46 protein-coding genes, 2 pseudogenes and 1 riboswitch (1 of these 49 running past the window's edge) are annotated in these 45,711 nt (G+C 39.4%); of the genes and pseudogenes, 9 read left to right on the top strand and 39 right to left on the bottom strand.

The genetic code is table 11. From position 1 onward, the window contains the following. Together HMPREF0014_RS25310 and HMPREF0014_RS09845 are read right to left on the bottom strand one after the other, a co-directional pair. Positions 1-270 (bottom strand): IS5/IS1182 family transposase (locus HMPREF0014_RS25310; RefSeq protein ID WP_020992207.1); only part of this gene is annotated, 270 nt, incomplete at its 3' end. 239 nt (positions 271-509) lie between these two features. Next, positions 510-1,139 carry a hypothetical protein gene (locus HMPREF0014_RS09845; protein ID WP_004887769.1) on the bottom strand — a complete coding sequence of 210 codons (630 nt, stop codon included), beginning with the start codon at positions 1,137-1,139 and terminating at the stop codon, positions 510-512. 253 nt (positions 1,140-1,392) lie between these two features. Here HMPREF0014_RS09845 and HMPREF0014_RS09840 point away from each other — a divergent pair, with 253 nt between their 5' ends. Both HMPREF0014_RS09840 and HMPREF0014_RS26210 read left to right on the top strand, forming a co-directional pair. Further along, positions 1,393-1,974, top strand: coding sequence for a histidine phosphatase family protein (locus HMPREF0014_RS09840; protein WP_004887771.1), 582 nt, complete (start codon positions 1,393-1,395; stop codon positions 1,972-1,974). Between the two features lie 63 nt (positions 1,975-2,037). After that, entirely contained in the window at positions 2,038-2,460 is a 423-nt protein-coding gene (locus HMPREF0014_RS26210; protein ID WP_004887773.1) for a hypothetical protein, read from the top strand. A 27-nt stretch (positions 2,461-2,487) separates the two neighbouring features. Here the strand turns inward: HMPREF0014_RS26210 and HMPREF0014_RS09830 are convergent, their stop codons facing one another. The 13 genes from HMPREF0014_RS09830 to paaA form a co-directional block, all read right to left on the bottom strand. Continuing rightward, positions 2,488-2,871 (bottom strand): PaaI family thioesterase, encoded by a 384-nt coding sequence (locus HMPREF0014_RS09830; RefSeq protein WP_004887775.1) that lies wholly within the window; start codon positions 2,869-2,871, stop codon positions 2,488-2,490. A 77-nt stretch (positions 2,872-2,948) separates the two neighbouring features. Further along, positions 2,949-3,554, bottom strand: a complete 606-nt coding sequence (locus tag HMPREF0014_RS09825; protein WP_004887777.1) for a DapH/DapD/GlmU-related protein — start codon at positions 3,552-3,554, stop codon at positions 2,949-2,951. Then, positions 3,541-4,506 carry a PaaX family transcriptional regulator C-terminal domain-containing protein gene (locus tag HMPREF0014_RS09820; protein WP_004887779.1) on the bottom strand — a complete coding sequence of 322 codons (966 nt, stop codon included), beginning with the start codon at positions 4,504-4,506 and terminating at the stop codon, positions 3,541-3,543. Before HMPREF0014_RS09820 ends, HMPREF0014_RS09825 begins: the two co-directional genes overlap by 14 nt. 53 nt (positions 4,507-4,559) lie before the next feature. Next, the gene (paaK, locus tag HMPREF0014_RS09815) at positions 4,560-5,849 is read right to left on the bottom strand and encodes a phenylacetate--CoA ligase PaaK (protein ID WP_006580646.1); all 1,290 of its coding nucleotides are present in this window, start codon (positions 5,847-5,849) and stop codon (positions 4,560-4,562) included. Between the two features lie 40 nt (positions 5,850-5,889). After that, positions 5,890-7,098, bottom strand: coding sequence for a 3-oxoadipyl-CoA thiolase (pcaF, locus tag HMPREF0014_RS09810; protein WP_004887781.1), 1,209 nt, complete (start codon positions 7,096-7,098; stop codon positions 5,890-5,892). Between the two features lie 12 nt (positions 7,099-7,110). After that, complete coding sequence (locus HMPREF0014_RS09805) at positions 7,111-8,649, bottom strand: 3-hydroxyacyl-CoA dehydrogenase (RefSeq protein WP_006580645.1); 1,539 nt, start codon at positions 8,647-8,649, stop codon at positions 7,111-7,113. Between the two features lie 2 nt (positions 8,650-8,651). After that, the gene (paaG, locus tag HMPREF0014_RS09800; protein ID WP_004887785.1) at positions 8,652-9,443 is read right to left on the bottom strand and encodes a 2-(1,2-epoxy-1,2-dihydrophenyl)acetyl-CoA isomerase PaaG; all 792 of its coding nucleotides are present in this window, start codon (positions 9,441-9,443) and stop codon (positions 8,652-8,654) included. After that, positions 9,443-10,216, bottom strand: a complete 774-nt coding sequence (locus HMPREF0014_RS09795; RefSeq protein WP_004887787.1) for an enoyl-CoA hydratase-related protein — start codon at positions 10,214-10,216, stop codon at positions 9,443-9,445. The genes paaG and HMPREF0014_RS09795 overlap by 1 nt, the downstream gene beginning before the upstream one ends. Before the next feature lie 8 nt (positions 10,217-10,224). After that, entirely contained in the window at positions 10,225-11,286 is a 1,062-nt protein-coding gene (gene paaE, locus HMPREF0014_RS09790; protein ID WP_004887788.1) for a 1,2-phenylacetyl-CoA epoxidase subunit PaaE, read from the bottom strand. A gap of 23 nt (positions 11,287-11,309) precedes the next feature. Beyond that, positions 11,310-11,810 carry a 1,2-phenylacetyl-CoA epoxidase subunit PaaD gene (gene paaD, locus HMPREF0014_RS09785; protein WP_001177938.1) on the bottom strand — a complete coding sequence of 167 codons (501 nt, stop codon included), beginning with the start codon at positions 11,808-11,810 and terminating at the stop codon, positions 11,310-11,312. A gap of 16 nt (positions 11,811-11,826) precedes the next feature. Continuing rightward, a complete protein-coding gene (gene paaC / locus HMPREF0014_RS09780) occupies positions 11,827-12,582 on the bottom strand; it encodes a 1,2-phenylacetyl-CoA epoxidase subunit PaaC (protein WP_004709493.1) in 756 nt (251 codons plus the stop codon). Between the two features lie 12 nt (positions 12,583-12,594). Beyond that, a complete protein-coding gene (gene paaB / locus HMPREF0014_RS09775) occupies positions 12,595-12,885 on the bottom strand; it encodes a 1,2-phenylacetyl-CoA epoxidase subunit PaaB (protein ID WP_000389648.1) in 291 nt (96 codons plus the stop codon). A 32-nt stretch (positions 12,886-12,917) separates the two neighbouring features. After that, a complete protein-coding gene (gene paaA, locus HMPREF0014_RS09770; RefSeq protein ID WP_004887791.1) occupies positions 12,918-13,856 on the bottom strand; it encodes a 1,2-phenylacetyl-CoA epoxidase subunit PaaA in 939 nt (312 codons plus the stop codon). A 265-nt stretch (positions 13,857-14,121) separates the two neighbouring features. Between paaA and paaZ the strand changes: the two genes are divergently transcribed. Then, positions 14,122-16,224 carry a phenylacetic acid degradation bifunctional protein PaaZ gene (paaZ, locus tag HMPREF0014_RS09765; protein WP_004887793.1) on the top strand — a complete coding sequence of 701 codons (2,103 nt, stop codon included), beginning with the start codon at positions 14,122-14,124 and terminating at the stop codon, positions 16,222-16,224. A gap of 43 nt (positions 16,225-16,267) precedes the next feature. Here paaZ and HMPREF0014_RS09760 read toward each other — a convergent pair whose 3' ends face one another. The 5 genes from HMPREF0014_RS09760 to HMPREF0014_RS25305 all read right to left on the bottom strand — a co-directional run bounded on the left by HMPREF0014_RS09760 (position 16,268) and on the right by HMPREF0014_RS25305 (position 20,653). Further along, entirely contained in the window at positions 16,268-17,650 is a 1,383-nt protein-coding gene (locus tag HMPREF0014_RS09760; RefSeq protein WP_006580641.1) for an L-serine ammonia-lyase, read from the bottom strand. A 559-nt stretch (positions 17,651-18,209) separates the two neighbouring features. Continuing rightward, entirely contained in the window at positions 18,210-18,644 is a 435-nt protein-coding gene (locus tag HMPREF0014_RS09755) for an I78 family peptidase inhibitor (RefSeq protein ID WP_004887796.1), read from the bottom strand. 160 nt (positions 18,645-18,804) lie between these two features. Beyond that, positions 18,805-19,257, bottom strand: coding sequence for a redox-sensitive transcriptional activator SoxR (soxR, locus tag HMPREF0014_RS09750; protein WP_002048264.1), 453 nt, complete (start codon positions 19,255-19,257; stop codon positions 18,805-18,807). 210 nt (positions 19,258-19,467) lie between these two features. After that, complete coding sequence (locus HMPREF0014_RS09745; protein WP_006580640.1) at positions 19,468-19,755, bottom strand: hypothetical protein; 288 nt, start codon at positions 19,753-19,755, stop codon at positions 19,468-19,470. Between the two features lie 75 nt (positions 19,756-19,830). Beyond that, a protein-coding gene (locus HMPREF0014_RS25305; protein WP_076611894.1) for an IS5-like element ISAba27 family transposase occupies positions 19,831-20,653 on the bottom strand; the annotation gives its coding sequence in 2 pieces (ribosomal slippage) (positions 19,831-20,271 and positions 20,273-20,653; 822 coding nt in all). Between the two features lie 411 nt (positions 20,654-21,064). On the opposite strand from HMPREF0014_RS25305, the gene HMPREF0014_RS09730 reads away from it, so the two are divergent. Both HMPREF0014_RS09730 and HMPREF0014_RS09725 read left to right on the top strand, forming a co-directional pair. After that, a complete protein-coding gene (locus HMPREF0014_RS09730) occupies positions 21,065-21,724 on the top strand; it encodes an epoxyqueuosine reductase QueH (protein WP_006580639.1) in 660 nt (219 codons plus the stop codon). 318 nt (positions 21,725-22,042) lie between these two features. Further along, positions 22,043-22,498: a GNAT family N-acetyltransferase gene (locus HMPREF0014_RS09725; protein WP_079377129.1), complete on the top strand. Its 456-nt coding sequence runs from the start codon at positions 22,043-22,045 to the stop codon at positions 22,496-22,498. Positions 22,499-22,564: 66 nt separating this feature from the next. On the opposite strand, the gene HMPREF0014_RS09720 is transcribed toward HMPREF0014_RS09725, so the two are convergent. From HMPREF0014_RS09720 to HMPREF0014_RS09710, 3 genes are all read right to left on the bottom strand, one after another. Further along, complete coding sequence (locus HMPREF0014_RS09720) at positions 22,565-23,722, bottom strand: crosslink repair DNA glycosylase YcaQ family protein (protein WP_004887805.1); 1,158 nt, start codon at positions 23,720-23,722, stop codon at positions 22,565-22,567. A 130-nt stretch (positions 23,723-23,852) separates the two neighbouring features. After that, positions 23,853-25,034 (bottom strand): cyanate transporter, encoded by a 1,182-nt coding sequence (locus HMPREF0014_RS09715; RefSeq protein WP_004887806.1) that lies wholly within the window; start codon positions 25,032-25,034, stop codon positions 23,853-23,855. Further along, positions 25,034-25,516, bottom strand: coding sequence for a deaminase (locus tag HMPREF0014_RS09710; RefSeq protein WP_004887807.1), 483 nt, complete (start codon positions 25,514-25,516; stop codon positions 25,034-25,036). Before HMPREF0014_RS09710 ends, HMPREF0014_RS09715 begins: the two co-directional genes overlap by 1 nt. Positions 25,517-25,784: 268 nt before the next feature. On the opposite strand from HMPREF0014_RS09710, the gene HMPREF0014_RS09705 reads away from it, so the two are divergent. Beyond that, on the top strand, positions 25,785-26,636 hold the full coding sequence (locus HMPREF0014_RS09705; RefSeq protein WP_004887808.1) for a LysR family transcriptional regulator: 852 nt from the start codon (positions 25,785-25,787) through the stop codon (positions 26,634-26,636). Between the two features lie 4 nt (positions 26,637-26,640). Here HMPREF0014_RS09705 and HMPREF0014_RS09700 read toward each other — a convergent pair whose 3' ends face one another. The 5 genes and pseudogenes from HMPREF0014_RS09700 to HMPREF0014_RS09680 all read right to left on the bottom strand — a co-directional run. Continuing rightward, a complete protein-coding gene (locus tag HMPREF0014_RS09700) occupies positions 26,641-27,594 on the bottom strand; it encodes a M15 family metallopeptidase (protein WP_002048347.1) in 954 nt (317 codons plus the stop codon). Between the two features lie 7 nt (positions 27,595-27,601). Continuing rightward, the gene (locus tag HMPREF0014_RS09695; protein ID WP_004887809.1) at positions 27,602-28,201 is read right to left on the bottom strand and encodes a hypothetical protein; all 600 of its coding nucleotides are present in this window, start codon (positions 28,199-28,201) and stop codon (positions 27,602-27,604) included. 12 nt (positions 28,202-28,213) lie between these two features. Next, positions 28,214-29,020, bottom strand: a complete 807-nt coding sequence (gene icmH, locus HMPREF0014_RS09690) for a type IVB secretion system protein IcmH/DotU (RefSeq protein ID WP_002048400.1) — start codon at positions 29,018-29,020, stop codon at positions 28,214-28,216. Between the two features lie 17 nt (positions 29,021-29,037). Then, entirely contained in the window at positions 29,038-30,402 is a 1,365-nt protein-coding gene (gene tssK, locus HMPREF0014_RS09685; RefSeq protein WP_004887810.1) for a type VI secretion system baseplate subunit TssK, read from the bottom strand. Between the two features lie 16 nt (positions 30,403-30,418). Then, positions 30,419-30,661: pseudogene (locus HMPREF0014_RS09680) on the bottom strand (type VI secretion system protein TssA); the annotation flags it as partial. A gap of 124 nt (positions 30,662-30,785) precedes the next feature. On the opposite strand from HMPREF0014_RS09680, the gene HMPREF0014_RS09675 reads away from it, so the two are divergent. Together HMPREF0014_RS09675 and HMPREF0014_RS09670 are read left to right on the top strand one after the other, a co-directional pair. Continuing rightward, on the top strand, positions 30,786-31,730 hold the full coding sequence (locus HMPREF0014_RS09675) for an ABC transporter permease (RefSeq protein WP_004887812.1): 945 nt from the start codon (positions 30,786-30,788) through the stop codon (positions 31,728-31,730). Further along, complete coding sequence (locus tag HMPREF0014_RS09670) at positions 31,730-32,611, top strand: ABC transporter ATP-binding protein (RefSeq protein ID WP_004887813.1); 882 nt, start codon at positions 31,730-31,732, stop codon at positions 32,609-32,611. The genes HMPREF0014_RS09675 and HMPREF0014_RS09670 overlap by 1 nt, the downstream gene beginning before the upstream one ends. Before the next feature lie 51 nt (positions 32,612-32,662). Here the strand turns inward: HMPREF0014_RS09670 and HMPREF0014_RS09665 are convergent, their stop codons facing one another. From HMPREF0014_RS09665 to HMPREF0014_RS09640, 6 genes are all read right to left on the bottom strand, one after another. Next, positions 32,663-33,685, bottom strand: a complete 1,023-nt coding sequence (locus tag HMPREF0014_RS09665; protein ID WP_004887815.1) for an ABC transporter substrate-binding protein — start codon at positions 33,683-33,685, stop codon at positions 32,663-32,665. Further along, positions 33,682-35,493, bottom strand: coding sequence for an allophanate hydrolase (atzF, locus tag HMPREF0014_RS09660; RefSeq protein ID WP_004887817.1), 1,812 nt, complete (start codon positions 35,491-35,493; stop codon positions 33,682-33,684). Before atzF ends, HMPREF0014_RS09665 begins: the two co-directional genes overlap by 4 nt. A 12-nt stretch (positions 35,494-35,505) precedes the next feature. Beyond that, positions 35,506-35,940, bottom strand: coding sequence for a transcriptional regulator (locus HMPREF0014_RS09655; protein ID WP_001118705.1), 435 nt, complete (start codon positions 35,938-35,940; stop codon positions 35,506-35,508). Between the two features lie 4 nt (positions 35,941-35,944). Continuing rightward, on the bottom strand, positions 35,945-36,070 hold the full coding sequence (locus tag HMPREF0014_RS09650) for a hypothetical protein (RefSeq protein ID WP_001000625.1): 126 nt from the start codon (positions 36,068-36,070) through the stop codon (positions 35,945-35,947). Positions 36,071-36,281: 211 nt separating this feature from the next. Next, positions 36,282-37,169, bottom strand: a complete 888-nt coding sequence (locus HMPREF0014_RS09645) for a hypothetical protein (protein ID WP_023188395.1) — start codon at positions 37,167-37,169, stop codon at positions 36,282-36,284. A 38-nt stretch (positions 37,170-37,207) separates the two neighbouring features. After that, entirely contained in the window at positions 37,208-37,561 is a 354-nt protein-coding gene (locus HMPREF0014_RS09640) for a helix-turn-helix domain-containing protein (protein WP_004887823.1), read from the bottom strand. A 92-nt stretch (positions 37,562-37,653) separates the two neighbouring features. Here HMPREF0014_RS09640 and HMPREF0014_RS09635 point away from each other — a divergent pair, with 92 nt between their 5' ends. Then, positions 37,654-38,190 (top strand): NAD(P)H-dependent oxidoreductase, encoded by a 537-nt coding sequence (locus tag HMPREF0014_RS09635; protein ID WP_004887826.1) that lies wholly within the window; start codon positions 37,654-37,656, stop codon positions 38,188-38,190. Between the two features lie 38 nt (positions 38,191-38,228). Here the strand turns inward: HMPREF0014_RS09635 and uca are convergent, their stop codons facing one another. The 5 genes and pseudogenes from uca to HMPREF0014_RS26455 all read right to left on the bottom strand — a co-directional run. Beyond that, complete coding sequence (gene uca / locus HMPREF0014_RS09630) at positions 38,229-41,834, bottom strand: urea carboxylase (RefSeq protein WP_004887828.1); 3,606 nt, start codon at positions 41,832-41,834, stop codon at positions 38,229-38,231. A gap of 2 nt (positions 41,835-41,836) precedes the next feature. After that, positions 41,837-42,490, bottom strand: a complete 654-nt coding sequence (locus HMPREF0014_RS09625; protein WP_000217380.1) for an urea amidolyase associated protein UAAP2 — start codon at positions 42,488-42,490, stop codon at positions 41,837-41,839. A 15-nt stretch (positions 42,491-42,505) separates the two neighbouring features. Continuing rightward, entirely contained in the window at positions 42,506-43,246 is a 741-nt protein-coding gene (locus HMPREF0014_RS09620; RefSeq protein ID WP_004887829.1) for an urea amidolyase associated protein UAAP1, read from the bottom strand. 28 nt (positions 43,247-43,274) lie between these two features. Beyond that, positions 43,275-43,370: riboswitch (guanidine-I (ykkC/yxkD leader) on the bottom strand. A 189-nt stretch (positions 43,371-43,559) separates the two neighbouring features. Beyond that, on the bottom strand, positions 43,560-44,723 hold the full coding sequence (locus HMPREF0014_RS09615) for a zinc-dependent alcohol dehydrogenase (protein WP_006580634.1): 1,164 nt from the start codon (positions 44,721-44,723) through the stop codon (positions 43,560-43,562). A gap of 231 nt (positions 44,724-44,954) precedes the next feature. Then, positions 44,955-45,711: pseudogene (locus HMPREF0014_RS26455) on the bottom strand (alpha/beta hydrolase) (it continues 319 nt past the right edge of the window).

The raw sequence follows: 45,711 nt of genomic DNA, 5'->3' as shown, positions 1-45,711 counted from the left end.
TGCTGTCCAATTCAAGCCACAGAGTTTAATCAGGCTTTGAACAAAGCCAGTAACCATACGTAAAGAAAGACGGAATAGAGATTTGATCATTAAACAGCATTGAATCGCTGTATCGGAATAAGTTTGATTTCGTCCTTGCTTGCCTTGTGGTTGTGCATACCATTGCGTCTTAGGATCAAACCAGATTGAAATATTTCCTCGCTTGATTAAAGCTTGGTTATACGAGGACCAATTGGTTGTACGATAGATTTTAGGTGTAGGCTTCTTCATCTGGAAATTATATTACTGAAGAAGCCTTCAAGAATAGCTTTGTGCAACAAAGCCCAATGAAAGTCAGGAATTAGTTTTAGCAAAAAATAGCAAATGCTAAAAACATAAAAATAAGATCTCCCCTTTTGCAGTCAAGAATGAGTGCATTATTTTTAAGTGAGGGTTTAAAAGGGGAAATAAAAAACAACTACGGGAGGCTATTTTTTAGACTAGGAATCATTTGTTAATTTGATATAAACCTAATTTATCTTTTTATTTAATTTCTGAGTTATTTGCATTAATTTATTATTAACTTCTTTAATATCATCACGAATAGCTCGATTTAAAAAACTATCAATATTATGAAAACTTCTTTTTTCATTTTCTATATTCGTAAACATTTTATTCAAACATTGATTTAATACTTTATAAATCTCATTTAATTCACTTTTATACAAACAATTAGATTGTCTTAACCTTTCATCTAGCTCTTGATTTATTTGAAATAATCCCAATTCAAAAAAAGTGTTTTTTAAAAATTTCCTCTGTTCTTCTAAAGAAGCTAATTGATTTATTTCATTTTGTTTCTCTTGAATTAATAATATGAGATCGAATTCGCATAAATCCTGAAATTTTATAAGCTGATTACATATATTTCTTGCATTTAAAAATTTATCTTGTTCTTTCCAAGCATCTAGTGATTGTACGACAAACACTAGGCCAATTACTGCGATCAAAATTGATAAATAATCACCTAATGATAAAAACTCCAAGCAATATTTTCTTTGGCAGAAATTATTCATCCAACCTTTTAATACTCCTACCATAGCAACATAGTAGCCCAAAAGCAGTACTATCACTAAGAAAGTAGTTATAAAAATTTTCTTCATTTTTAAGTACTAAATATTCTAATAGCTGTGCTAGATTTTATAGAAATGTTTACAGTTTATCCAACCCAGTAATGACTGATCCGTGTTGTAAGTTCAATGAAATTAATAGAAAAATGCAAATATAATTAAAAAATGTTTTTCAGTTTTTTACTTTCTAACAAAGTTCACATTAAAAAAATTTCCTTATCTCAATTTTTAAGAATAGTAATCTTTAGATTAAACCCAGCAATCTATAGAGTTCAACGGAATTAACATGAGTATTTTTCTAATCCGACATGCTGAAAGTGAAGCCAATATTAATGGTAAGACCCTTTCACATGCTTCAATTGCTTTAAGTGAACATGGGCATAAACAAGCTCAAGTACTGTGTTCAAAACTACCCGTGATTGATCATGTGATTGTGTCTCAATATTTGCGTACACATCAAACCGCCCTTCCACTCTTAGAAAAATATAATCTCAATTTTGAAGTAGATGAGCATTTGCATGAGTTTAGCTATTTGTCAGAGCGTAAATGTGCCAATACCAATATGGATGATCGTAAAGCTTGGGTAAATGCTTACTGGGAGAAAATGGATTATCAGCATAAAGATGCCGATGATGCAGAATCTTTTGAAGATCTATATATACGAGTTCAAGCTTTCCATGAGAAGTTAAAGGCATTGACTGAAAATTATGTCCAAAAGAATTTGGCTGTTTTTAGCCACGGACAGTTTTTACAGCTTTTGATGATGCAGATACAACAACCTCAACCACTTTCAAAAGATTTAATGCAGCAGTTTAGATACAACTTGGTTAATCAACCAATTAGAAATACTCAGGTTTTTACTTATTGAACTGATAAATTTCGTATAAGCTACCTTTAGTTTTTTTAGGAAAAACGTTAAAGAAAAAAATCTATGTGTGAATGTCAAAATGTCGGTGATTTTTTTGTATGCCCTGACAGCTTTTCAAATATTTTCAGCCATAATTATGAAATGAAACATAGGTTTCCTCACTACATCATTCAAGAGGCTCCATGCGAAGAAACTCATCCAAAATTTGATTATAGTGAGTTTTATTATGTCTGCTCTGAGTGCGAGCAAGCATGGTATTTCGAGTGTTATCCAGATACACCAACAGCACCTATTTTTGGAATTAAACTTTCAAATGTGAACCAAACCTTAAGCCAAAATCGAATAAACAGTATTAAGCAATTCTTAGTTGTTTTAGCTCATGAAGGCTTTTCAGAAAACAAGTGCATTCATAAAGGCTGTACGGACTATTCACTTAACGGAATTAACGTATGTCTTAATCACTTTGGTTACAAGTTGAGTACCTGATAAGTTTTGTTCTAGATCTAAGGCATATCACGGCGCAAGCCTGTAACACGTAGATGTAAATAAAGCGACTCTATTATTTAAACCGTCTGTGATTACCACTTCATAATGCGCAAATTTTTTACTACTACCGACCTTGGTTGCCGTTGCAAATAACACCCTATCTTTCGCACCGCTCATATAGCGAATATCAGCCTGTAGGCCAGTATATGGCGCATCCCCTGCATTACAAGCCATCGCAAAAGCAATATCAGCTAATGAAAATATGATCCCACCATGTACGCCGCCCAATGCATTCATGTGCTCGTCTTTCACATTAAGCTTGCAACGCGCTTCATCAAAACTGCGATGCAGCACTTGTACACCCAATAGTTCTGCGAATTGATCAACCGCAGTAGTTTCCATATTTTGCACAAACGTCTCCCTACTCGTGCGAGTATTCCTTAAGTGTTATGAATCTATCTATATTGAAATCGACTTGTTAAGAGCCGTTAAACGCTATCTTGTTTAATCTGATAGTTTGAAGAACTAAAGTCCTTATAGGTTAGGCGGTCATCCAACTCTGAAGTTAGAGGCTGAACTTCTTGCATTGAATTTAGGCATCGCTGTGCAAGCTCAATGTATTCTTGCGTACCGCGGGTTTTCCACTTTTTTTCTTGTTCTGATAAATCACGTGCAACCTTGGCAGGACTACCCATTGCCAAAACATTTGCCGGAATTATATCTTTGGTTTTGACCAGACTATTTGCACCAATAATGGTGTTTTCACCAATTTCGGCATAGTCCAAAATTACGCTGTTCATGCCGACCAAAACATTTTTACCAATGCGGCAGCCATGTAAAGTTGTGCCATGCCCAATGTGCCCCATTTCCTCAACTAAAGTCACGCTTTGTGGAAAGCCATGTACGGTGCAGCTATCTTGTATATTGGCATTTTGCTTAATATGAATACGGCCAAAATCGGCACGCAATGAGGCAAATGGCCCTACATATACGCCCGCTTCAATAATCACATCACCAATTAAAACAGCAGTTGGGTGTACAAAAGCCTCTGGGCTGACCACGGGAATAACACCGTCAATACTATAACAAGGCATGATTTAACCTCTCATTTGTTGCCACCAAACCTCCGAAACGGCGCCAATAATGTGCTGTGGCATTTGGCATTGGTCCTTCTGCTGTTGCGGCAACAGACAAGAAGTATTCATCGGCAGGTTCAAATACTTTTTTATAAATATTCATTGATAAAGTTCGTGCACCAATCGCGGGCCAGTCAGTTGGCAACAACTCAAGCGGTAGTGCTGGGTCTTTCAATAAAATCCGTCGATAGTAATGAATCAGCAAAGTTCGAATTTGAAAGGCCTGAACCGGTTCGAGTTGTTCGTTTTCCTGCATCAGCAACACGCCAATTTCTCTAAAAATATCGAGAAACTGTAAATATCTTTGGCGTAATTCATCGATGGGCCAGTTGGTTCTGAGCATACGACCAATGGTATCGACCGAATTATTAAAAAGCTGCAAGGTTTCGGCTTTAAACACCACCACTTGCTCACTCATATTTAAGTCAACCAACAAGCGTTGCAATTCAATACGGTTACAACCCGGATAAGCCATTAGGTTTGTAGAAATATTGGCAAATCCTAACCATTCGAGTTCTTTCTTTAACAACGCTTTATTTTCAGTGTCGAGGCTAGACATCAGAATAAGGTCCCAATAATGATCCCACTCTTTCATCTGGTCGTTATAAATACGTTGTTCGGCTTGCAAATAAGTCGAACGGCTCGAATCGGTAATGCGATAAAAACTGGTTCTACCGATTTTGTCCGAACATAACCAATCATTTTTAACTAAACGAAAAACAGAGGTTCTTACAGCGCGGTCATTAAAACCAAATAGCTCTAATAACTGAATCAGGCTTGCAAGACTAATGTTTCCACCTCTATGAAGTACTGAATCTCCAAAAATTGTCGAAATAAGCGAAGTTCCACTTAAGGTTTCATTCTTTACAACAGAATCAATTATTTGCTGTATTTTTGCACTCATACTCATGTCTTGGCGTTTAGTTTCAGGGTATAGATTCTATACCCTGAATGATCTTGATGTTAAGCAATCTGACGCATATCGATTACCCGCTTTGCCTTACCTTCCGAACGAGGTAAGGTCGCTTCTGTCACAACTTCTACAGTAACGCTAATCCCAATCATGGTTTTAATGCGTTTCATCAACTCCTGAGCAAGTTGATTGGCCTGTATAGTACAGTTATGACACATCTCTGTACGAATATGCAAAGTATCCATATGGCCTTTTTTAGTCACCAAAATTTCATAATTTGGAACTAAATGTGGAACTTGCAAAATTTGCTCTTCAATCTGAGTCGGGAAAACGTTCACGCCGCGAATAATCAGCATGTCGTCACTACGACCCACAATTTTATCCATTTTGCGCATCGCTAGATTTTCACCCGGTAGCAAGCGGGTCAAATCACGGGTACGGTAACGAATAATCGGTAAGCCTTCTTTGGTAATGGTGGTAAAGACTAGCTCGCCAAGTTCGCCATCTTTACAGACTTCACCCGTTTCAGGGTTAATAATTTCTGGGTAGAAATGATCTTCCCAAATGGTTAGTCCCTCGCCCTCACCTAAACACTGCATTGCAACGCCCGGACCCATCACCTCAGACAAACCATAAATATCGAGTGCTTTAATATTTAAGCGTTCTTCAATTTCACGGCGCAGTTCGTTGGTCCACGGCTCGGCACCAAAAATACCCACTTTTAAAGACGTATTACGTGCAGTTCCAAATTGCTGTTCAAGCTTTTCAATAATACTCACGCAATACGATGGCGTAACCATAATTGCAGTCGGTTTAAAGTCTTGAATAAGCTGAACTTGCTTTTCAGTTTGCCCGCCAGACATTGGAATAACTGTTGCACCTAAACGCTCGGCACCATAATGTGCACCTAAACCACCTGTAAATAGTCCATAGCCATAAGCCACCTGAACCATATCTTTCGCGGTTAAACCTGCCATGCGTAAGCAACGCGCAACAATGTCCGACCACGTATTAATATCTTTTTGGGTATAACCCACCACGCTCGGTTTACCCGTTGTACCCGATGATGCATGTAAACGTACAATTTGCTCTTGTGGTACGGCAAACATCCCAAACGGATAGTTGTCTCTTAAATCCTGTTTGGTGGTAAATGGAAACTTCGCCAGATCGTCTAAAGTGACGAAGTCATCAGGATGTACACCTGCTTCATCGAACTTTTTCTTATAGACCGGACTATTTTCATATACAAAAGTCAGGGTTTGTTTTAACCGTTTAGTTTGCAGTTCTCTAAGCTCTGCAAGTGTTAATTGTTCAACATTATCCGTTGTAAGGCTGTCCATCGCCTATCTCCTCATTATGTAATTTTTAAAACCGTCTAAATTAATTTAAATTTTCCAAAATCAGTGCAACGCCTTGTCCCACACCCACACACATCGTGCAAAGTGCATAGCGTCCACCTCGTTTTTTTAGCTCACGTGTTGCCGTAATCACTAAGCGTGTACCGCTCATACCTAGCGGATGCCCTAATGCAATCGCACCACCATTTGGGTTAACGCGTTCATCATCATCTTTTAGACCGAGTTCACGCATACAAGCCAAAGATTGGGCTGCGAATGCTTCATTCAGTTCAATCACATCCATCTGATCTAGCGTTAAACCTGTTTGCTTTAAAATTTTCTGCACAGCCGGAACAGGACCTATACCCATATATTTGGGTTCAACCCCCGAACTTGCAATGCCAATCACGCGCGCTAAAGGTTTTAAACCATGTGCATTTGCAAATTCACGGTTGGCAATTAACACACAGGCTGCTCCGTCATTTACACCAGAGGCATTTCCGGCAGTCACCGAGCCACCTTCTTTTTTAAACGGCGCTTTTAGTTTTGCGAGTGCTTCAAGTGTCGTTTCACGCGGATGTTCATCGCGATTAACAACGTTCACGTTTTTCTTACGGTCTACAATCTCGACAGGCAAAATCTCGTCGTTAAAGAAACCGTTTTGTTGGGCAGCAGCCGTTTTTTGTTGGCTACGCAATGCAAACGCATCTTGGTCTTCACGACTAATTTGATATTTTTCAGCTACATTTTCGGCAGTTTCAGGCATGCTGTCTGTGCCGTATTGCGCTTTGAGTTGCTTATTTACAAAGCGCCAGCCAATGGTGGTGTCATAAATTTCAGGTGTACGGCTAAACGCTTCTGTTGGTTTAGCTTGTACAAATGGCGCACGACTCATTGACTCAACGCCACCCGCCAACACAAACTGTGCTTCACCTGCCTTAATTGAGCGTGCTGCAAGGCCTACTGCATCTAAGCCAGAGGCGCACAGGCGATTGACTGTCATCGCTGGCACTGTATCAGGTAAGCCTGCTAACAGTGTTGCCATACGTGCAACGTTACGGTTGTCTTCACCTGCTTGGTTAGCACATCCTAAAAATACTTCGTCTACCGTATTCCACGGTAGGTTCGGGTGTTTATCTTTTAAATATTTGATGGGCAATGCAGCTAAATCATCTGCACGTACTGCACTTAGGGCACCTGCATATCGTCCAATTGGGGTACGAATAAAATCACAAATTAAAACGTCTTCCATGTTGACTCCTGATTATGCAAATTCGGTCATATCACGTGAATATTGAGTAGCAATGTTTTGAGTTTTTGCTACATATTGCTTGAGGTAGATACTCGCGCGATATTTTTCCTCTCCATACAGTGCATATAAGTTATTTAAGGTTTGGAGCACATAAGCACCGCCCATTTGTGTCAACCACTGGTAAGGACCCTTAGGATAATTCACTCCATATTTCATGGCATTATCAATATCTTCCAGACTCGCAACACCATGTAAACTTGCTTCGCAGGCTTCATTAATGAGTAAAGCGATGGTGCGTAAAGTTAACAGTGCCGGATGGTCTTTAATCCACATCACACTCATACCAAACTGTGCAAAGTAAGCCTCAACTTTAGCCAGATCACTTGCTTCACAAAGCTCGTTATGACTGAGTACTAAAGCATCTGCGTGCTCAAAATCATGATGCCAGTCCATTAAAACCACTTTACGGCTTAGGTAATGAATATTGGCTGACTCACCTTGGCTTAAACGCAAGTCGATATCATCAATTTGAAGGATATTGTCGTCACTCGCAGATCCGCTTTTTAAACCTAAACGCGTTAAAAAAGCAGGTAGCTGAGACCAAGTCCCTTTTAGCTCTACATGGGCATCAATTGGTTTGGCAACCACAGCTTGAGGCTGAAATGTCTCGTACTGATTTTTTTCGTTATAGGTATAAAAGCCCTGTTTTGATTTACGGCCCCAAGCACCTGCATCGACTAATTCTTTTTGAATGAGGCTTGGACGGTAGCGTGGCTCGTAAAAAAACTCTTGGTAAACGCTTTGCGTCACCGAAAAGTTAACATCTTGCCCAATGAGGTCGGTAAGTTCACACGGCCCCATCGCAAAACCGCCGCATTGCTTCAAAGCATAATCTAGCTGGTCGTAGCTAGTGACTTGTTCTTGCAGTGCTCTAAAGCCTTCTGCATAAAACGGACGTGCAATTCGGTTAACAATAAACCCAGGGGTCGACTTGGTGAGTACCGGAATTTTTTTCCAATTCAACATCAAGTTTTTTAAAGCCAAACATAAGCTGTTTGGGGTTTTTAAGCCTTGTACAATTTCAACCAGTTTCATAACTGGTGCAGGGTTAAAAAAGTGTAAACCCACTATGCGCTCAGGGTGAGCAATGCCCGCCGAAATTGCAGTCACCGAAATTGAAGATGTATTGCTTGCAAAAATGGTTTGCGCACTACAAATCTCAGCGAGTTGCTTAAATAAAGACTGTTTAACTTCTTTTTTCTCAACCACTGCTTCAATGACTAAGTCAGCCTCACTTAAAGCTTCAATTTGATTGACCACCGTTAAACGCGCTAAAGCTTCATCCGCTTGCTGTTGTGTGAGCTTGCTCTTTTCAACCAGCTTTTTAAATGTCTGCCCTAAGCCGTGAACGGCTTGTTGCGCTTTTTGAGCGTCCAGATCATATAAAACGGTCGAGTGCCCATTAACGATGGCTAACTGGGCAATGCCGATGCCCATGGTGCCAGAACCAATGACGGCAATTCGGGCACGAGATAAGTCTAAATCTGTCATGCTTAGCGCCCTTTAAAATTTGGTTCACGTTTATTCATAAAGGCTTGTACCCCTTCACGATAATCTTCGGAACGACCCGCAATACGTTGTAAATCTCGCTCTAACAGCATTTGCTCATCAAAGGTGTTATTGCTTGATTGATGAATCGCTTTTTTAATGAGAGATAGACCAAAAGTAGGCTGTTTCGCTAAACGCTCCGCCAGTTCAGTCACTTTTGCTTTAAGCTCAGCGTCTTCAACCACATCCCAAATCATGCCCCATTCTTTTGCAGTTTCTGCTGGGAGCTTGTCACCTAACAAAGCCAATCCCATCGCACGTGCATGGCCTACAGCACGTGGTAAAAACCATGTACCCGCAGAGTCTGGAACCAAACCTAAGCGACAAAATGCTTGTACGAAGTTTGCCGATTTAGCTGCAATCACCAAGTCACACGCCAGTGCAATATTTGCCCCTGCACCTGCTGCCACGCCATTTACGGCGCAAATCACAGGCTTTGGCATATTTACAATCATTTTAATGAGCGGGTTATAGTAAGTTTCAATGGAATATCCTAAATCTGGAGCTTCAGCGTTTGGGTCAACTACGCGATCACCTAAATCTTGCCCTGCACAAAAGCCGCGACCTTCGCCACTAATCACCACACAGCGAACATCCGGATTTTTGGTCCATTGGTTTAAAACCTCAGCCACTTCACGGTGCATATCAACATTAAAGCTATTCAGTGCTTTTGGGCGGTTAAATGTTAGGTAGCCAACACCATTTTTTTCTTCAGCAATAATATTTTGATAGTCCATCACTCACCTCTAAACACTGGCTTTCTTTTCTCAAAGAAAGCATTAATCCCTTCGTTTCGATCTTTTGTAGCCGCCAGCCAGACAAAGTTTTGACGTTCAAACTTGAGTCCCTGACTTAACGTTGTTTCATGAATACTTTTAATTGATTGTTTAATCACACGAATCGCTAAAGGCGCTTGTTTGGCAATTTTGGCTGCCAGTTGAACCGCATATTCAACGGTTAATTCAGTCGGCACCACTTGACTGCAAATGCCATGTTGCTCTGCCTGTTTTGCCGAAATCATTTCCCCTGTCATAGCCCAGCGCATGGTGAGTTGTTGTCCAACCAAGCGAGCTAAACGCTGTGTTCCGCCGGCACCCGGCAACATCCCTAAGGTAATTTCAGGTAAAGCAAAACGAGCATTTTCACCGCAAACGACCATATCTGAATGCAAAACCAACTCGAACCCAGCGCCTAAGGCATAGCCATTGACTGCACTAATCAGTGGCTTACTAAACGCATCAATTTTCTGCCAAAGCTTCGGGCGAATATCGAGTTGCAAAGACACCGCGTCCATTGCAGCTAGCTCACTAAGATCTGCTCCAGCCGCAAAACACTGAGCCTTACCCGTTAAAACCACTGCTTTGACTTGAGCATTATGTTCAGCTTCTTCAAGCAACTCGCACAAACACTGCAATGTTGCATTGTTTAAAGCATTTCTTTTTTCCGGACGGTTTAAGGTTAATAACAAAACACCGTCAGCAGCTGTACTGGCTTTGATCAACTCTTGCATGACAGCCTCTATTCATCAAAACTCAAGCGAACATTTGAGCCTTTTGGTAAGGTCTGGCAGCTCAGCACATAGCCCTTTTCAACTTCATCTTCTTCAAGACTATAGTTAAGGAACATGTCGACTTCGCCTGAAAGTACCTTACAGCGACAGGTCGCGCACACCCCCCCTTTACATGCATACGGTAAGTCGGCACCTGCACGTAAAGCCGCATCAAGAATACTTTCATCATCTTGAGCCACAGAAACAATCAGTTCACGGCCATCTAAAATGATGTTTACTTTTTCTTCTTTACGGTTTGCATCCGCTTCAACACTACGTTTACGCGCTTGTCCTGTATGGAAACGTTCGGTGTGAATGCGCTCTTTGGCAATACCAAATTTTGGTAAAGTATTTTCTACGGCATTCATCATTTCGTCTGGGCCGCAGGCAAACACATGGTCAAAGTTTGTTTCAAGCACTTCAAAATCAAAAAGCTGTTTAAGCTTTTCTGCATCAATACGACCGTTCATTAGCTCACTATCGTTGAACTCACGAGAAAAAATATTGATGAGTTGAAAGCGTTCTTTAAACTGATCCTTCAAATCCATAATTTGCTCGGCAAACATGGTTTGTTTCCATGAACGATTGCCATAGAGCAAGGTAAAATTAGCTTCAGGTTGTTCAAATAAAACTTGTTTAATAATTGATAAAATTGGCGTGATACCACTACCCGCAGCAACGCCTAAATAGTTTTGTCCGCCCATCTTGGCTGCTTTTTGAAAAAACACGCCTTGTGGTGGCATCACTTCAAGCACATCGCCCACTTTTAAATGGTCATTTGCCCAGTTTGAAAATTGACCCTGATCAATCTTTTTAACCGCAATACTGATGTCTTCTTTGCCCGCATAGCTACAAATTGAATAACAACGGCGGATTTCACCCGCTTCGGTTAAATGGCGAATGGTTAGATGTTGCCCCGGTTGAAAATGAAATTGTTCTTGTTGTTCAGGTACAACGTCAAATGCAATACAAATTGCCTGATCGGTTTGCGGCGTAATACTTTTTACTTTTAATGGTACAAATTGGCTCATGGCTGATTTCCTTATCTAAAGACTTAAATACATTTGAAGTAATCAAAAGGCTCAAGACAGTCCTGACATTTATAAAGTGCTTTACAGGCGGTGGAACTAAACTCTGTTAACAGTCGGGTATGTCGGCTTTTACAACGTGGGCACTCAACACCATCATTTAAATGAACGTGAGTTCCACACTGATGCGCCAACCCTTCAGGTGGTGCAATGCCATAAACTTGCAGTTTCTTTTTCCCTGCTTCAGACATCCAGTCCGTGGTCCATGCTTCTGATAAATCGACCATGACTTTGACCGGTGTCAAAGCTTCTGCGGTAAATGCCTCAACAATTTGTGCTTTAAGCATATCTGTTGCTGGGCATCCGCTATATGTCGGAGTTAGACGAACAATAATTTCTTGTTGATCGTTAATCTCTACACCGCGGATCATGCCTAAATCGACAACCGATAAAACCGGAATTTCAGGGTCACTTACCGTTTGTAGAACATCCCAACATTGGTCGATGCAATGACGAATCATTTGCATGGCTCACCTCCTTGTCTTACCAGGTCATGCCCGGATAAGTTCTTTGAATACATTGCATTTCAGCCAACAAATAACCTAAATGCTCGGTATGCAATCCTTGTTTCGCACCACGGCGATAAGCACCGTTTACAGCAACATTTAATTCAAAGCGCTTAAGCTCATCTGCAATGGTTTGGTTCCATTGTTCTTTTTCATTTGAAAAATCTGGAATCACGCCTTCTGCAACCAATGCTTGTTCGTCTGCACTCAGTTCAAATAATTCAGCGGTAAAACGCCATAAATTATTTAATCCGTCTTGCACACGTTGATGTGCTTCATCTGTGCTTAAACTTAAACGTTCCATCCAGCTTGTCGAAAAACGGATGTGATACTTCACTTCTTTTAAAGATTTCACAGCAAGCGCACTTAATTCAGGAAGTGAGCTTTGCGCTAAAGCCGTAAATAAATGAAAATGGTAATGGTCCATCAACCACTGGCGCACAATCGTTTGAGCAAAATCGCCATTCGGTTGTTCACACAACAATAGGTTTAAAAACTCACGTTCAGTACGGAAATACGCAAGTTGGTCTTCATCACGTTTAGCTTCATCGTATTGACCAGCCAAAGTCAGAAAGTTTCTTGCCTGACCCAATAAGTCCAAGCCGATATTTGCTAAGGCAATATCAATTTCTAGCTCAGGTGCATGCCCGCACCATTCAGCCAAACGCTGAGATAAAACCAGTTGACTATCACCAATATGTAATAAGAATTTAGATAAAACTGAATGATTCATTTGCCATTCCCCTTACATGTGCTCAATGCCGTCTGGGATATGGTAAAAAGTCGGATGACGATAAACCTTGTCTAAAGAAGGATCGAAAAATTCAGCTTTTTCATCTGGCTGTGATGACTTAATCAGTTCTGAACGAACCACCCAAATGCTAATTCCTTCATTACGGCGCGTGTAAACATCACGGGCATGCTGTAGTGCGATTTCATCATCAGGTGCTCTTAAGCTGCCTACATGACGGTGGCTTAAGCCTTGTTTACTACGTACAAATACTTCGTAGAGCGACCAGTTGTTTTTATCTTCCATTTTTATTTCCTCAAATTTTTCCATAAATCTTGTTAAGCCACTTTGTTCGCTTCAAGCTGCTGTTTTTTCGCATAGACCACTGCTGCATCACGAACCCATTTGCCGTTTTCCCATGCTTTACGGCGTGCTTCGATACGCTCGTGATTACATGGTCCACGTCCGGCAATCACTTCATTAAATTCATGCCAGTCAATCTCGCCAAACTCGTAGTGACCAGTTTCTTCATTGAACTTTAAATCTGGGTCTGGTACTTCCAAGCCAAGTTGCAACACTTGTGGTACGGTGTTATCGACAAACTTTTGACGTAACTCATCGTTACTAAAACGTTTGATTTTCCACGCCATGCTTTGTGCGCTGTTTGGAGAGTGTTCATCACTTGGACCAAACATCATGAGTGCTGGCCACCAATAACGATTTACCGCATCTTGTGCCATCTGTTTTTGTTCCGGTGTACCGTTTGCCAAAGCCATCATGGCTTCAAAACCTTGGCGTTGGTGGAAACTTTCTTCTTTACAAATACGTACCATCGCACGTGCATATGGCCCATACGAAGTACGGCAAAGCGCAACCTGGTTCACAATGGCTGCCCCATCGACAAGCCAACCAATTGCAGCGACATCTGCCCAAGTCAAAGTTGGATAGTTAAAGATTGATGAGTATTTCATTTTCCCATTAATCAACTTTTCCATCATGTCATCACGGTCAGCACCTAAGGTTTCTGCCGCGCTATACAGATATAAACCATGACCCGCTTCATCTTGTACTTTCGCGAGCAAAACCGCTTTACGTTTTAAAGTCGGCGCACGCGTAATCCAGTTTCCTTCAGGCAACATACCTACAATTTCAGAATGGCCATGTTGCCCGATTTGACGAATCAATGTTTTGCGGTAGGCATCAGGCATTTGATCCTTAGCCTCGATCGTAATTTCATTGGCAATATTTTGTTCAAATTTCTGGTAATTGTTTTCCATTCTTTCATTCCCTGTAGGTATCACCCTTAAATCTATTTTTCGATACACAAAAAACAAAGTCAACTAATTTTTTAGTATCAAATTAAATTCACAACAATAAAACAATTCAAACTATTGAAATTAATAAAATTAAGTTAAATGTAAAAAACTTTTTTACTTTTAAAAATCAAAATAAAGTTGACTTTTATACAAATTAATCTGAAATTATGAATCATATTTTTGCAATTTTTATAATTGATGTATCAAATAAAAAAGGAGTTTGGTCATGCTTGAACAAGCACACCTAGAAGGAACCTCAACTGACACAGATTTTCAGCAGTCTGAGCATCAACTGCCTCATCTTGCTTCTTATGTCTATGGAACATGGCATTCGTCTGACGAAGAATTACGTACCGTTTATCATGCCATTACAGGTGAATCGATTTATGCCGTAAGTAGTCATGGCATAGATATGAAACGTGTTGTTCAGTATGCCAAACAGAATGGTTCAGAACTGGCTAACTGGACGTTTCATCAACGCGCTAATGCTTTAAAACAAATTGCCCAATATTTACTTGAACGTAAGGAAGAGTTTTACAAACTTGCGTATGCAACAGGCGCAACTCGTAAAGATGCGTGGATTGATATTGAAGGCGGTATCCAGACATTATTTGCTTATTCAAGTCTGGTTCGTCGTGAACTCAATGACGAAAAAATTATTACCGAAGACAGCTGGATTCAATTATCTAAAAATGGAACTTTCGGTGCTAAGCACATTTTAAGTCCTAAAGCAGGTGTTGCCGTTCACATCAACGCATTTAACTTTCCAATTTGGGGAATGCTTGAAAAGATTGCACCGACGTTACTTGCTGGTGTTCCATGTATTGTTAAGCCTGCAACCGACGGTGCCCAATTAACTCAAGCAGTTGTAAAAGCGATTGAAGAAGCACATGTATTACCAAAAGGTTCGCTACAACTCATTTGCGGTCAGACTTATGACCTGTTAGAACAGTTAGGCCCACAAGACTGCGTTACGTTTACAGGTTCGGCTTACACAGGCCAAAAATTACGTAATCACCCTCACCTCAATAAATATTCAATTCCATTTAGCATGGAAGCCGACTCGGTAAACAGTGCAATTTTAAGCCCTGAGGCAAATGAAGAAACTATCGATTTATTTGTGCGTGAAGTCTTTCGTGAAATGACCACCAAAGCAGGTCAAAAATGTACTGCGATTCGTCGTGCATTTGTTCCTGAAAATTTGTTAGCGACTGTACAAGAGAAGCTGACTGCCAAACTTGCTAAAGTTGTGGTGGGCGACCCTCAAAAAGAAGAAACCACCATGGGTGCTTTAGCGAGCATTAAACAAAAACATGACGTTGCAGAAAAAGTTGCCGAACTCAGCAAAGACGCAAAAATTGTTTTTGGTGGCAACGATAGCTTTACATTTAATGCAGATCATCCTGAAAAAGGTGCTTTTTTCGCTCCAACTTTATTGCTTTGCGAACAGCCTTTACAAGCGACGAATGTTCATACCACGGAAGCGTTCGGTCCGGTATGTACACTCATGCCATATCAAAACATTGAAGAACTAGCTGATCTTGTTTCACGTGGTGAAGGTAGCCTAGTGGCTTCTGTCGTTAAAAATAATGATGAGAATATTGAGCAGATTATTCAAAAAATCGCGCCTTGGCATGGCCGTGTGCATGTACTCGATTCAGAGTCTGCAAAAGAAAGTACAGGACATGGTTCACCACTTCCACATTTAGTACACGGTGGCCCTGGCCGTGCAGGTGGCGGTGAAGAATTAGGTGGTATTCGTGCAGTTAAACACTATATGCAGCGCACTGCAATTCAGGGTTCTCCAAACAGTTTGACGCAAATTACTCACTCATGGACTGCTGGCTCGAAAGTTAACGAAGACCGCGTACATCCATTTAAAAAGTCTTTTGATGAATTAGTGATTGGTGAACGTTTATTAACAGCGCGCCGTACAGTCACCGAAGCAGATATTGTCAATTTCGCGTGTTTAAGCGGTGACTACTTCTATGCACATACTGATAAAATCGCAGCGGCGGAGTCTTTCTTTGGTGAACGCGTTGCACATGGTTACTTCATTGTGTCTGCTGCAGCAGGTCTATTTGTAGATGCAGCACAAGGTCCTGTGATTGCCAATTATGGTATGGACAACTTACGTTTTGTTGAACCGGTTAAAATTGGTGACTCGATTCAGGTTGAACTCACCTGTAAACAAAAAACACCTAAACCACAAAAAGACCCTTCTCAGCCTGCGCATGGTGTTGTGGTATGGGATATTAAAGTCAAAAACCAACGCGGTGAACTTGTCGCAACTTACGACATTTTAACTTTAGTTGCTCGCGAGGCTTAATGTTTAAAATGAGATGGGGTCACCTCGTCCCCATCTCATTTTTTTAGCACTCAATGGCGTTAACAGCGAGGCCACCTTTTGAAGTCTCTTTATATTTCTCAGACATATCTTTGCCTGTTTCTTTCATGGTCTGAATCACTTTATCTAGGGTGACAAAGTGTTCATCATCATCATCATGAAGTGCCATTTGGGCTGCATTAATGGCTTTTACAGCTGCAATTGCATTTCGTTCAATGCAAGGCACCTGAACCAAACCACCAATCGGGTCACACGTTAAACCCAAGTTATGTTCAAGCCCAATTTCAGCCGCATGTTCCACTTGCTCAGGTGATGCACCTAAAATCTCGGCTAAACCTGCCGAAGCCATCGCACACGCCGAGCCGACTTCGCCCTGACACCCTACTTCTGCACCAGAAATAGAAGCATTGAGTTTACATAAAATGCCAACGGCTGCCGTACTTAAAAAGAAACGAACCACTTTATCTTCGGAAAAGTCTTTAGAGAAAGTCACGTAGTAATATAAAACTGCCGGAATAATTCCTGCGGCCCCATTTGTAGGTGCCGTCACTACTCGACCGCCAGCAGCATTTTCTTCATTTACCGCTAAGGCAAATAAATTGACCCATTCCATCGCATGAAAAGTCGTCACAATCAGGTTTGAGTTTTTCTTATTTAATAACTTATCGTGAATTTTCTTGGCCCGACGTTTTACGTTTAATCCGCCCGGTAATATTCCTTCATTAATTAATCCGTTGTGAATGCACTGCTGCATCACTTTCCAGATTTCCATAATCTTGCTGCGAATCTCAGTTTCACTACGCCAGCTTTTTTCATTTTCAAGCATTAACTCGCTCACTGATAAATGATGAGTCTTACATAAGTTTAAAAGTTCAGCCGCACTGTGAAATGGATATGGAACCTTAACATCGTTAGTTTCAGTTTGGGTATGTGTTAATTGTCTTTGGCTAACAATAAAGCCACCACCTACTGAATAGTAAGTTTCTGCATATAAAATTTCTTGAGCCTCGTTATACGCAATCAATTCCATTGCATTGGGGTGATAAGGCAAAGATTCATCTAAAAAAAGCACATCATGCTTATAGTCAAAAGAAATACTCTTTTGCCGATTAAGCTGGATTGTTTTATTTTCAAGAACATCTTCAATCAAGCTTGTACTTACTTGGGTATCGATATGTTCAGGGTCAAAACCCATTAAACCTAACAGAACAGCCTTATCTGTCGCATGACCGACACCGGTTGCCGACAGCGAACCGTATAACTTCACCTGAACTCTAGCTGTTGCTTGTAAATCGTTTTGCTTCAATAAATCATCCACAAAACTGTATGCCGCACGCATTGGTCCAACTGTATGGGAGCTAGATGGGCCGATGCCAATTTTAAAAAGATCAAATACACTAATAAACACGTAGTCCTACCTTCGATTCATTATTATTCGTATGTTCGTCATTATTGTGTCCTTTCGGATAGCTCTAAAATTATCATTAAGCCAAGTACAAATCACGAATAACTATTGGGTAGTCGCATAAAAAGACAACGGTTGAATCTTCTCTCTAAACTAATTGCTACACAATCACAGATTTTGAAGCTTTTAATTTTGTCGTAGACGTTTTGAAAAATTCTTAAATTAATTTAGTACATCAATTTGTATAAATAACAAACAGCACATATTAGCCATTAGTCGCACTTCCATATTTTTACTCATTTTTACTGGTAAAGTGCTTTACATGGTTTGATACAACCTACTTAACTCAGATGCATAATTCACCTGTTACCTGCATCTGAAGTTTTTCTGCCTCTAGTCCGCTAGGGGCTTTTTTTCGTAATAGATAAAAACTGCTATATCAGGTTCATAAGCATAGCGAAAAACAATATCCTCTCTTCCATTCTTCTTAAACTAAAAAAATAAAAGCCCATCTTTTGACAGGCTTTCTTATTCAGTCTTCTATCAATTTTTAGTTAAAAAATTAACCGCAGTTCGCGTTGGTAATTTTTTGAGTTGCTGGATCAATAGTAACAGTTACTCGGTTTGAACGGTAATCCATCGTCATTGGCTGACCAGGAGCTACTTTACGTACAATTTCTGACTTCGTTTTTTGCTTAATTTGGTCATCAGTTAAGCCAGATTGCCCTACTAATTTTTGAGCTTCTTCTGCTACGCAGTTAGCTTGGTTATCACGGAATAACTTCCACTCTTCGACCACTTGACCATTTGGCAGATGACAATATCCAACCTGACCATTTGTTTCATTTCTAATTTCTAATTTTCCGCCTTGTTCAACACAATATTGACTTGCCGGATTTGGTGAACCAATTTTTGGTGGAGTTAATTCTTTATGCTGTACTGCTGAACAAGCCGTTAACGAAACAAGCGCTAATCCAAGAAAGATAGTTTTTTTCATAAATTTTACTTCTTACTAAAAAAAATAAAGATATCAAAAAAATTCATGTTTTATATAAACTGTTTACAATAAAAAACCTTCATAGAGAGTAACTTACAAAATAATTAATTATTCCAAGCGGTACATTATTAGCAATAGAATCAATCAACAAATTTATGCGCTATGATCTTTCTAAAATACGTGCCCCAACACCTTCTTGTCCCAATACATCATTTGGATTTCTTAGTGGACATTGCTCTAATGACAAGCACCCACAACCTATACACCAATCCATTTCATCTCTAAGTCGCGTAAGTTTTTGAATACGATCATCCAAACTTTTCCGCCAATCAAGAGATAACTCTTTCCATTGCTGTGCAGTTAATTTAGATCCCATCGGATACTTACTTAAAGCTTGTTTAATTTCATCTAAGGGAATCCCAACTTTTTGGGCAATTTTAATGATCGCAATGTAACGCAACACCACTAAAGTAAAACGACGTTGATTACCATTGGTTCTTATACTTTTAATTAAACCTTTAGACTCGTAAAAATGAAGCGTTGAAACTGCAACACCACTGCGTTTTGCAACTTCACCTACAGTCAACAAACGGCTTTGATTCGTTTCAGTCATTTCTATTAATCACAACTTTAGTTGAGGTTTTATAAAAGGATGCTTAAATTTTGTCAAATAAGAAATTTAATTTTAACAGTTCAAGCATTTAGAATATTTATCTAAATTTTAAACTACTAGAATGAATTAAGAATATATATCCAAAAATGAACAAAAAACAATCAACTTGTTTAAATTAATACTTCAGGTCAGGCCATATAAAACAAAATACTATGGTCTATTTTCACAGCCACAAACCCAAAACATATTGTAAACAAATGGCATAGGTGCGCCGAGTGGATAGACTTTAGCTTCTTCTATTTTATATGTCTTTTTTCTCGATTCAATATGTAAAATATTATCACAGCGTGCAATCACTGTTTCTTTTTTATATAGCTTTTTTCTTTCATTTTTTGCATCAAATTTATATACCAAAAAGTAAACTTTTTCCCCTACCTCTATATTTGAATGATTAACCATAATGTAACCCTTACAATACTTACATTGCCAATCGTCCATATCTTAAAATATCACATACTCAAATTAAAAAATAGAATAACTGTTTTAGTATAAATAGACCTCTTGCGAAAGTCGTTATTGCAAGTTCATCCGATTTACCAGTGCAGCGATTAAGTTAATGCGTAAACCGAATCTTTTCCGTCTATTTCGATAGCGTTCACTTAATATTCTAAATGTTTTCAATTGACTATTAATATGTTCGATCACAACTCGTATTTTTCCAATCATTTTATTGTACTTTTTCTCAACATCAAATAAGGGTAAATTCTTCTTTTTCTTTATTGGCATCAATAATTTAAAGCCATCTTGCTCTAATCCGTAGTACCCTAAATCGGTCATAACATATTTACAATGTTTGAATTTTTTAACCGTTCTTCTTGCCAATTTAATGTCATGCTGACTGCCATTCGATATATCTAGCCCTATGATTTGTTTGCTGTTCGGATGATAGATCACTTGTGCTTTTAGCGTATGTTTCTTCTTTTTACCACTGTAGAACTTACTCTGATTTTTTTTTCGGACGTTCTATTGAACATTCTGTCGCATCAATAATGACCCAGTTAAACTGTTCGTCTGCTGTGGTAATGCTTCGTTTTGGCAGAGTAAACCGTCTTGATTTCATCAATGCATCTTCAACCTTTTTAATGGTTCGATTCACATTACTTTCAGCGATATGGTAATTTGCAGCCAACTCCAATTGAGTGCTGTAATTCCGTAAGTAATTGAGTGTTAATAATAATTGATCCTCTATAGCTAAAGTATGAGGACGCCCAGATTTCTTTTTAAGTGATTCTACTTCTTTTAAAACTTCGATCATTTCACTAAAAACTGGTCGAGGTACACCAACCAAGCGCTGGAATTCAGAATCTGAAAAACGATTTAATTTCTGATATCTCATGAAATTTAGATTGAGGTGGTTTTTACTTTCGCAAGAGGTCTAATTTAATAAAAATATAAATCTAAAAAAATATTTAAAATTAAAAAATAATACTTATTTGTGACGTTTATCACACTAATTGGCTGTCAAATTATAAAAAATAAATATATAAAAGACAAATAGTTAACAGAATATAAAATAATTATCATTTTCAATTAGATCAAATATTTTAAAATCAAACTTAATACTTATAAAATTACATAAACATAATATTTATATTATTATATAAAATAAAAAATAATTTAAATTATTTTTTAAGAACTATATTAAAATCAATAATTAAATATTTTTCATCTTGAATTGAAAAAAATTCACTCCTATATTTATTTAAAAAACTTAGAATATATAGAAATATATCTTGATTTTTTCCTTATGACTACTCAGAGACAAAAACTTGAACTTCCTTTAGGACATAATAAATTATTACTTCATTCATGTTGTGCTCCCTGTTCTGGAGAAGTCATGGAAGCATTAATTGAGTCCAATATAGACTTTTCTATATTCTTTTATAATCCTAATATCCATCCAGTGAAAGAATATCTCATTCGTAAAGACGAAAATATTCGATTCGCAGAGAAACATAATATTCCGTTTATTGATGCAGATTATGACACAGACAATTGGTTTGCTCGTGCTAAAGGAATGGAAAATGAACCTGAACGTGGTATCCGATGTACCATGTGTTTTGATATGCGCTTTGAGCGTACTGCTTTATACGCTTATGAACATGGTTTTAGCTTAATCAGTAGTTCTTTAGGCATTTCAAGATGGAAAAATATGGCACAAATCAACGATTGCGGGATTCGCGCTGCTTCACACTATCCAGAAATCCAGTACTGGGACTACAACTGGCGAAAAAATGGTGGCTCTAGCCGTATGATTGAAATTAGTAAGCGTGAAGAATTCTATCAGCAAGAATATTGTGGTTGTGTCTATTCTTTACGTGATACAAATCGCTGGCGTATGAGTAATGGCCGAGATCGTATTAAACTTGGTGTTAAGTTTTATAGTAATGCTATGGAAGAAGATTAAAAATCTCTCTAGCTATTTAAAAATAAATAAGTTAATTATATTTATTTCATTTTCTAAATTTTTAACCTTAAATAAAAAGAGCCACATCTGGAGAATGTGGCTAAAAGGTGTACTTAGACGAGCTTTGATGTTTTAATAATAATTAAGTTAGCTTAAAATAATATTAATAAAATTTTTTTATTTTAAAAAGTCATAAAAATAAGCAATTTCTTTTCTCATTAGATTTATTGTGTTAGTTTTTAATACTTTAATGTTTCTATAAACTATTTATATCCAACATATAATTTCATCAATCAGTCAGAATGAAGTGTAATTATGATTCAAAATGAAATAATCAAAGTCTCGCCAGTTCAACAACAAGACTATACTCAATGGTTAGAATATTGGGTTGCCTATCAAAATTTCTATCAGGTCAATTTACCCCTCCATATCACAAAAATGACTTGGGATCGTTTTTTCGATGAAAAAGAACCCATTTATTGTGCTGTTGCCAAAAATAAACAAGGTATCTTAGGTTTTGTCACTTATATGTTTCATCGGTCTACTTGGGCAGAAAATAACTACTGTTATTTAGAAGATCTGTATGTATCACCTGAAGTTCGTGGACGACACATTGGTAAACAACTTATTGAGTATGTCCAGAAGCAAGCCACCCAACATAGCTGTGAACGTTTATATTGGCATACTCAAGAAAGCAATCAAAAAGCACAAAAACTCTACGACTGGATTGCACAAAAGCCCGGCATTATTCAATATCGTATGTCTTTAACCTAACAAGTAAAAACACCAAAAGCCTTAATTCTTTTGGTGTTTTATTTTTAAACCTAGAATAATGTTTATTTAATTCTTGCTGCGAATAAACTTACTTACTTTATCATTAACAGTTAAACATTGGTTAAATGCTGCGAAAAGTTTGAGTTCTTGCTCTAACTCGAAAAAGAAATGCTCTTTATCTTTCACTGTTTTTTCTAAATGTAAGCTAATTACCTCTAACTCTTTCACACTCCGATGCGCTTTACAGTCAATTCGGCCGACCAACTCATCTTGATAGAGAATAGGTAAACAGAAATATCCAAATACCCGTTTGGCTGCTGGTACATAGCATTCGATCCGATAATCAAATTCGAATAAAGAAGTTAAGCGGTCACGATGAATAAGCGAGTTATCAAATGGTGAAAGTATTTTTAAACCAAATTCACTATCCACTTTTTGCTCTATTGCTGCTACATCTACATATAGGGTTTGACCGTCAGCAACTTTAACCGCTGATACAATACCAGCATCAACCTGCTCTTTGAGCACAACACGCATAGCATCTTTTAAATCATTTTTCTTTAAATGAACTAATTGTTTCCATGTAAATGCCCCATGTGCTCGAAGCGTATTAGTAAATAAATACTGCGCATATTCGTAAAGCGTAGGCATTGTTAAATCAATATTTTCAGGCAAGCAACGCTCTGTCAAATCATAAACTTTTTCCATACCGTTACGCTCACAAATCATCAGATCGCCTTGCATATATAACTGCTCAAAAGCACGGCGTCCCGGACCTGTATTCCACCAATTCCCTAAACTTTTTTTATTTTTCTTGTCAATATCACGTAATCGAATTTTACCTTCAGCACGAACACGCGCCAATATTTCATTCATCAGGTGTTGATCACCTCTATTGAAATAACGGCTTTCCCCTTTCTTAACCGACATCATGGCAGGTAAAGCATAGCGATAATCTTTCATAGGAAGATAAGACGCCGCATGATACCAATATTCGAAAATCTGACGTTCGCGAACCAAACTATTTAAATGGCTTAACTCATAGTCACGCACTCGGTTCCATAATATATGGTGATGAGCACGCTCAACCACAGAGATGGTATCAATCTGCACATATCCTAAATGTTCAATCGCCTGTAAGGTTCCATCTACTCCTGTCGCAAATGGACTATTTTTTCCTAAGCCTTGTTTAAGTAAGGCAATTTTTTTCAAAGTAGATGTCATAAAAATCAAATATTGTTTTATTCATTTCAAATCTAAAAATTTCAGAATCATCCTATCACTATTCTTTAATCTTCTTTGCAACTAAATCGTATTTCTTTAGATATGTAATATTCTCTACTCACATAAAAATTTATAGGCGAATTTTGCGATAACTTTTAGGTGCTAGTCTTATCACTAAAACTATCACCAGTATCACACTACATAGATGAAAAATCCATCCCGCTTTATAAGTCCCTGTAAAGTCGTGTAATGCTGCGACTAGCCAAGGTGGTATAGCCGCAAGTAAAAAACCACCCCCTTGCATAAGTGCAGATAAAGCTCCTGCATTGCTAGGTTCTTCAAAATGGTCAAGTGCAACAATAAGTGTTAGAGCAAAACAGCCTCCCAAGCCAACCCCTAAACAAATTGCCCATAAAATAGATGCAAACTCGGGCACAAATGCAAGTCCAGAAAAACCAGCAAATTGCATGAATAGAGTAAACCATAGCCATGGACGGCGATCTTTATATTGTCTAGCTAAAATAGGCAAAATCAGTGCCGATGCTGCTTGGCTTAAAGCAAGTAAAGCGAGCAATTTTCCACTTTGTCCACTACTCCAACCATGATCTTGAAAAGACGGTGCTAACCAAGCAACAACCGAAGAATAACCACCATTAACAAGCCCAAAACACAGCATTAATAACCATGTTCTAGGTTTCTTAAGCAACGTCTTTACAGGTGCTGCAGATACATTCAAACTTACGATAGAGGGTAAAAAAATAAATGTTGAGATTAATGCCAATACAGCTGGTAGAGCAAAGAAAGCCAATCCCACAGGCCATAAACCCATTATATTTGAGACCACAGGCGCTAACCATGCGCCTAATGCACCGCCCCCCATAAGCATAGCGGAATAAAGTCCCATCATCGGTCCAATATGTTGACTAAACTCTCTTTTGATAATGCCTGGAAAAGCTGCTTGTATCAGCGCGACGCCTAAACCGATCACAACCGCACTGATAATTAAACCCTCAGCTGTAGGAAATAAAAATCTAAGGCCACATCCAATACAAATAGTCAGTAAAGCACCCAAAACAACTCTGCGCTCGCCAACTATGCTTTGTACGATTGGACCAATAAATGCAATGACTCCCATTAACATCATCGGCAATAAAGTGAGTAAAGCTATTCCTTGTAGACTCAACCCAGTGCCTGCTCGGATACTGGAGACTAATGGACCAATGCTTGTCATAAAAGGTCTTAAATTGAGTCCAACCAAGGCGACTGTAACGATAAGCATGGATCGAGCAAAAGAAGCTCCAGACTGATTCATTACTTTAGGCCTGACTGATTGCTTTGATAATTCTTCCACAGTACGTAAAGATCGGTACGGCCTTCAAATCGAACAGGTACATATTCAATTTTCATAGACTGCTCAGCAAAGGGTTTTGCAAGATCAGCATATATTTCAGTTGTAGATAAACCAAAAGGTTTTCCGTCTTCATTAGAATAAGCATAATGAACTGTTTTTATACCTGCTAAACGCATTGCGGCCATACACATAGGACATGGATGCCCACTTGCAAACACAGAACAACCTTCTAAATTTGCAGTTCCTAGAACTTGGCTAGCTGCACGAATTGCAAGTAATTCAGCATGAGCCGTCGGGTCATTGGTTGTTAAAATCTGATTTACGCCAGAAGCAATTACTTTCCCATCTTTTACAATTACTGCTCCAAATGGTCTGCCGCCTTTTTCAACATTGTGATAAGCAAGTTCTAACGCTTGGCGTAAAAACATTTGATTTTCTTTCATCATTTATCCTCAACCCACTTTGCGCCGACTAAAAGAAGTAACTTTCAATTTCACAGTATTCACTTGAATGTACATGCTGTAGCAATGATCCAATTATCTAGATAAGAAACTTAGGTATGAAAAACTCTAAGTAAGCTTTAAGAGCAGAACAATTTGGAACTAGAATAAATGTGCTTAAAAGTATTTGGAAATTAAATTATTTAATCGATTGTATTAAGATTATAAATACTTATTTATTGTGCTTTTTGCATTGTTGGTGATAATTCTTATGTTTGACCCTCGTCTTCTTCGTGCATTCGTGACTATTTTTGAAAGTGGCAGTTTTACCATCGCTGCTGATAAGTTACATCTGACACAATCAACGATTAGTCAGCAATTGGCACGTCTTGAAGAATCTGTTGGTCATACTCTCATTGATCGTACATCACGACCTTTACAATTGACTGCCTCAGGTGAATATTTAATTGGTTATGCTCAAAGAATTTTGACACTTCAACAAGAAGCAGAAGCTGTTTTAAAAGATCCAGCAGGTAGTATTCCTATTCGGATTGGCTTACCAGAAGATATGATGAGTACTGTTATGGCAGAAATTTTTGGCATGTTCGCGCAAGCCCATCGGTCTATTCGCTTAGATGTTACTTCTGGTCTAAGCCGTAACCTAACAGAGCGTTACCGAAATGGTGAACTGGATATTGTTATCGTGAAAGAGCCTGCTGCCAGTGCTGATTGCTATGCATCTTTTCCTGAAGAAATGGCTTGGTTTGAAAGTGAAAATACGATTACATCCATAACCGATCCCATTCGTTTAGTAACTTTTCCCCAAGGTGGACTTTATCGAGACGAAATGTTTGAAACCTTAGAGCGAGAACGGAAACGTTGGTATATTGCTTTTACAGGCAGTAGTTTAGAAAGTGTTTTAGTCAGTGTCGAAACAGGTTTGGGAATATCTTTACTTCCTGTAAGTACCACTAAAGGTCGTCGTGTACGTAAATATAGATCGTTAGGTGAAGCTTCACCTATGGTAGTTTCAATTTACACATGGGAAAAAGCTGGGTTGATTTCCCAGCTTGCTGATAAGATGACTACTGTATTGCAGGATCGTTTCGAATCGCTCTCTTAAGCTTTTAACTTATTTCATTTAAGCTTTCAGCAATCAATTTTTCCGCCATTTCCTGAGTTTTCTTCAAACCAGGCATTCTATACTCGGTATGACCATAGTCTTGTATAGATTTCCAGCGTCCACCCCATGTCAGTCCAACGGACTCTGCAACTTGCCCATACAGACGATACCCCTGCATAGCCCATGGATCACGTTCAGAAATAACCACTTTACCATTTCGTTTAAATGCTACATCTGCTGCTAAACCAAATTGATGGTAGCTCTGATAACCTTTTGCCTTGGTTGTATTCGGGTTGCCTGCCAACATATTTTGGCGCCCTGGACTGCGATAACCTTCAAGCAAGACTAACTCATAACCATATTGCTCTTTCATAATTTTAAAGACCATAAGCAAACGCTGCTTATAGCGTGGGTTCATTTTGTCCCACTTACGATTGACCATATTGGTATCTAAAATTGCACGACCATCGAAACTTGCTTTATCAATAGGTGAAGAATTAATTGCACCACTGTCTTGAGAAGCATATTGTTGTTCTAATTGAGTCGCTTCAACAATTGCCGCTTCAATCAGACCTTCATCCACTTCAGGTGGTGGTGATAAGATTTCTCCATTTAATAATGCGTAAATTTGCGGATCAGTTTTTTTTAAGTATTCGGCTTCAATCCGAGTTGAACTAATCGGACGAGTAAAGGCAAAAACTAAAATGCTGGCAAATAAAAAAAATCCTGCAATTACAATCCACCATTGTTGCAAATGCCAATGAGATTGTAATTTTTCAGGTGCAGCTGCCTGATTCATGGTCTGGGCAAATTGCCTGACCTGATTTAGTTGCCGACGTCCCTGAGGTAATAACGATAAAACAAATGTTCTACCTTTACTTCTGAGTTCGTAAGACATTAAAAATGCCAGCCCTATAGCAAGGCAGGCAAAACAAAAGAAAATTAGAAAAATCATCATGAATTTACTAATTCACCGCAAATGGACTGCGAGTCACTTTGATATCAACCGATGCTTTCGGTGTTTCCGCCTCAGCCTCTGGCTCAACTGGAACTTTCTTAGCTTCAGCAGGTTTAGCTTGAACTACCTTAGGTTGAGCGATAGGTTTTTGCTGAGCTGGTTGTATTGGTTGAGTGGGTTTAGCCACAACTTGTTGCTTAGGTGCTACCCGTTCACCTGTTAACTGTGCATCAAAAGGTGAAACACGTTGCTGAGTTGGAGCCGCATTTTTATGAGGAGCAGGTTTAAAAATACCACTCAGTTCATTTTCTTTAGGTTGCTCAAAACCATCATGGCTCATTGGATCAGCTTGCTCTTGCTGATCAACTGTAACTTGTCCATGCGTAGAAGAATTCGTCATCAATACTGGATCACGTTCCTGATCTTGATTTGACTTACTCTCAACAGTGGTAGGATCTGACGAATACGGTTGAGACAAGAACAGGAACAGTGAGATGCTTACAAACACCCCGGCAATAATACCAATGATGATATAGTTTACTGGTGATCTCGACTTTTTTTTATTCGATTGCAAAACTCGAATAGAAGTTGGTTTTTCCTGAGCCATTTCGTTCCATCATCAAGGTAAATAAATTGTAATATGTGCCTGCTCTTGTGGGGCAGAAATCACATTTTGATAAGTAGATAATGCTTTATCATTTTGATTGTTCAACATAAATCTTAGACCCGCGAAGGTAAGCAATGCAAAAATCAATAAGAAAATCAAAATCCAGAAAAAAGGTAATTCGCGATGAATAATATTTCGTATCTGATCAGGAATTGCCGAGAACGGCGAAAAAGCAACTTTTTTACCTTTTAAATAATCAATTTCGTCACCTACTCGCGCAACCAAATGATTTAAGCTTTCGATAGACTCAATTCGATATTTACCCTGAAAACCTAATAATAGACAGTAATGGAATACTTCAAGAGCAGCTAAACGATCTTTTCCACGGCTTCTCAGCTGTTCTAATATTTCGAAGAACTGATAACCCGCCAATTGAGAACCAAATAAGCTCAATTGCAACGGACTAATCAACCAAGCATTTTGCAAATTAAAATAGCTTGGGTCTTGTTGGGTCACGATTGTTTCATCAATCAATGCACAAAATGCATATTTAGCATCATGAATATCATCTGCTGAAAACTGCAACTTTTTAGCTTGTTGTTCAAATCGATTAAGCAAATCTAAAATCTTTTCACGAAACCGCTGCGCGTCAGCTGGCACATACTGATTTCGAATCAAAAAGATTAAATAAAAACCATCGTGCAATAAATCGATCAGATTAATCGCCTGTAGTTTTGCTTGGGACTGGCTATTATTGTTTCCCCCTGTCCCGATTTGCCCGTCATCAAATAAAGAAGGAGCACCTGTAGATTGTGACATTTTTCTCTCCTTTATCTTTAAGCGTTCATGACCGCAATCAGCTCAATACTGATATCTTGGAAGCCCGCTGGAACGTAAATACAAATCGTCTCTGAATCTAACATGCGCTGATAGAGTTCATGATGCGGTTCGATTTCGAAATAGCTCACGCCAGAACGCACTGGAATAGCCGTTGGAACTTGAATTAAGTGGTGTAATGGAATGGCTGGTAATGCTGCAACAACACGCTGTTCAACATCCAGCGTACTACCGATTTTAAACCGTAGAGGTACAATCTGAATCAACTCGTGAGTCTGCATTGCACTGCTGGAAACGGCTATATAAAGTCTAGTATCACGAGTAATCTTATCTGTCTCGAGGCTTCCCACCCAATATGAAGGACGAATTTCTTTAAGGGCAATACTGATGTAGCGACTAGAAATAATGGGATCTAATAAATCACGCAAAATGGTGTCGAGCTGGGTAAAACTCTCTTGCAAATTGTGATGTTTATAGGCCGGTAACTGATCAACTTCATAAGCTGTCGAAAAAGTTAATAATGAGCCCGCTAAACGCAATAGTTCAAAAAACAATCGTTCCGGATGAATTTGTGGATATTGCAGGAAATGATTCAGACCAGCATGTGCAGTGTTTAAAGCATTGACTAACCAAAACGAAACGATATCACCTGAACGGAATTCAATTAATTTCTGTTCATTTTCACGGTTGTTGGTTTGAATGGTTTTAATTTTTGCCTTAATAACATTCAATGTTCTTTTTAAATTCGAAACTAATGTCTCAGATGCATCGACATGCAAAATAGGTGGAATAAATTTACGATCAATTTCAAAAGCACCTGAACTCTGACGTTTGATTTTACCAATTGGCAAATAAAGAAAACCATCCAGATTATGATCAGGATTACTGTTTGCATCTAATAATTTAAACACAGCTCGACGACGCAATAAGCTGATATCAGCTTCTGTCGCATTTGTGAACAGATCGTGGGTCTCAACCAAATGTGATTGATAACGCCCCTTCTGTGATTGATTCTGATCAATTAAATTCTGTTTATTGGCTTGTAATAATGGTAATGCCAAATAGATGACCATTTCACCACGTAAATTAAGCTCATCAAGCAAAATTGGTTCAGGTAATAAATCGTAAGCCGGTGCCTGATATATTTCACCGTCTTGCCAAATCATTTCTACCGATTCAAGCGCAAGAATATGTGTACTAAGCTGTGCTTCATCAAAACTTAATTTTTGAACACCATATGAAAACGGCACAACAGCACGAACAGTGTGATTTAAGCGTTGTTCATGATAGGTATCTTGAATTTGGAAATGTTGAGGTCTTAAAAATAAACCTTCGCCCCACAGGACTTTTTCAGCTTTAAACATATGTCTTTACCAATCTTTATTCATATTCATTTTTAGGCTGCACACCTAACATTTCCTGAACCATTTGTAATGGGTTTTCATCTTTAATGACTTGTGCCAACCATTCATGTAATGGCATTTGACTCCATTTAATGGTCTTTTGAAGCATATAACTCACAGGACTATGTGGCTCGTTGGCCTGAAAATAATCGGCTATTTCTTGTAGCACTTTCATTGCTTGCTCACGGTTAGCCAAGTGAGTTTGTGCTTGAGGCTGAAACATAAACTTTAGTTCCCTCGTCTTCTTAACTCATCGAGAGCATCTTAAAGATGGCACTTATTTTGCTTAACAATATTACGTTTTATGAAAATCGTAATACTGATCAAAATGGGGAGCTCTCGATATGGGTTATGTTGCAAAGGAATTTACGCGAAAGAACAAGCTGATTCTCAGTATTTGTTCTTTCGTTATTCCAATATGTCTTTGGTGCGCAATCAGTTACTTACCTTTTATTTGGCATCCTCAAGTACAAATCACGAGTTCAGGCAGTGTTCCTTACTTACAAGTAGGCAGTCGTGTTGATAAAAGTGTGTTCTATCTCGAAGCACAAAATGCAATCAATCGAAATTCTGCACCACCACAAGGTATTTTGGTCAACCCTATTTATTTACCCGCTCCCCATGAGGTCGCTAAGGCTTTGGTCACCGCCTTTACCACACCACCTGAACAACCTGATTCGCCGTGGTTTCATCAAAGTTTATGGCACAGTATTAAACTGGTATTTTCAGCTTTTTTTATTTCTTCGCTTATAGGGATTCCACTGGGTATTTTGTGTGGTTTTTCTAAGCGGATCTCCCTGTTAACAGAACCGTTTGTCGAGTTTTTCCGTTACCTACCCGCACCTGCGTTTGGTGCACTTGCAGTGGCAATTTTAGGGATTAATGACGCACCTAAAATTGCCATTATTGTGATTGGTACTCTGTTTCAGCAGATTCTCATTATTGCCAATACCACACGAATGGTTGATCGAAGCTTAATTGAAGCTGGCTATACGCTTGGCACCAATAAGCTCAAAAGTTTATTTCATGTGGTGATTCCTGCAGCTTTACCTGATATTTACCGTGATTTACGTGTGTTACTCGGCTGGGCTTGGACCTACTTAATTGTTTCAGAGTTGATTGGTACGACCTCGGGTATTACGTGGTTTATTACCCAACAGGCTCGCTATCAAAACTTTGACAATGTCTATGCGGCTATTTTGATTATTGGGGTGATTGGTCTGGTCTGTGATTGGCTATTAATGAAGCTAGGTGAACGGATGTTCACTTGGAAAGTAGGAGCAAAATAATGAACGATTCAACATTTAACGCGCATGAATACTTTCAAAAAATTTATGAACGTCCTGTGATTTTAGAAGCCAAACAACTGAGCCAAGTCTTTAAGCATGGTCAAAGCGAACGCACTGTTTTAAATAAGCTCGATTTAAAAGTTCATAAAAGAGAATTTATTTGCGTAATTGGTCCTTCTGGCTGCGGTAAATCGACACTGAGCCGTGTCATTGCGGGTTTAGACCCATATCATAGTGGAGAGGTTTTAGTAGACGGCGAATGCATTACGGGACCATGCCCTGAACGCGGCATGGTATTTCAGGGCTATACCCTTTTCCCTTGGAAAACCGTAAAAGAAAACGTGATGTTTGGTCCTCAAATGCGCGGCGCGAGTCAAATGACAGCCGAAGCTCAAGCACGTGAATGGATTAATATTATTGGTTTAGAAAAATATGAAAATCAGTATCCACATCAACTTTCTGGTGGTATGAAACAGCGCGTTGCGATTGCTAGAGCTTTGGTTAATCAACCTAAAATTTTACTCATGGATGAACCTTTTGGTGCGCTCGACCCGCACACTCGTCAAAAAATGCAAAAGCACTTGATGGATTTATGGCAAAACATTGATATCACCATTATTTTTGTAACCCATGACATGGATGAAGCCATTTTACTGGCAGACCGAATTGTGGCACTCAAAGCCAACCCCGGTGAAATTAAGGAAATTATTGAAGTTAATTTACCTCGTCCACGTTCACTCGATTTAATGAGTACATCTGAGTTCAAACAACTTCGGGCACGAGTTGATTATCTGGTTCACGCTGAAGAAGACGAGCTTGACCCTGCGTTGCAAGACTTACCAAAAATACCGCGTATGACTCAAGTCAGTACAGAAAAATAAGCCAAACACAAAAAAGCCCAAGTTCAACTTGGGCTTTTTGATTTATGGGGTTTATTTAAGTTGCTCTATGAGTGTTGGATAAATCAGCCCATCTACATTTTGTTCGGTTTTATAAATACCGTTTTCGACATTAAATTTATTGACGTGATAGCTAGAGCCATAAATCGAGTCAAAGCCTTGAGATTTAGTAAATACTTTTTTATTGGCATTGATATCTAATAAATGCGTACCGCTGACCATTAACTCATATTGTTTTGGGTCAACCCCTGAACGGTTTGCCATGATTTTAACCGCATCGGCATGGGTTGCAGGGTCATTAATATATTTAACGGTTTTATCCCACACCTGAATGATTTTTTTCCATTCTTCTTGATGAGCAGTTAAGTGGCTCATGTTGACTGTTAAGGTGTCGTAAATTAAACCCGGCTTGTCTTTAGAGGTATAGATAATTTTAGAACCTGCCACTGCTTTTAATGCCTGACCTGCAACAGGTTGCCAAACAGCAATCGCGGAAATATCGGGGCTATTAAACACTTGAGGTAATTGGTTCGTCGCTGAATTTACCAGCTTCACCTCATTCGCTTTAATGTTATGGTCGGTTAAAGCTGTTGCTAGTAAAAGATGGTCAACCAAGCCTTTTTCGACACCGATCGATTTTCCTTTTAAGTCTTGAATGGTATTAATGCCCTCTTTTGCAATAATGACATCATTGCCCGCAGAATAATCCGTTGCCAAAATCATCATGCCTTGCATACCACCCGAAGCTGTTACCAAGTTATCACCATTGGTGACCAACACAGCATCGAGCTGATTTGCCGAAAAAGCCGAAAGCGACGCGGAATAATCAAACCATTTAAACTCTACATTTAACCCTGCTTCTTTTAACCAGCCTTTTTCAATAGCCACTTGCCAAGCCACCCAGCCCGGCCAATCACTATATCCGATGGTAATTGGTTTTGTATTTGCGGCTGCCTGAGCGTCTTGTTTAGCCTCAGGCACTTTAGCGGTATTGTCACAACCACCCAATACAACTGCCGATAAAATAGATACGGATAAAAACGCTTTTTTAATCATATAGAAACTTCCCCAACATTTTTACTAACAACACTTTGAGCGGTTTGATTGAGTGACTGTATGTAAGCTCGCCAGCCTCCAAAATGACTAATATCGGTTGCATCTTGAATGGCATACGCTTCGCAAATAAAGCCTTTGACCCATGTTCCATCTTTTAGTTTCAGGTTCCCAATACCAAGTGGTGCAGGTACTTCAGCCACAATGGCTCCAAAATTTGCTAAAGGAACATCCCACACTTCGACTTCAATAGATGTCCCTGCTTCATCGAATTGCAGCCCTGGTTTTGGTGGCGTGGTATTTTTTAAGGCAAAAAGTTTATAAGTCTCTGCGGTCTGTGTTTTCTTGAGCAAAGTGGCATTACGGCTAGTGAGCTGAAAATTAAGTGGCATGCCTGTTAAATGCGCTCCGACTACAGCTAGCTGTACTGAATGATTTGACTGGATCTCTAGACTTTTTTGATAATGTTGAGTTGATTTACCTAAACTCAGCGATGTTTCGGTTTGCCAAAGCTGCGCAAAATTGGCGAGTGCCTGATCATGCCAAGCTGGTGCAATAAAGGTTACCCCGCTTGGTAGGCCGTCTTCACGAAGTACATTTGGCAAAGCTAAAGCCGAAAGATCAGCAAAATTAACAAAGTTGGTATACGCTCCCATGTGCGCATTTTTAGTCAATGGGTCGGCTTCAACTTCAGCAATGGTGTAAATGGTTGGCGCTGTCGGAACCATCAAGGCATCAAAAGGTTGTAAAGCCAAATTAATTTTTCGAGCAAGTACGGCGCGGTTATATTCGGCTTGAAGTGCATCTGTTGCCTTGAATTTATCTACCTGCGCAATAATTTGAGCAATGACTGGATGAGCCTTTTCACGTGTTGTCATGCGTTCAACGGCGACTGTTCTTTCTGCTACCCAAGCATCGTTATACAGTGCGGCAGCAAGCTCATTAAACGCGCTGAAATCAATACTCTCAACGTCATAGCCCAGTTTTTTTAAGCGCTCAATTGCAATTAAAAAGGCCTTTTCAGATTCAATATCACCATAAAACTCAAGCTGAGCAGGAATAGCAATTTTTCGTTTAGAAAATTGATTTGGTACATTGGCTGGATGTGCTCGTGAATATTCATCTGTTTCATCGTAGCCCTGCATTAAACTGGCGACTGCCCAAGCATCATCAATATACAGCGCAAAAATAGAAATGACATCAATGGTTCGACATGCAGGAATTAAACCTGTGGTAGAAAACCAGCCCTTTGTTGGTTTAAGGCCCACAATATTGTTATGACCCGCAGGAACACGTCCTGAGCCCGCCGTATCTGTCCCTAAACTAAAAGGCACAATGCCGTTGGCAACCACTACCGAAGAACCAGAGCTTGATCCACCGCTGATATATTCAGGGTTAAAACTATTTTTTACTGCACCGTATGGAGAGCGAACGCCAACTAGTCCCGTTGCAAACTGATCGAGGTTAGTTTTACCAACCACAATCGCCCCTGCTTTTTTTAGCTTGGCTACTACGGCAGCATCTTGTGTCGCTAAATATTCAACTTCTTTACAGGCAGCAGTGGTGTGAAAGTCAGCGACATCAATGTTGTCTTTAACTGCAAATGGCACACCGTATAGAGGTAAGTCAGCAATATTCTGGTCTTTTAAAATATCAATTTGCGATTGAATCTGCTCCTTCGATGCAATTTCAATCCACGTATGATCATCATTTTTAACTTCTGCCACATAGCCAAGCAGATCCTTAAGATGGATTTGCCCGTTTTGATATGCTGTTTTCCAGTCTTGGATGGTCCATAAATTCTTCAACACGCTACTCCTCATTTAGTCATTTTGCTGTATAGGCGGCATGACAGCATCCATCAGTTCTAAATGCCCTTTAATCACCCCTTTCAACACAATAAATTGCTGGCTAATTTGTCTAAGCTCAGAACTCGCGCCCTGCATTAACATGACTTGCAATATTTTTTGTTGGTCGAGCTGGATATGAAGTGAACTAATCACCTGTGCTAAAAACTGTTGTTGTAAATCGACCAATTGATTGCGCAAGGTCATTTGGCTAGCGTCGTAAAGTAGCGTTAATGTGCCCACCATGACTTCATTGGCCTGTGCTTGCTCTGCAATCAGGTGCTTATTAATCATGTCGACAATGGCTTGCGAGCGGCTTTCATAGTTCTGCTCGACAATTTTTTGGTCGAGTGCGTTAAGTGTCGTTTCAGGTACGGTAATACTGATTCGAGCCAACTTTTGTTTTGCCACAGTCTTATCCTTTTGTTTTAGGCGGCTGATTGTTTTGCTTGATATATACGCCTGCACGTACACTAAGCAATTCGACTAAAAAGGCTTTTAAAGTTGGCTTTGGTTGAACCACAGGTTTTACATCGTTCATATCGCACCTCTAGTTTGGTATTACCAAATTCAGTTTTTGTATTACTGGTAAGAGATGCAGAAAATGTGCCAGTTTTTGAGGTTAGTTTTGATGGGTTTGGCAGAAATTTGTGAGTGATTTTTGGGCAGAAAAAGCCCCATGCACAGGGATGGGGCTTTAAATATTATCATTAGCTTTTAACGCAAATTAAACAGCAACAAAATTAGAGAAATCATTTATTAATCCGTATATTTTTAACTTTGCTACTCAATAAATTATAGATTTCAACTTCTAAATCTTTTTGAAAGCTTCCAGATATAGAAACTTTGTTTAATTTATTTAAGTCTAAACTTTTAAAAAGTTCTAAATTTAGATTATATTTCAAGTCATTATTATTAATAATGAGTTCAAAATTTTCTAGTTCACTAATTTTTGAACTCATTATAAAATCAAGGGTGGTTTGGCTAATTGCCATAACATCGTTGCAGTCTTCAATACCTAAATCCACCTCTATAGACAATGATTTTAAATATTTGAAATTTAAAGGCTTTGTTAATTCAAATGCTCCATTAATCTCTAATATCTCTAAAGCGGGCATTTTCTCTATAATTTCTGTGATGTCACCTAAATTAGGATATATTCTGCACTCATTAACATAGAGTTCATCAAATCCATATTTGAACACTTTTAATTTAGGAAAGTATTTTTTACTTAAAGCTTTGCTAATTTCACTAAAGTCATCAAAAAAACTCTTATTAAAATCAATATATTCATGCTGTAAACCTATCAACATAAATTCTACTTTTTCATTTAACTCTAATTCAATCATACGGTTAAGATAAGGATAAAATTTAGTAGAACAAAGTGAATAAATTGTTCTAGTTTTTTTGGGAAAGTCTGTTACCGTGAATTCATTATCAACCTCACTTAAAGGCAGTCCAAAGATACAAATGTCACCATGAATATATGGAATAGATAAATACTCAACATTGCCTGACTTATACATCCAAGAAACAGGAAAATCTTGTTTAATTAAAGTAGACTCATTACCATTCATTTTTAATAACTCTTTTTTAAATTGTGTGAAAATAAAAGAAATAAATGCCTCATTCACACGCACATAGTCTAATCTATTCAATATTTTAATATTTTTTAGTCTTATGCCTGATTAATCATCGTATGCGCCCATATCGATAAAGACTCTAAAACAGGTTTAAAAGACTGGCCTAATTCAGTCATTTCATACACCACCTTAATCGGCGCTTTTTCACCATAAACCGTTCTAGAGATTAAGCCACTTTGCTCTAATTGCTTGAGTTGAAGGCTTAAAGTCATTTCTGTGATAGTTGGCATTAATTGATTGATTTCATTAAAACGTTTTGGCCCATCTTTTAAATAATACAAAATAACGCTTTTCCATTTTCCACCCACCAAATCCATAGCCATACTGATATGACATGGATACGTTTTTCCATTCATGCTGATTTCACATTTATTTTCAGTATTTGTCATTTTTAACGCCACCTATCAACTTTGATAGTTATTGTACACTCATACTATAAAAATTATAGTGACTATGATTTTTATAGCTACAAGGCATTATTATGGCTTTACTTATTTTGGCCCATCCCTACTACGCTCAATCAATTGCAAATAAAACGATAGTGAATGAACTTATAAAAACCTATCCGGACCTTGAAGTCCGAGATATTTTCCAGCTTTATCCAGACTATAAAATTGATGTCAGCGCTGAACAAGAAGCGTTGTTACGCCACGAAACGATTATTCTGCAATATCCAATGTTCTGGTTTAATATGCCGGCAATTTTGAAGTTATGGTTTGATGAAGTTTTTACTTATCAGTTCGCTTATGGCTCTCAGGGCGACAAATTAAAAGATAAAAAAGTCATTATTAGTATGACGGTCGGGCAAAAAGAAGCGAACATGGTGAACGACCAAGAAAACTTAATCGATAGCTTTTTAAAAGCGGTTCAACATTCAATTCAATATACGCAAATGCAGTTAAACGGCACATTTTTGCTTTATGACGTATCGCCTTTATCGGGTAACTCAGAGTCAAAAATTAAATTAGAAGCTGTTGAACATGGCCATAAATTATTAAAGCATTTGACCGAAGCATAATAAAAAAGAGAGCATCAATATCGATGCTCTCTTTTGATTTAAGCGACTGGCGCTAAGGTAAATAGCACTTGCCCCGTTTTTACGGTTTGTCCTTTTTCAATAGTAATGGTTTTGACCTTCATGCGTTCGGGTGCAATAATTGGAATTTCGATTTTCATCGCTTCAATTACTGCAAGGGTTGCACCTTCTTCAACAATATCTCCCGATGCACATTCAATTTTCCAGATTGAGCCTGGCATGTGCGATTCAACTGCACAGCCGCCTTCAGGGATCACTACGGTTTCGCCTTCATCTACAGCATCTAGGCTTTCAGAGATATATTCTTGTAAGCCCGCTTCGTGCCAACGGCGGCGTTCAGCCTCGAAATTAGCTTGTTGCGTGTCTTTAAAAGCTTGAATGCTGTCTTGATGTATTTTTAAAAACTCGTTGTATTCTTTTAGGTTGAGCACACCATCTTCAATGCGAAGTTGTAGTCGGCCTGCGTTAAAGTCTTCACGCATTTGCAGAAGTTCAGCCTCAGACACTTCATAAAACTTAACTTGGTCAAAAAAGCGCAGTAACCATGGTTTGCCTTCTTCGAAGTTGGCATTTTTACGGTAACGGCTCCACATTTGAGTGGTACGGCCAACGAACTGATAGCCGCCCGGTCCTTCCATACCGTATACACACATATAAGCACCGCCAATGCCGACCGCATTTTCAGGTGTCCAAGTTCGCGCAGGGTTATATTTTGTGGTGACTAAACGTTGGCGTGGATCGAGCGGCGTCGCAACGGGTGCACCTAAATACACATCGCCTAACCCCATTACTAAATAGTTCGCACTATAGACCACATCTTTAACCGCTTGCTTAGAAGCTAAGCCATTAATACGGCGAATAAACTCGACATTATCTGGGCACCACGGTGCATCTGGTCGAACTATTTGTGTGTAACGCTCAGTTGCAAGTTGAGTCTGCGAATCTTCCCAAGCCAAAGGCAAATAGACAGTCCGTGAAGGCACCTGCATATTTTGAATATCGGGTAACTCGGCTTCTGCTTGTTGAAGTTTCTGTAAAAGCTCCAGTTGATCGAGTTGAATCGAATCAAAATGAATTTGTAGTGAACGAATACCCGGTGTTAGGTCGATAATGCCCTGAATGTTTTGATCTTTGACCCATTGCATAAGCGCATGAATACGGAAGCGTAAATTTAGGTCGAGTACTAACTCGCCATATTCCACCAATAAATAGCTATTTCCTGCTGGTCGATAGGTCACGCTTGGTAAGTCAGCTTCACCGTCTAAAGTAGCTAAAACGGCATCTTTTAAAGTATCGGGTTCTGCTTGAATAGCTGGGTTAAAATCGATCTGGGTTGTATCAATCGCGGTTAAACTTTGATGATATTTTTGATCGAGTGCTTTTGCTTGCGCATAACTCACAGGTACAAATTTGACCTTATCGCCGGCTTTAAGTTGTCCAATTTTCCAAAGCTCGGAATGAATGACTACCGCAGGGCAAACAAAGCCACCTAAGCTAGGACCATCTGGTCCCAAAATAATAGGCATATCACCTGTAAAATCAATTGCCCCAATCGCATAAGCGTTGTCGTGAATATTGGATGGGTGTAAACCTGCTTCACCGCCGTCTTCACGTGCCCACTCAGGTTTTGGCCCAATTAAACGAATGCCTGTACGGCTTGAGTTGTAGTGAATTTCGAACTCATTGGCAAAGAACGTATCAATATCTTGTTTGGTGAAAAAATCTGGTGCGCCATGTGGGCCATACATGACTGCAATTTCCCAGTTTTGGGTAAAACTAGGAATTTGCGCTTGAGCTAGAGCTGTGGTCGTTTGAGCGGAATATTCAGTAATTGGCAGCATATCCCCAATTAATAAATTACGACCTGCATGCCCACCAAACTGCCCCAAAGTAAAAGTCGCCTGTGACCCTAAATACTCAGGAACATCGAAACCACCTTTCATACCAATATAGCTACGGCAACCTGAACGGATAATTCCGCATTTTAAAACTTGGCCTTTTTTCACATTGATGGTTTGCCACATCGGTACCAGTTCACCATCAAGTTTTGAAGGCATATCACCACCCGTAATGACAATTTGGCTGTCGCAGTGAAACTTTAAAGTTGGCCCTTGCAAGGTACATTCAAGCCCTGCGGTATTTGGCTCATTAGCTAGAAGCTGGTTTGCCACAGTTAAACTGAGTGGGTCAATCGCACCTGATGGCGGCACCCCAACATCCCAATAACCTAGTCGACCTGTTACATCTTGAATGGAGGTTTGAATGCCAGCCTGCAACACCTCAATTTTTTGAGTTTTCCATTCAAACGTATTTAAAAATCGGGTGGTTTGAGTGCCTAAAGCAAACACATCACAAGCAATAATATTTTGTAAATATTCCAGATTGGTTTCGATACCAGCGACTTGTGTGTTGGCAAGACTAGCGCTCATTGCCTGTATGGCTTGGTCTCGTGTTGCAGCAGTCACAATAATTTTGGCAATCATTGGGTCATAAAAAGACGACACTGTTGAACCTGTTTCTACCCATGTTTCGACTCGGGCTTGCGGGTCAAATTTAACCTGTGTGAGTAAGCCTGCACTCGGCTGGAACTGTTTAATTGGGTCTTCGGCATAAAGACGAACTTGAATGGAATGTCCTGTTGGCTCTAACTTTTCTGTTGGTGCTGACCAGTCACCGCTTGCCAAAGTAACCATCCACTCGACTAAGTCGACCCCAAATACTTGCTCGGTCACGCCGTGCTCGACTTGCAAACGCGTGTTGACCTCTAAGAAATAAAATTCTTGGGTTTCGGTGTCCATAACAAACTCAACCGTGCCTGCCGAACGGTAGTTCACTGACTGCATGAGTTGAACCGCAACTTTTTGGAGGTAGTCACGTTGTTGTTCATTTAAGTGTGGCGCGGGTGTTTCCTCAATCACCTTTTGATTACGGCGTTGTACCGAACAATCACGCTCACCCAACGCTAAAACTTGCCCTTGCCCATCACCAAAAATTTGTACTTCGATGTGGCGTGCATGCTGTACAAATTTTTCTAAATACAAACCTGCATCTTTAAAATTGACTTGCGCTAAATAAGACACGGTTTGATAGGCATCTTTTAACTCGGTTTCATTCCAGACCAGACGCATACCAATACCACCGCCGCCCGCGGTACTTTTCAGCATGACCGGATAGCCAATACGGGCTGCTTCAGTTAAGGCTTCGGCTTCATTGGCAAGTAATGAGCTACCCGGAAGTAAAGGCACATTGCTTTTAATAGCCAGCTCACGCGCGGTATGTTTTAAACCGAAGTCGAGCATTTGGCTTGAAGTTGGCCCAATAAACGCAATACCTTGGCTTTCGCACAAATCACAAAACTCGGCATTTTCAGATAAAAAGCCATAACCGGGGTGAATGGCTTCTGCTCCCGACTGTTTAGCAACCTCAAGGATGTTTTCAATATTTAAATAACTTTGATTGGCAGGTGCAGGCCCAATCAGAAAAGCTTCATCGGCCAAAGTCACGTGTAAAGAATCACGGTCAGCTTCGGAATAAACCGCAACCGAAGCGATCCCGAGTTTTTTAAGAGTGCGAATGACGCGACAGGCAATTGCACCGCGGTTAGCAATCAGAACTTTTTTAAACATGCTTATACCCCTTCCGCTTCACGGACAACCAGTTGAATTTTGGTTGGGTTATAGGCATTGCATGGGTTATTGAGCTGCGGACAATTGGAAATTAAAACAATCAGATCCATTTCTGCCCGAACTTCGACATATTTACCCGGTCCTGAAATTCCATCATCAAATTTAAGCTGACCATCTGGCGTCACAGGCACATTCATAAAAAAGTTAATGTTTGGACCGATGTGACGGACATTTAAGCCATGCTTTTTTGCAATCGGGTGTTTTGCCAAGGCATACATAAAGTTGTTACGGCAACTATGCATTGGGTAGGTTTCATGTGCATAGCGAACCGTATTACTTTCACATGAACAGGCACCACCAATGGTGTCATGACGACCGCAGTTATCATCATGAATAACGGCAATTGGACGGCCAAAGTTACTATAGAGCTTGGTGCCCTTTTCTAAATAGATTTGTTGGTTGATAGCCAAAGTATCCATTGCGCTATAACGCTCAGTCGGGTTTTCGGCACTCATAAACAAAGTATCGACCGCTTGGTTTCCCTCAAGGTCAATAATTCGGAAATATTGACCCTTTTTAACCTCGCACATCCATGCTTCACCCGCAGGACAAACTTCATTTAAAACTGCTTTTTCAAATGATTGTAAAACTGTCATGATGCTTCTCCTGATTTAAATATTGCTAAATGCGTAGTAGCGGGCTGTGTTTTGGAACGCACGCTGATTTTGCGAACATGCATCACGACAAATATCGCTGTCTGTTAGAGAATTGGCTTTAAATAAACTGAGTTGAATATCGGCAGGTTGATAGCTTGGGCTGGTGTCTAAACCGTGCGGCGCAGCAGATAAAAATAGCAAGCAGTCCATTTCAAAACGCAGTTCAATAGTTTGATTGGTGTTGTCAGAACTGACATAAGACAAAGCCCCGTTTTCATCAGGCACAACTTTAGAAAATAGGTTAACGGCGGCACTCAGGTCTTGGCTGGCAAGTCCGTATTTACACATTTCAATGAGTAAGCTGTCTAAGCCATTTTGGTACATATCATTGCGGGCATCTTGAAAGGTGCGCGTTCCAAATTGCTTTTCAATTTGTTCTGGTCGGCTTGGGCCACAAAGTGCATCGTTCCAGCCATGACCATCATGAACAATAGAAGCCATGACACGGCCAAGGTCTGAGTACAGCACATTGGAAGCTTTTAAATAGGCGGTGTGTTGCCCTTTTAAACTGTCGGGCATATTGAAACGTTCAAGCACATCGGCAGCATTTACACAAAACAAAGAAACATTTGCCTGAGCGCCAAGCGATGTAAATCTAAGAATAGTTCCTTTTTGAATACGACCCGACCAGTGATGTCCTCCGGGTAAAAGTTCGGTCCAAATCGCCTGATTGTTATGATAACTTGCAGTGTTCATAGCCACTCCTGTCGGATAGTTTTAGACTTCCTCCCGGGCTTTTATCCCTCCGTGTAGTTCGCTAGGAACCGTGAACTCTCGGTCCAGTCATACGTAAAGTATCGGAACCCTAGATCACTTTTGATTGCTTAAGACTATGCAAAGGACATGCCAGCTTAGTATTACGTTTTTGGTAAAAAGTAATACTCAATTTGGGCAAATTGGGTGCGCTTTAGAATGGAAAATAAAAAGCTGCACTAAAAATTGTGCATTTCAAAATAGAAAAGCCCCTTTTAGTAAGAGGCTTTTAAAGTGAAACTGTAAACTGAAGGATTTAAGGAATCAAAATTACCTTACGGCATTCCTGTTCTCTTTCATTAAAAATACGATAACCCTCTGCGGCATCTTCTAATTTCATTCGGTGGGTAATAATCGTTTCAGGTGACAAGTCACCACGCTCAATAAATTCTAGTAAAAGCGGTAAATATTGATGCACATGAGTTTGGCCCATTTTAAAAGTCAGTCCTTTATCAAAAGCATCACCAAATAAAAAGCCATGAATTGGACCTGCATATACACCCGGTACACTCACCACACCACCACGGCGAACCGCGGCTATACATTGACGAAGCGCTGCGCCACTTGAACCTTCAAGTTTTAAATTGGTCAGGACTGTTTCAATAACACTGCCCTTTGCCTCGAAACCAATGGCATCAATCACTGCATCGACGCCACGATAATTGTCGGTATTTTGAATAATAAATTCGGCCGCATCGACTTCATCAAAATTAACTGGAATAGCGCCGTAGGTTGCCGCCGCATAGTTCAATCGATATTCATTGTGATCGACCATAAATATTTTTTCTGCGCCAAGCATCTTGGCACAAGCGGCACTTAATAGTCCGACTGGCCCTGCGCCATAAATTGCAACGGTTGAACCACGAGTAACTTGAGCGTTGGTCACTGCCTGCCAAGCGGTAGGTAAAATATCGGTCAAGAAAAGTACTTTTTCATCTGACAATGAACCGGGCACTTTAAAAGGCCCCTTATTGGCTTTTGGGACACGAACATATTCTGCTTGGCCGCCCGGTACTCCGCCATATAAATGGCTATAACCAAATAAAGCTGCACCAGGTGGAATTTGCTTTTTATTAATATTTGCACCACGCCCTGTATTGGTGGTTTCACAGGCAGCGGTCAGGTCAAGTTGGCAAAAGAAACATTCACCACAAGCAATCACAAAAGGCACAATTACACGGTCGCCTTTTTTCACGTGAGTGACTGCGGGGCCTACTTCTTCGACAATACCCATAAATTCATGCCCAAAAATATCGCCATGTTCAGTCTTTGGGATTTTGCCTCGATATAAATGTAAGTCGGAGCCACATATTGCTGTGGCGGTTACACGTAAAATAATGTCATCTGGTTCTTGAATAATAGGGTCTGCAACCGTTTCAACTCGAACGTCTTCGGCACCGTGGTAAGTAAGAGCGCGCATTTATTATTCCTCAATTTCCTATCATGTCATTTGATTATGAGGAGGCTTTCTTTACGGTTTGCAACGATTCTTACTTTTCACGTAAGGCTTATAGCTCAAATGCAAAGTGATCTATGTTTAAGTAACAATAAAAGTAAAATATAGTTTCTTAACTTTTTCTTGGTCAGACGTGATTTGAGCTCACTTTGCCCTCTATATTTAAAATTTAAAAAACGGGTAAGAACCTACCCGTTATTTCACTGTTGTTGTATAAAAACTATCTATTGCATCAACCATTTGAGATAACCCCGGTTGCTCTAATGGATAATGGCCTGCATTTTCCAATATCACAGTTTTTACCGGCACTTTATGAATACGGCTAAGAAAAGGCGTACTTAAATCAAGTGGTGTCCAACGGTCTTTTTCAGGTTGGGTCAATAAGACAGGACATACGTCAAAGTCTTCAGGTGCAACCTCAGGTTTATAATGTATATATGAATCTAAAAAGGTCAGAGAAACCGAGTTACCTGCTGAAGTTTTATCTTTCATAAAGACCTTTAAGGCATCTTTATTATTCACCAAAGTACTCATTTTACTTGCCCAGCTCATTGGAACACGCATTGATGCTAACGGCGTTTTAGCAGTTAAATGTGTAATTGGCGTACCTACCCGACTCATAAACAAATTGCTTGCTACAGTATCTTTCACTTTTTGATTGCTTGTATCAAGGAAGGTCATTCCAACTATAGCTTTAACTTTTTTATTTTTGGCAGCAACATGGTAAGTCAGCATACCACCAGCACTTAAGCCATACAGTACAACTGGACGATTATCTTTGGCCAATTCCACATCAATTAAATCGCTACCTGCCTGTGTACCCAATCGTTATAACTAATCGGCTTACTCTTTTTAACTTGAGTGACACCATAGCCGGGCATGTCTACAGCAATTGTTTCATAACCTCGATCAGCCAAGGGTTTTCCTAAAATCATCGACATTTGTCGACCAT

It is taken from the genome of Acinetobacter sp. RUH 2624, from assembly GCF_000162375.2.
Taxonomy (GTDB): domain Bacteria; phylum Pseudomonadota; class Gammaproteobacteria; order Pseudomonadales; family Moraxellaceae; genus Acinetobacter; species Acinetobacter nosocomialis.
This window is presented reverse-complemented; position numbering and strand designations above follow the sequence as displayed.

What these genes read in the sequence shown, in the direction of transcription:
- HMPREF0014_RS09845 (WP_004887769.1), bottom strand. Translation starts at nt 1,139, where the DNA reads ATGAAGAAAATTTTTATAACTACTTTCTTAGTGATAGTACTGCTTTTG.
- HMPREF0014_RS09840 (WP_004887771.1), top strand. Translation starts at nt 1,393, where the DNA reads ATGAGTATTTTTCTAATCCGACATGCTGAAAGTGAAGCCAATATTAAT.
- HMPREF0014_RS26210 (WP_004887773.1), top strand. Translation starts at nt 2,038, where the DNA reads ATGTGTGAATGTCAAAATGTCGGTGATTTTTTTGTATGCCCTGACAGC.
- HMPREF0014_RS09825 (WP_004887777.1), bottom strand. Translation starts at nt 3,554, where the DNA reads ATGCCTTGTTATAGTATTGACGGTGTTATTCCCGTGGTCAGCCCAGAG.
- HMPREF0014_RS09820 (WP_004887779.1), bottom strand. Translation starts at nt 4,506, where the DNA reads ATGAGTATGAGTGCAAAAATACAGCAAATAATTGATTCTGTTGTAAAG.
- paaK (WP_006580646.1), bottom strand. Translation starts at nt 5,849, where the DNA reads ATGGACAGCCTTACAACGGATAATGTTGAACAATTAACACTTGCAGAG.
- pcaF (WP_004887781.1), bottom strand. Translation starts at nt 7,098, where the DNA reads ATGGAAGACGTTTTAATTTGTGATTTTATTCGTACCCCAATTGGACGA.
- HMPREF0014_RS09805 (WP_006580645.1), bottom strand. Translation starts at nt 8,649, where the DNA reads ATGACAGATTTAGACTTATCTCGTGCCCGAATTGCCGTCATTGGTTCT.
- paaG (WP_004887785.1), bottom strand. Translation starts at nt 9,443, where the DNA reads ATGGACTATCAAAATATTATTGCTGAAGAAAAAAATGGTGTTGGCTAC.
- HMPREF0014_RS09795 (WP_004887787.1), bottom strand. Translation starts at nt 10,216, where the DNA reads ATGCAAGAGTTGATCAAAGCCAGTACAGCTGCTGACGGTGTTTTGTTA.
- paaE (WP_004887788.1), bottom strand. Translation starts at nt 11,286, where the DNA reads ATGAGCCAATTTGTACCATTAAAAGTAAAAAGTATTACGCCGCAAACC.
- paaD (WP_001177938.1), bottom strand. Translation starts at nt 11,810, where the DNA reads ATGCAAATGATTCGTCATTGCATCGACCAATGTTGGGATGTTCTACAA.
- paaC (WP_004709493.1), bottom strand. Translation starts at nt 12,582, where the DNA reads ATGAATCATTCAGTTTTATCTAAATTCTTATTACATATTGGTGATAGT.
- paaB (WP_000389648.1), bottom strand. Translation starts at nt 12,885, where the DNA reads ATGGAAGATAAAAACAACTGGTCGCTCTACGAAGTATTTGTACGTAGT.
- paaA (WP_004887791.1), bottom strand. Translation starts at nt 13,856, where the DNA reads ATGGAAAACAATTACCAGAAATTTGAACAAAATATTGCCAATGAAATT.
- paaZ (WP_004887793.1), top strand. Translation starts at nt 14,122, where the DNA reads ATGCTTGAACAAGCACACCTAGAAGGAACCTCAACTGACACAGATTTT.
- HMPREF0014_RS09755 (WP_004887796.1), bottom strand. Translation starts at nt 18,644, where the DNA reads ATGAAAAAAACTATCTTTCTTGGATTAGCGCTTGTTTCGTTAACGGCT.
- soxR (WP_002048264.1), bottom strand. Translation starts at nt 19,257, where the DNA reads ATGACTGAAACGAATCAAAGCCGTTTGTTGACTGTAGGTGAAGTTGCA.
- HMPREF0014_RS09745 (WP_006580640.1), bottom strand. Translation starts at nt 19,755, where the DNA reads ATGGACGATTGGCAATGTAAGTATTGTAAGGGTTACATTATGGTTAAT.
- HMPREF0014_RS09730 (WP_006580639.1), top strand. Translation starts at nt 21,065, where the DNA reads ATGACTACTCAGAGACAAAAACTTGAACTTCCTTTAGGACATAATAAA.
- HMPREF0014_RS09720 (WP_004887805.1), bottom strand. Translation starts at nt 23,722, where the DNA reads ATGACATCTACTTTGAAAAAAATTGCCTTACTTAAACAAGGCTTAGGA.
- HMPREF0014_RS09715 (WP_004887806.1), bottom strand. Translation starts at nt 25,034, where the DNA reads ATGAATCAGTCTGGAGCTTCTTTTGCTCGATCCATGCTTATCGTTACA.
- HMPREF0014_RS09710 (WP_004887807.1), bottom strand. Translation starts at nt 25,516, where the DNA reads ATGAAAGAAAATCAAATGTTTTTACGCCAAGCGTTAGAACTTGCTTAT.
- HMPREF0014_RS09705 (WP_004887808.1), top strand. Translation starts at nt 25,785, where the DNA reads ATGTTTGACCCTCGTCTTCTTCGTGCATTCGTGACTATTTTTGAAAGT.
- HMPREF0014_RS09700 (WP_002048347.1), bottom strand. Translation starts at nt 27,594, where the DNA reads ATGATGATTTTTCTAATTTTCTTTTGTTTTGCCTGCCTTGCTATAGGG.
- HMPREF0014_RS09695 (WP_004887809.1), bottom strand. Translation starts at nt 28,201, where the DNA reads ATGGCTCAGGAAAAACCAACTTCTATTCGAGTTTTGCAATCGAATAAA.
- icmH (WP_002048400.1), bottom strand. Translation starts at nt 29,020, where the DNA reads ATGTCACAATCTACAGGTGCTCCTTCTTTATTTGATGACGGGCAAATC.
- tssK (WP_004887810.1), bottom strand. Translation starts at nt 30,402, where the DNA reads ATGTTTAAAGCTGAAAAAGTCCTGTGGGGCGAAGGTTTATTTTTAAGA.
- HMPREF0014_RS09675 (WP_004887812.1), top strand. Translation starts at nt 30,786, where the DNA reads ATGGGTTATGTTGCAAAGGAATTTACGCGAAAGAACAAGCTGATTCTC.
- HMPREF0014_RS09670 (WP_004887813.1), top strand. Translation starts at nt 31,730, where the DNA reads ATGAACGATTCAACATTTAACGCGCATGAATACTTTCAAAAAATTTAT.
- HMPREF0014_RS09665 (WP_004887815.1), bottom strand. Translation starts at nt 33,685, where the DNA reads ATGATTAAAAAAGCGTTTTTATCCGTATCTATTTTATCGGCAGTTGTA.
- HMPREF0014_RS09650 (WP_001000625.1), bottom strand. Translation starts at nt 36,070, where the DNA reads ATGAACGATGTAAAACCTGTGGTTCAACCAAAGCCAACTTTAAAAGCC.
- HMPREF0014_RS09640 (WP_004887823.1), bottom strand. Translation starts at nt 37,561, where the DNA reads ATGACAAATACTGAAAATAAATGTGAAATCAGCATGAATGGAAAAACG.
- HMPREF0014_RS09635 (WP_004887826.1), top strand. Translation starts at nt 37,654, where the DNA reads ATGGCTTTACTTATTTTGGCCCATCCCTACTACGCTCAATCAATTGCA.
- uca (WP_004887828.1), bottom strand. Translation starts at nt 41,834, where the DNA reads ATGTTTAAAAAAGTTCTGATTGCTAACCGCGGTGCAATTGCCTGTCGC.
- HMPREF0014_RS09625 (WP_000217380.1), bottom strand. Translation starts at nt 42,490, where the DNA reads ATGACAGTTTTACAATCATTTGAAAAAGCAGTTTTAAATGAAGTTTGT.
- HMPREF0014_RS09620 (WP_004887829.1), bottom strand. Translation starts at nt 43,246, where the DNA reads ATGAACACTGCAAGTTATCATAACAATCAGGCGATTTGGACCGAACTT.
- HMPREF0014_RS09615 (WP_006580634.1), bottom strand. Translation starts at nt 44,723, where the DNA reads ATGCGCGCTCTTACTTACCACGGTGCCGAAGACGTTCGAGTTGAAACG.